Below are 46,037 nucleotides of genomic sequence, written 5' to 3'. Positions count from 1 at the left end.
CGCCACACCCCGCACAATCCCCGTATAATCGCGCTTTTTCCTCCAAGGCTCCCCGCTCGTGGCAAACAAAAGGTACAGCTGCATCGGTTTGTATAACCCCAAGTCACCGGAGAACGTCGGTTCGGTGATGCGCGCCGCCGGCTGCTATGGCGTCGCCTCGGTGTTCTACACCGGCAAGCGCTATGAGCGTGCCCGCGACTTCGTCACCGACACCAAGAAAGTCCACCAGGACATTCCACTGATCGGCATTGACGACCTGAAGAAGATTCTCCCCCTGGGTTGCATCCCGGTGGCCGTGGAACTGGTGGAAGGCGCCCGCTCGCTGCCGGAATACACTCACCCGGATCGTGCCCTGTACATCTTCGGCCCGGAAGACGGCTCCCTCGACAAGGAGATCCGCGACTGGTGCGAAGACGTGGTCTACATTCCCACCACCGGCTGCATGAACCTTGCGGCCACGGTCAACGTGGTGCTCTACGACCGCCTGGCCAAAGGCAATAACACCCGCTCCGGACCCAAGTACTGAAAACCCGCCGATCAATCGCCGGGAACCCGCGACGCCTTCGCGCAGTCAGGTTTATACCCCTTACCTCCCTTGGAGACAGATCATGAGCGAGCGCAAACAGCTGCAGCCTATCGAAGCCACCCCAGTGCCGAGCCAGGCGAACCAGAACGTCCAGGGCTGGGAGCGCATTGGCTCGCTGGCCGGCGGCGTGGTGATGATGGGCAAGGGCCTGCGCCGGGGCGGTGTATTCGGCCTGATTCAAGTGGCCATCGGCGGCGTGGCCCTGGCCCGCGGGATTACCGGGCACAGCTCGGCGAAAAGCCTGTTGCACAAGAGTCGCCAGGACATGCAGAACGTGCGCACGAAGATCGAACAGGCCGGAGAACAACTGCGCAGCTTGAAAGCCAATGCCGAGGCCGCCGGACGCAATGCCAAGGCGGCGAGCAATGACGCGGCCAAGGCCCCAAAAGCCGAAGGCTGAAGCGCCCTTGGGGACGCCTTCGCAGGCGCCCCTGCTGCGACAGGAGCGGGGCGGGTCAGTGCAACAAGTCGGTGTCGAGGACCCTGGACGATTCGCCCAGCACGCTTTCACTCAGCTGAATGAATTCGGCGGTGCTGACGCTTTCCAGGCGCATTGCCGCTTGCAGCACATCATCCAGTGAGCGCTTGTTGCGGGTCTTCAGGCGGATTTCCCGATCCAGCTCCTGCAACAGCAACACCGCCTTGGCCACCGTGGCACTGTCCACCTGCTGGCCCCGCAGGCTGTTGACCTTGTGGCTGTCCCTGGCCAGACGCTTTTCCAGTACCTGATAACGCTCATCGCTGATGCCGCCGGCCCGGCGCAGCAGTTCGATCGCGTAGTACTCCGCCAGCCCTTCGCTGATCCAGTCGCTGTGCTGGCGGTCATTGATCTGCGCCAACGACTGCACCAGTTCCCGCAGCAATGGGCTGCTGCCGCTCTCGCTGACCAGAGGCAGGCGGCTGTGGAGAAACAGCGAATCGCGACCGGCAAGGCTGCCGCGCCACATCGGGTCGGCCGCGCCGACAATCAGCAACTTGCCCGGCTGGCGGGGAAACACCGCCTGCACTTGCGGCCAGACAAAGGTCAGCAGGGTCAGTACATCCATGCGGCGCATGCCCTGACCCAGGGGCGACACCACGCTGACTTCGGTTTCTCCCAGGCGCGTGCGGCGGCTGCCCAGGTTGCCGGCGAGCATCCAGCCGGCAGGACGGTCGAACAGGCGCGAGGGGTTATCGATGCGAAAACGATTCTTGCCGATGCGTGGCCAGGCCGTTTCAACGCTCTTCCAGCCGCTGGGCAATTCGAACTCCAGGCGCGACACCAACTCGATACCGTCCTGCTGATCGAGCCTGGCCGGCGGTACCAGGGTCTCGCCCCGTAGCAGCGCCCAGTTGGCGGTGCTGCGGCTGTCGTAACTGCCCTTCTTGATGCTGTGGCTCAGTCGCACCCGGTAGCTCAGGATGGCCTTGCCACTGGCCGGACGCCAGATACCGCGCTGGCCACCGGCGTCAGCGGCAGCGGCCTGCCATTGGCCATCGGCCTTGAAATCGCTGTAGTCGCCGCCCTTGCCCAAATCGAAGTCCAGGCTGCGCAACGCCGAGCCGTCGGCCAGGGTCAGGCGCACTTCGGCCTGATCGCTCTGGGGCAGGAAGCGCACGTGATAATCCAGATCAATCTTTTTCGCGGCCCAGACCGATGCACTCAATGCCAGCATCGCAACCGCCAGCGACAGCTTCGCCCCCACCCTCATACACTCTCCTTGCTTGCGAACCTGTCTACAGCCTGATGCGCCTGGCTCATGTGGCGTTGAACATGGCTTCGAAAGCTCATTCAGGTCTCCAAACTTTGCGCTCTCAGGCATTTTTACCTTGCCTGAACGTCGCTCGCCAGAGCGCAAACAGCTTCTGAGGCCGGCGCAGCGAAGCTTCAGCCGGCGCGGAAAATCAGATGATCTTCCCAGTCCTCTTCCGCCACGCTGCCTTCGGCGAGCATTCGTCCGGACTGGGAAATGCGCTCGTGATGCACCGCATCGCGATCGCCACACACCAGGTGGTGCCACAGCGGCAGGTCCTTGCCCTCGCTCACCAGGCGGTAGCCGCAGGTGGGCGGCAGCCACTTGAATTCGTCGGCCTTGCCCGGCGTCAGCTGGATACAGTCAGGTACCGAGTCACGACGGTTGGCATAGTCGCTGCACTGGCAGGTCTTGAGGTCCAGCAGCTTGCAGGCGATGCGCGTGTAATAGACGCTGTTGTCGTCCTCGTCTTCAAGCTTTTGCAGGCAGCACAGGCCACAGCCATCGCACAACGACTCCCATTCGTCCTGGTCGAGTTGTTCGAGGGTTTTGCGTATCCAGAAAGGTTCGACTTTGGCGGCCATGGCTCAAGCATCAGTATCCGAGGGTGAAAAGGCCGCCAGTCTAGTGCCGAAGGCCCGGCGGGCCAAGCGCTTACGACTGTCGGTAGCCAGGGACTTGTCAGCAGGCCATGGGCACAGTAGCTTTGCCCCTCGGACCGCACCGCGTCCGTGTGCCATTAACGCTTGACCGCGTTGCACCCGGCAAACCGCACGGGGTCAGGAATACCCCTTCGCTCAGCTCATCTGCGCTTGCCGGTTTATTCCATTCTTCTCACATGCTGCCAGGAGTTTTTCCATGAGCGCCAATACTCGCGTTGCCGACTACGCCATCCACCCGCAGTTCACCCAGCGCTGGTCGCCCCGGGCCTTCACCGGCGAAAGCATCCCGGAAGAAACCCTGCTGAGCTTCTTCGAAGCGGCGCGCTGGGCACCTTCGGCCTATAACTCGCAGCCCTGGCGCTTCCTCTATGCCCGCCGCGACACGCCAAACTGGCAACGCTTCCTCGGCCTGCTCAACGAGTTCAACCGTGGCTGGGCGCAACACGCTTCGGCCCTGGTGATCGTGATCTCCAAGACCACCTTCACCGTGCCCGGCGCCAACGAGGAAACCCCGGCCCTGTGGCACACCTTCGACACCGGTTCGGCCTGGGGCCACCTGGCGCTGCAAGCCAGCCTCAGCGGCTGGCACACCCACGGCATGGCCGGTTTCGACCAGGAACTGACCCGCAAGGAACTGAAGATCCCCGAAGGCTATGCCGTGCATGCTGCCGTGGCCGTGGGCAAGCTGGGTGACAAGTCGACCCTGGCCGACTACCTGCAGGCTCGCGAAGAGCCCAGCCCGCGTCGCCCCTTGAGCGAAACCGCAGCCGAAGGCGATTTCAGCCTGTAAAAAGCCAATCGGTACTGTAGGAGCGAGCTTGCTCGCGAAAGCCGCGCTTGCCGGACAAGCGCGGCGCCCTGCTGGGCTTCGCGAGCAAGCTCGCTCCTACGATCAGGCCCCTCTCAATAGCCCCGGGCGAAATCCACTTCGCCGCGCAAGGCTTGCCTGGCCTGATAGGCCCGCAGGTTGTCGACGAACAATTGCACCATCAGTTCCGGCGAGGTCGGCGCCGAGCTGTGGCCCGTCAGCAGCAAGCCCCAGGCAGTCCAGAACGGGTGCTGCTGTGGCAACGGCTCCTGGCGGCAGACATCGATGACCGCCCCCGCCAGATGACCATCCTTGAGCGCCTGCACCAGGTCCGCATCGACCACCGACACACCGCGGCCGACGTTGATGAACAGCCCCGTGGGCTTGAATTGCTTGAACAAGGACGCGTCATACAGGTCGTGGGTGCTCGGGGTATTGGGCAACAGGTTGACCACGTAATCCACCTCCCCCACCAGCCGCCCCAAGTCTTGCAGGCCGGCCACCTCGATGAAGGGCGCCTGCTCCCGGGCCTGGCTGGCAATGCCGTACAGCTTCACGCCGAACGGCAACAGAAACTGCGCGACACTCTGGCCGATATCGCCGGTGCCGACGATCAGCACCTTGCGCCCCACCAGGCTCTGGCCCAGGCGGTTGTCCCACTTGCGCTCCACCTGGCTGACCAGCCGCGCCAGCACTTCACGCTCATGACCGAGCATGTAGGTGAGCACGTACTCGGCCATTACCTGGCCGAAAATCCCTACCGCCCGGGTCAGGCGGTAATGCCGGGGCAAGCCATCGGCCAGCAACGGGGTGATACCGGCCCAGGTGGATTGCAGCCACTGGGGCTGGTGGCCCTGACGCAACAGGGTCGCCAACAAGTCCGGCTGGCCCAGCCAGACCGGGCAATCCGCTGCCAGGCGTGACAGCTCGGCCGAATCGCCGCTGGTCAGCACTTCCAGCTCCGGATCCGCCTGACGCAACAGGCGGGCATAAACAGCGTGATCGTGTTCGGCAATCAGAACGCGCATGGTTCAAACCTTAAAAAACGCTACAGGCAGCCGTCGACGGAGTATTGCTCCATCGATCAAGGCGGCCAGGTCAGTCAGTTGCAGGTAACAGACGCTCGGGACCGAGCGTCTACAGGTCACATCGGGTCATTGCGGCGCAACAGCTCTTCGGGCAAGTGCTCGATGTACTCGTCTTCCGCCGGTGGCATCTGCAGGTGGTAGCCCTGCTTCTCGAGGTTCTCCAGCACCAGGTGGATGTCCTCGCGGGACAGCTTGCGCTCCGGAGTCAGCACCAGGTCGAAGGCGTGGTGCGGCTTGCCGAAGGCCAGCAGGAGGTTTTCCGGCACGCGTTCCAGGGCCTCGCTTTTCAGCACGTAGAGGTACATCTCGTTCTTGCGCGTGCTTCTATAGATGGAGCAGATACGTTTCAAGGCTGTTCTCCGGCGGTGGCCAGGCTGTCCAGCAGCGCCTGGCCCATCAATTCGCGGCGCCAGCCACGCAGCGAATCAGGCAATTGATAAGGCCCGTTGGGATAGCCGCTCTTGAGCAGGCTTTCCAGGGTTTTCTTGCGCAGCATCACTTCCGGCGCAATGTTCAGTCGTTCAGCTTCGGCCTGGCCCACGGCCTTGAGGCGCTTGAGCAGGGCCGAGGCCTCGATCGGCAACGGCTCCGGCACCGCCGGCGGCCATTGATCCGGACCGAGGCTGGCGTTGCGCTTGATCAGGTCGAGGAGGAACTCGCCGTCCTGACGCACGGTGCGCGGGTGCATGTCTTCGATCTTGGCCAGCGCCGCCAGGGTATCGGGCTGAGTCTTGGCCAGGGGCCACAGTGCATGTTCGCGCACGATGCGATTGCGCGGCAGGTCGCGGGCGCGGGCTTCACGCTCACGCCAGGCACAGAGTTCGCGCAGCACCGCCAATTGCGCACGGGACAGTTTCCAGGCCAGCTTGGCATCGCGATAGACCTCGTAGGGGTCGACCTCGCGGCGCAGGTTGGCCACCAGCTCGGCACCGTCTTCCAGCACCCAGCGGTACTTGTCCGCGGACAGTTTGGGCTGCAGCTCGGTGAACACTTGAGCCAGGTGCACGGCGTCTTCGGCGGCGTAGCTGACCTGGGTCTCCGAGAGCGGACGTTGCAGCCAGTCGGAGCGGGTCTCGCCCTTGGGCAGATCGATGCCCAGGACTTCCTGCACCAGGCGCGAGTAGCCCATGGAGAAACCCAGGTTCAGGTAGGCGGCCGCCAGCTGTGTGTCGAACAACGGCGCCGGCAGGCTGCCGGTCAAGCGCAACAGGACCTCAAGATCCTCGCTGCAGGCATGCACCACCTTGACCACCGCCGGGTTCTCCAGCAGGGCCGCCAGGGGCTGCCAGTTGTCGATGGTCAAAGGGTCAATCAGGTAGGCGCGCTGCCCATCACCGATCTGCAGCAGGGCGGCGATGGGATAGAAAGTGTCGACCCGCATGAATTCGGTGTCGAGGGCGACGAATGGCAACTGCTGCCACTCGGCGCAAAGCTGACCGAGGCTATCGTTGTCGCGAATCCAATGTATATCGATGGCCACACGGCTCTCCCTTGAAGAATGGCGCGCAGTATATATCGCCCTCGGCGATTTCTGAGCATTCACCCGACAAGAGCAAGTGCGAAACCATGTGCCGGAGCGCAAGAATAGTCCGAGAGTTTGAACTAGCCCTGTTTTCTCAGCACGTAAACCCGTGAAGGTGCGCAACCGGGAAACAAATCCTGGTGGCTGAGGACATCAAAGCCGGCCTGCTTGAACTCGCTCTCCAACTGCGCCTTGCTGGCCAGAACGGGCCCACCGCTATCGGCCGGAGCGTGCCGCCAGGCCTTGAGGAAAAACTCGACCCGGGTCGCGACAATCACCGAGTCGCGGCTGACCCGGTGGAACTCGCGCAGCAGTGCCAGGCGATCGTCGCTGCGCGTCACGTGGGCAAACAGCTGCATGCAGATAATGCTGTCCACCGCATTGGCCGACAGGCCGATGTCGAAGGTCGAACTGTGAAAGGTCTTGACCCGTTTCATCAGGCTGGACGAGTGATGAGTCTGGGCGTGATTCAACATGTCCTGGGAAGGGTCCGCTGCCAGGATCACTCGGTTGCCATGTTCGGCCAGCACCGGCCAGTAGCGCCCGGCGCCGCAAGCCACGTCGAGGATCAGCCCCGGTTCGCCTGCCACTTTCAGCGCGTGACGCACCAGGCGCGCCATGCGCCAGAGCGCCAGGCGCGCACCAAACCCGGCGGGCCGGGGCTCGCGACAGACCCGCGCATGCTCCTGGTCATAGCGCCGAGCGAACTCCAGTTCGATGGACGGTGGGGGGTGGGACGACATGACTGGCGAACTCTTATTGATATCCAGAGGCCAAAGGTTAACCAGTCGTTCGTGAAAAAAAGGTCGAAAACCGGTCAAGCCGGTATTGGTGGACGGGCAGAAAAACTGCACACCCTTGCCCGGCAGTGCAGCGCCGCCAATAATGCGCCGGCACCGCGTCGCGGTTGCCCCTTCAAGGAATGACTCCATGCTGCCCCGTTTGCTGCTCAGTACCCTGCTCGGCCTCAGCGCCCCCGCCCTGAGTTTCGCCCAAGGCCCGACCTCGCACCTGGACCAGGTGATCGAGCGCGGTCAACTGACGGTCTGCACCACCGGCGACTACAAACCCTACAGCTACCTGCGCGAAGACGGGCGCTACGAGGGCATCGATATCAGCATGGCTGAATCTCTGGCCCAGAGCCTCGGGGTCAAGGTGAAGTGGGTCAACAGCACCTGGAAGAGCCTGATGGCGGACTTCCAGAGCCAGCAGTGCGACATCGCTGTGGGGGGTATTTCGGTGTCCCTGGAACGGCAGAAAAAGGCCTTCTTCAGCCAGCCCCTGGGCATCGACGGCAAGATCCCCCTGGTGCGTTGCCAGGACCTGCAGCGCTATCAGACCCTGGAGCAGATCAACCAGCCCTCGGTGCGGCTGATCGAACCACCGGGAGGCACCAACGAAGTCTTCGCCCGGGCTCATCTGCCCAAGGCCAGCCTGATCCTGTTCGCCGACAACGTGACGATCTTCGATCAACTGTTGGCGAACCAGGCCGACGTGATGATCACCGACGCTTCGGAGGCGCGCTTCCAGCAGAAGCGCAAGCCGGGGCTGTGTGCGGTCAACCCCGAGCGCTACCTGCAATACAGCGAGAAGGCCTTCCTGCTGCCCCGGGACGATGTGGCCTGGAAAAGCTACGTCGACCAATGGCTGCACCTGAGCAAGGCCACCGGGGCCTATGACCAGGTGGTGAATCAGTGGCTGGCGGCGCCATAGTCCTGATCCTGCAGCATCTGCCGAAAGGCCTGGCAGGCGGCGCTGCGGTAAGCCCCCTGGCGCCCCAGCAGCACCACGCTGCGGGGCGCCGGAGGTGACTGCAGGGCCAGCGCACGCAACCCCGGCTGTTCCCGGGCAATGGCGCTGGGCAGGAGCGTCGCCAACGGCCCACGGCGGACGATCTCGACAATCGCACTGACCGAATTGGCCTCGATGGCAATACGCGGCGCAATGCCCTGCTGCCGGCAATACAGGTCGATATGTTGGCGGGTGGCGAAGTCGGTGTTGAGCAACACCAGGGACTGGCAGCCCAGTTGCGCAGCGCTCAAGGGCTTGGCTCCCGCCTGCGCAGACTGCGCGCCGACCATCAAACTCAAGGTCTCGCTGAACAGCGCCTGGCTTTCGATCTCCGCCAGGTGCTCGCCGGCGAAAGCAATTCCCAGGTCCAGGCGATCTTCGGCCAGGGCTGCTTCCAGACGGTCCTGGGTCATCTCCTCGACGCTCAGGCCAATCCCCGGATAGTCCTGGTTGAAGCGACTGAGCAAGGGACCGGTCAGGTAGGCGGTAAACGTCGGGGTCAGCGCCAGGCGCAATGAGCCACGGCTCAGGTCCTGCACATCATGCATTGCCCGCTTAGCCGCCTGCAGTTCCTGCAAGGCGCGACGGGCATAGACGACATAGGCCTGGCCGGCGTCGGTGAGGCGCACACTGCGCCCGGAACGGTCGAACAGCGGCGCCCCCAGGGACTCCTCCAATTGCTTGATCTGCTGCGACAGGGTCGGCTGGGACACATGCAGCGCCTCGGCGGCGCGGGTGAAGTTGCAGTGCTCGGCCACGGCCAAGAGGTAGCGGATATGACGCAAGAGCATGCTGGCTCCAACTATAGGATGGACTTATTGAAAGCATAATAATCAGGTCTTGGACGCTATAGCTGAAAACTTCCATCCTTGCCCCATCAGCGACGCAAGGAGAACCCCATGCAGAACATCATCGACGGCTTCCTCAAGTTCCAGCGCGAGGCCTTTCCCCAACGCAGCGAGCTGTTCAAGCAACTGGCCAGCACCCAGAGCCCCGGCACCCTGTTCGTGACCTGTTCCGACAGCCGGGTGGTTCCGGAGCTGCTGACCCAACAGGAACCCGGCGATCTGTTCGTGATCCGCAATGCCGGCAATATCGTGCCCAGCTACGGCCCCGAGCCCGGCGGTGTATCGGCTACCGTGGAGTACGCAGTGGCCGTGTTGGCGGTGAGCGACATTGTCATCTGTGGCCACTCCGACTGCGGTGCGATGACCGCCATCTCGACCTGCAAGTGTCTCGACCATCTGCCCGCCGTGGCCAACTGGCTGCGCCATGCCGAGTCGGCCAAGGTGATCAACGCCGCTCGCCAGCACACCTCCCCTGCCGCACACCTGGATGCCCTGGTGCGTGACAACGTCATCGCCCAACTGGCTAACCTGAAGACGCACCCTTCGGTTGCCCTGGCCCTGGAACAGGGTCGGCTGAACCTGCATGGCTGGGTGTATGACATCGAAAGCGGTGCCATTGCCGCCCTCGACGGCGGCACCCAGCGTTTTGTCTCACTGGCCGCACACCCGCACACCTGCGCCCTGGCCAGCCAGCCTTCAACCGCTGCCTGAGCCGCCCCCGTTCATTACCCAAGAGGAAGCAACCCATGCTGCAATCCCAATTCGCCCAAGCTCCACGCCTGGCCCTGGCCGACACCATCATCGATGCCAAGGCACGCAAAAACCTGTCGTGGCAGGATCTCACCGACGGCACCGGGCTGAGCCTGGCCTTCGTCACCGCCGCCCTGCTGGGCCAGCATGCCCTGCCGGCCCCGGCTGCCGAACGGGTGTGCGACAAGCTGGGCCTTGATCAAGACGCCAGTCGCCTGCTGCAAAGCATTCCCCTGCGGGGCAGCATTGCCGGCGGCATCCCCACCGACCCGACCGTCTACCGCTTCTATGAAATGCTCCAGGTCTATGGCTCGACCCTCAAGGCCCTGGTCCACGAACAGTTCGGCGACGGCATCATCAGCGCCATCAACTTCAAGCTGGACATCAAGAAGGTCGACGATCCTGAAGGCGGCTCTCGTGCCGTGATCACCCTGGACGGCAAGTACCTGCCGACCAAGCCGTTCTGACAGCAGCGACAAGCGGCAAGCCAAGGCTTGCCGCTTATTTAGTTTTTAAATAGCCCTGCAGACTTTCTGATTTGCTCCCGCTCTGCACGCCACCGCCTAATCAGTACCCTGTTGGTTCAAGGTCTGGTTATGGAAAACGTTCGTGCAACATCCCGCCCCGCACTCTGGCTGATGGTCAGCGTGGTACTGGTAGCGTTGAACCTGCGGCCGTCGATGGCCGCCGTCGGCCCGCTGCTCTCAGGCATTCGCGGCGATATCCCACTGAGTTTCAGCCTGGCTTCCTTGCTGACCATGCTGCCGGTCATGGCCATGGGCCTGGCGATGTTCTTCGGCATGGGCATCAGCCAGCGCCTGGGGGAACACCGTACCGTGGTCCTGTCATTGCTGGTCATCGGCCTGGCCACCGTCTCGCGGCTGTTCATGGACTCGGCAGCGGAGCTGATTCTCAGCGCGGTACTGGCAGGCATCGGCATTGCGCTGATCCAGGCACTGATGCCGGCCCTGATCAAGTCGCGCTTTGCCGACAATGTCTCGCTGTTCATGGGCCTGTATGTCACCTCGATCATGGGCGGCGCAGCCATCGCCGCCTCCTTCGCCCCGCTGGTGATGAACCACAGCGGCAGCTGGCGCCTGGCCCTGGCGATCTGGGCCGCCCTGGCGCTGCTGGCCCTGGTGTTCTGGTACGCCCAGCGCAGCGCGCTGCCGAGCCTGCCGGCCGCTGCTGCCGGCCGAGAGTCCTTTGTCGGCAACCGCCGGGCCTGGCTGCTGGCGGTATTCTTTGGCCTCGGGACCGCTTCCTACACCTGTGTGCTGGCGTGGCTTGCGCCCTACTACGTAGAGAACGGCTGGAGCGAGCAGAACGCCGGCCTGTTGCTGGGCTTTCTCACCGCCATGGAAGTGATTTCCGGGCTGATCACCCCGGCCATCGCCAACCGCAGCCAGGATCGGCGCCTGGTGCTGGTGGCCCTGCTGGTCCTGATCATCATCGGTTTCTGTGGCCTGATCCTCAGCCCCCGGCATTTGAGCCTGCTCTGGCCATGCCTGCTGGGCCTGGGCATTGGCGGACTGTTTCCGATGAGCCTGATCGTGTCCCTCGACCACCTGCCCGACCCGCGCCGTGCTGGCGGCCTGACCGCCTTCGTACAGGGCATCGGCTACTTGATCGCCGGCCTGTCGCCACTGCTGGCGGGGATCATCCGCGATCGCCTGGGCAGCTTCGAATGGGCCTGGTGGTCGCTGACCGCAGTGATGCTGCTGATGATTTTCATGGTGCTGCGCTTCAACCCGCGGCAGTACGCCCAGCACATCCGCTGAGCCCCTTCGACTGATCTGCCCGGGAGATCTGTATGAACCCTGTGAGTTTTACCCAGGCCCATCTTGGCATGCTGCTCTGGGCAGCGCTGATCGCGGCATCGTTCTTCGCCGCCGCCCAAGTCAGCCAGGCCATCGATCCGGTGCTGCTGACGGCCCTGCGTCTGTTGTTCTCGGCGCTGATGTTCGTGCCGCTGCTATGGCTCAAGGGCTCCTCGACCATGACCTTCGCCGGGTTGCGCGCCCATGCGGTGCTGGGCCTGCTGTTGGCGCTGTACTTCGGTTCGCTGTTCGAGGCCCTGCGCTACACCTCGGCGGTCAACACCGGGACCCTGTTCACCCTGGTGCCGTTATTGACCCTGCTGTTCGAAGGCTGGTTGCTGCCCGGCAGCGGCCAGCAACGGCGCTGGCTACCAATGCTGGTGGCCGGTGCCGGCGCGCTGCTGCTGATTCTCAAAGGTGGGGCTCCAGGGCAACTGCCGTCGCTGTATGCCATGGCGGTCTATGCCCTGGGCTGCCTGGCCATGGCCGCCTACTCGCCCCTCAGCCAACGCTTCAAGGCCCGCAGCCTGCAAGGCTGCAGCCCGACAGCCATGACCTTCTGGAACATGCTCTTCGGCGCGCTGTTTCTGTTTGTCGCCAGCCTGGCCAGCGGCGGCTGGCGCAGCGCCGCCGCGCTAAGCAGCAACGACCTGCTGTGGTTGCTGTACCTGGCAGTGTTCGCCACCCTGGCAACCTTCTGGCTGCTGCACCGGGCCATCGGCGTCATCGCCCCCTCCACAGTGATTTCCTACATTTACCTGAGCACTTTGTTGCTCACCCTGTTCCATTGGCTGTGGCTGGGCCAGGCCCCTCACCTGGGGGAATTGCTCGGGGTACTGCTGGTGCTCCTGGGTATGTTCAGCCTGGTGCGCGGCAGTCGTCCGAGGGCCGTCATGGCCTGAAATCCCCCCGGGACAAGCCCCGTTCTCCGGCGAGAAACGGCGCAGGTCGTGTTATCGGAAATTAATGTCCCGATGCTGTCCGCCAACCCCTGTCCCGGGCATTTAATCAAGACCATCGTTCCGTTAGCATCGACCCGGTTTGTGCGCCACCGGCGCCAGGTGCCCAGCGAGACGGAAAGGATGCTCATCAGCAATGTGCTCAGAAAACTCGACATGCAAGACCTCATGGTCTTTATCGCGGTGTACGAGCAAAGCAGTGTCACCGGTGTTTCGGAAACCCTCTGCGTCAGCCAGTCGACCGTCAGCTACTGCCTGAAGAAACTGCGCAACGGCTTCGAGGACGAGCTGTTCATCAACACCCGCACCGGCATGCGCCCGACCTACAAGGCCACCAGCATGTACAGCCACGTGCTGAAAATCCTCGAGAGCATCAACCTCTGCCACAGCGGCGCCCCGGCCTTCGACCCGAGCCGCCAGGCGGTGACCTTCACCCTGTGTGCCCCGGAATACTTCGAGCTGCTGATCCTGCCGCGGCTGCTCAAGGGCTTCGACTATGCCGACCTGCCGGTGACGGTCAACGTGCAAAAGCTGGAGACCGATGTGCCCGCCGATGAATTGCGCGATGGCAGCATCGACCTGGTGATCTGCTTCGGCCCGAACTTCCATCGCAGCCACGCCGACCTCAAGTCACAGATGCTGCTGGAGGATGACCTGGTGTGTGTCTTCGACAAGCGCGCGACACCGCCCAAGGAGCCGCGTTTCAGCCTGCAGTCGTTCATTGAGCGACGTCACGTGTTTCCCACACCCTGGACTTCGGACAGCAACATGGTGGATGGCTGGCTGGCCCGCCAGGCCCAAAAACGGCAGATCGTCGCCCGCTCCAACAGCTACAGCGCGGCACTGAAAATGATCACCGGCACCGACTTCATCCTCACCCTGCCCCGGCGGATCCAGGCCCTGCTGGCCAATGAAGTGGTGTTCAACCATTGCGAGGCCCCCAGCGGTTTACCGGGGTTCACCCTGGACATGCAATGGAGCCAGGACAGCGATCAGGACAGTGCGCAAACCTGGTTCCGCGAGCAGGTGGTCAAGGCCTGCGCCGAACCGGGCCTGCTCTAGGGGCTGTTGCCATTAGCGGCCGATGGCAGCCTTGCTGTAGGAGACGCGGTCGATATCGATAATCTCCACGCACAACTGCACCTGGATGTCCGCCGGCCAAGGCGCCAGATCCTGCAACACCGCCAACAGGTGCTCGGACACCTGCTTCTTGATCTCTGGCGAACGGCCGCTGAGCAGGGCCAGCTTGACGTGGACAAAGGCTCGTTCACCCAGGCCGGTGCCGACCCGGAACGACTCGACTTTCACCGCACGACTCTTGATGTCGAACTCATCGGCAAACTGCCCGGACGCCACCAGCCCATGGTTGAGCCGCAGCAGCGCCTTGTCGACGTCCAGCTGGGGCAGGTTGGCGGTGTATTCCATATACAGGTGCGGCATGGCAGAGCTCCCGGTCAGTCAGGGGAAAAGGCGCTCCATACTACACAAGCGCGCCGCAGCGATTGAATTATCCCTTGGCCTCATTGCCCTGCCGTCGTCGCCCGTTCACGCAGGGCCAGGGTTTCCCAGGTGGCCACGACCACCATCACCAACGTCGTCAGGCTGCCCAGCGCCAAGGCGGAAAACACCTGGCTCCAGGCCGCGGGCAACAGCAGCAGCAAGGCAGCCAGCCCGACCAGATGGGACAGCGGCGGCAACCATCGATCATTCATCACCCACTTGAACAAGGCGCAACCCAGCAGGAACAGCCAGGGACCACCGACGATCACCAGTACCCCCGCCGAGCTGGCGTGATCCGGATGCACCAGCACCAGCTCATCGGCCACGGCACTGACGATGACCCCGGCGACAATCAGCAGGTGCAGGTAGGTGTAGGCGATCCGCGCCTGTCGTCCGGGGTCCTGGGAATGGGCAATGCGGTGGTGGGCGCGCTCGGCACCACTGTCGAAATACACCCACCACATGGCGATGCTGCCGAGCACCGCGACCACAAACCCCAGCACGCCCTGGGCGCTGGTGGCCAGCTCGGCGAAGGTTGCGCCAGTGACCAGCAACGACTCGCCCAGGGCAATGATCACGAACAGGCCGCAACGCTCGGCCATGTGATTGCCCTCGACATTCCAGTCCTCAAGGGTCGAACGCCCCAGCCCCGGCACCCAGAAATACACCGACGGTGACAGCACCTCGATGGCCAGGGCCAGGGCCCAGAAGGCCAGGCGCGAAGTCCCTTGCAACAGGCCACCGGTGATCCAGAAGACCCCGGAGAACATCAACCACAACAGAATCCGCTGGAAGTTGCGGGTCATGTTCAGCGGCTCGCCGCGCACCGCCCACAAGGAATAGGCTGTGCGCCCCACCTGCATGAACACGTAGGCGCCGGCGAACAACAAGCCACGCTCACCAAACGCCTGGGGAATCGAAGACGACAACAGCAGGCCAGCCACCATCAGCACAAACAGCCCGAGGCGGATCGGCAGGGTTTCCGGGTCCAGCCAGTTGGTGATCCACGAGGTGAAGATCCATACCCACCACACCGCCACCATCAGCAAGGCCACCTGCAGCGCCCCACCCAGGGACAGATGTGCCAGCAACGAGTGGGACAACTGGGTCACGGCAAACACGAACACCAGGTCGAAAAACAACTCGACCATGCCAACCTTGCCGCTGTCATGGCTACCACGGCCACGCAACAGTGAGTGGGAACGACTCATGGGCACTCTCCATCGATCACAGAGGATTCACAGAGCAAAGCAGGCGCTGGGGCTAATGCCAGGCGTCTGCCCGTAAGCGACTACAGGTTGTGGCCTCAGGTCGAGATCAGGACGAGTTTGGCTGGGCCAGGGCCGCCCGTTCGCCCATGAACGCTTCCAGCCTCGAGCGCAGCCAGCGTTCGGCGGGGTCGGTGTCCACATGGCTGAGCCAGACCATGGACAAGTCCAGGGTCGGGGTCTTGAAGGGATAGGGTTCGACGAACAACTGCCCGGAAGCGGCCATGGCCGCCGCCGCGTAATCCGGCAGGCTGGCAAGCATGTCAGTGCCCGCCAGCAAGGCCGGTAACGAGCTGTACTGCGGCACCGACAGCACCACCTGGCGAGTCCGGCCGATCTCTGCCAGCCATTCATCGGCAAAACCGGCAACGTTGGCAGTGTGGGACACCAGCACATGGGGGCGTGCGCAATATTCGTCGAGGGTCAGCGGGGTTTCGCTGGCATCGGCCCGCAGCACGCTGGGCTGAATATGCCGCAGCAGCTTGCGCTTGGCGTTGGCCGGCAGGCCACGGGTCTGGCTGATGCCGACGGTGATGTCGCCAGAGGCCAGCAGGTCGGGAATGCGCCAGTAATCCACATGCTGTACCACGACCACCACCTGCGGCGCTTCCTGGCGCAGGGCCCGTAGCAAAGGGGGCAGCAGGCCGAACTCGACATCGTCGGAGAGCCCGATGCGAAAGGTCATGGTGCTGCTGGCGGGATCAAAATCATGGGTCAGGCTCAGGGCCGAGGACAGTGCATCCAGGGCCGGCGACAGATGCTGGATGATCTGCTCGGCACGGGCCGTGGGCTCCATGCGATGGCCGACGCGAATGAACAGCGGGTCATTGAACATCGCCCGCAATCGATTGAGCGCGGAGCTGATGGTCGGCTGGCCGAGAAACAGTTTTTCCGCCACTCGGGTGACGTTGCGTTCCAGCATCAACGCCTCGAACACCACCATCAGGTTGATGTCGGCCTTGCGCAGTTCATTGCGATTCATCGGCGATGCCCCATTCCCCAAACGGAGCTCAGTGTAGAAAGGCCCGGGGGCTGGCGTCCAGACAAGATCGGCCGCCTGGCACCCGCCCCCGGAAACGACTCAGGCAGGGTTTCTCAGCGACCGCCCCGCGCCCGCCGCACAATCACCGCGCTGGTCCTCATGCCCCTGGCGCAAGCGCCATGCTGCCAGCGCTGCGACCAGCAGCACCAGGGCAATCACCTTCAGCCCGCTCATGGCATCGCCGGTGCTCAGCTCGATCGCGCCCATCACCGAGGGGCCGACAAACCCGCCCAGCAGCCCGCAGGAGTTCACAAAACCCAGGCCGCCGGCCAGGGCCGCACCTTTGAGCCGCGAAGCCGGGTACAAGAAGATGATCGACTGCACCACAAAGAACATCAGCGCCGCCACACAGAACCCCAACAGGCTGAACAGCGGCTCGGAAAACGCCGCGATCAGCAGCCCCAGCGACATCACCAGCAAGCCGCACACCAGCAGGCGCCGGGCCCGCTGCGGATCGCTGGCCAGCCGCGGCAAGGTGATGGCGCCGAGGGCAGCGGCGATCCATGGCAACGAGGTCAGCAGGCCGACGCTCATGAGGCTCAGGTTGCCGTACTTGCTGATGATACTGGGGAGGAAAAAGATCACCGTGTAGACGGTGATCTGATGGCAGAAGTAAACGAAGATCGCCAGCAGGATCTGCGGCGTGAAGCACTGCTTGAACGAGTGCCCGCCCTGCCCCGCGCCCTCATCGGCTTCGTGGGCCAAGCGCTGCTCGATGGCCTGGGCTTCTTCGGCGCTCAGCCAGGGGGCCTGGCTCGGGCGATCCGGCAGGCGGCGCCAGACCACCCAGGCAAAGAACACCGCTGGCAGCCCTTCGAGCATGAACATCCACTGCCAGCCGTGCCAGCCCAGCACGCCGTCCAGCTTCATCAACGTCGCGCCCAACGGTCCGCCGATGATGTTGGCCAGGCACACCCCCAGCAGGAAGTAGGCGGTGGCCCGGGCCCGTTGCTGACGATCGAACCAGTAGGTCAGGTACAGCATCACCCCAGGGAACAGGCCGGCTTCGGCAACGCCCAGCAACAGGCGCAGCACGTAGAACGACGTCTCGCCCTGGACGAAGGCCATGGCGGCGGAGATCAGCCCCCAGGTGACCATGATCCGGGCGATCCAGAAACGCGCGCCGACCTTGTGCATGATCAAGTTGCTCGGCACCTCGGACAGCGCATAGGTCAAGAAGAACAACCCCGCCCCCAGCCCATAGGCCGCGGCGGAAATACCCAGGTCGACATCCAGTTGGTGCTTGGCCAGGGCGATGTTGGTGCGGTCGAGAAAACTCAGGACATAGGCCGCGATCAGCAGCGGCATGAGCTTGAGGAACATCAGGCGGGTCAGCTGTTGCTGATCCCGGGGAGCGGCAGTGGTCGCCGTGTTCATGAGCATATCCCTTTGTAGTTGTTATGCGGGATCGCCAGCGGCCCTGGAGCCAGGACCACCGGCACTGGGCCTTCAAGGGTCAGAAAGCGACCTGGTCACGACCCTTGAGTCCGAGCAGCGCCCGGGCTTCGTCCGGGGTTGCCACACGGCCGCCCAAGGCTTCGATGACCGTGCGAATGCGCCGTACCTGATGGGCATTGCTCGCCGCCAACTGGCCGGGACCGTCCCATAGGGAATCCTCCAGGCCGACGCGGGCATGGCTGCCCATGGCCAGGCCCATGGTTGCCAGGGGAATCTGGTTGCGCCCGGCGCCAAGGATCGACCAGTGATAGTCATCGCCGAACAGACGGTCAGCGGTGCGCCGCATATGCGCCAGGTCCTCGGGGTGACCACCGATGCCGCCCCGCAGGCCGAACACCGACTGGATGAACAACGGCGCCTTGAGCAGGCCACGCTCGAGGAAGTGCGCAGCGGTATACAGGTGGCCGATGTCGTAGCACTCGATCTCGAAGCGCGTGCGATTCTCGGCGCAGACGCTGAGGATGTGCGCGATGTCGCGGAAGGTATTGCGGAAGATCCGATCGTCGCTTTCCTCCAGGTACGGGCGTTCCCAGTCGTGCTTGAACTCGGTGAAGCGGTTGAGCATTTCGTACAGGCCAAAATTCATCGAACCCATGTTCAGCGAGGCCAACTCCGGCTTGAACTCCAGCACCGGCTGCAGGCGTTCCTCGACGCCCATGGTCGGTGCACCACCGGTGGTGAGGTTGATCACCACATCGCTGGCGGCCTTGATCTGCGGCAGAAAACCGCGGAACAGTTGCGGGTCCTGGCTTGGCCGCCCGTCTTCCGGGTCCCGGGCATGCAAGTGCACGATGGCCGCCCCGGCTTCGGCCGCAGCGATGGCCTCGGCGGCGATCTCCCTCGCGGTGATCGGCAAGTACGGTGACATCGACGGGGTATGAATCGCACCGGTAACGGCGCAGGTGATGATGACAGGCGTTTTTTCAGACATGACGGTACTCCGACTTTTATTCTTGATGAAAAAAATCCCAGGGTGTCGCTGCTGGCATTCACCGCTGATGAGCCTCAGCGGTGTGGTTGGCGGTTGCCGCTAGAGGTACTCGACGTTGCCGTCGATGCTGATCGCCTGGCCGGTGACATTGCGGGCCGCCGGCGAACAGAGAAACAACGCCATGGCCGCCACGTCTTCGGCGCTGACCATGCGTTTGAGAGAAATCTTGTTCAGGTATTGCTGGCGCATCTCGGCGATCGGCACCCCGGTCTGCTCGGCCCGGGCCTGGATCACTGCGTCCATGCGCGGCCCCTCGACAATCCCCGGCAACAGGGCATTGACCCGGATATCGCTGGCCCCCAGCTCCGCAGCCAGGGATTTCATCAAGCCAACGATCGCCCACTTGGTGGCGGCATAGGGGGTACGCCAGGCATACCCCAAGCGGCCGGCCACCGAAGCGATGTGCAGCAAATGCGCGTTGCCCGAGGCCTTGAGCAAGGGCACCGCGTGGTGGGCAAAGCGGTATTGCGCGGTCAGGTTGATATCGATGGTGCGCTGCCAGTCCGCATCGCTGAGCGTATCGATCCCCGCAGTGGGCCCGGCGATACCGGCGTTGTTGACCAACACATCCAGGCCACCGAAATGGTGCACCTGAAGCGCGAACAGCGCCTCGATCTGTGCTGGGTCGGCGACGTCGGTGCGGGTCGCCAGCGCCGCGGGGTAACGATCACGAAACGCCGCCAGGGCCGCTTCGCTGACATCACACACATGCACCTGGGCCCCAGCTTCAAGGTAAGCGCCAGCCAGCACTTCACCGATGCCCGCCGCACCACCGGAAATCATCACCCGCAGACCTGGATAAGGCTGTAAACGCTGCAAGACACTCATGCCCGAACTCCTTTGACTGCCTGCGCCTTGGTGCTCTTGGCCAGCAACCGACCGAGGGAATCCGCGGCCTGCATGATGTCGTCGGTGACCGCCGCCCGCGCGCCGGGACCATCGGCAGCGGCCAGGGCCTCGACGATGCGGTTGTGCGCTTCCATGGAGCGTTGCAGGTGGGCCTTGTCCGGCGCCACCAAGGCGAAACAAGGGCCCATGTGCAGCCAGAAGTTCTCCACCGCAGCCATGGTCAGCTCGGCCCGGGCCACCGCATAGATGCGCCGGTGAAAGGCGAAGTTGGTCCACAGGTAACGGGACACATCCACCTCATCCGCGGCCTTCTGCATCTGCCGGCAAAGCTCGGTAATTTCTTGCAGGTCGCTCTGTTGCAATTGCTGCACGGCCTTTTCCGCCAGCAACCCTTCCAGGGCTACCCGGGCATCACGGATTTCCCGCAGGCGCTCCACCGTCATCATGCGTACCCGCAAGCGGGAGGTTTCGGTGACTTCAAAGGCGTTTTCCGCACTCAGGCGCTGCAGGGCCTCACGTACCGGCATGGGGCTGGAACCCAGGGCTTCGGCCAGACCGCGAATGGTCAGTTTCTGCCCGGGCTGAAAGCGCCCACTCATCAAGGCTTCGCGGATCTGCCGATACACCTGGTCCTGCAAGGTATCGCGAGAAACCTGACGCAACGTGGGAAGACGGGTTGGACCTTCAGACATGGGATGTACCTGTGTTGTGGTTCTTGTGCTCGACAATATGTGATCACAAATCAAATATGTCAAACATCCCGCTTGGGCCTGAAAGAGCAATAGAGGGTGCTTTTTCAGCAAAATCTGATTTTCTTATTTCGCACTGCGAAATACTATTCCGTATTGACCACATTATTCATTGGTGACAGGATTATTTTCGCCAACTGATTCAAACAGCGGAATCGAGCTGTTGATGACTGCTGTGCTGTCCTGCTGCCACCTTGAAACCATGCCGCGTCAATCGGCCTCTCACTGCCCTTCACCCGGAGACTTCTGCAATGAGTTGCGACACCCCCCTGCCCCCCGTCGAATCTGTGTTGCTGGGAAATATCCTGGTGCTGACCCTCAACAACCCGCCGGTCAACGCCCTTGGGGTGGAGGTCCGCCGCGGGCTGCTGGCGGCGATCGACAGCGCTGCCGACAACCCGGCGGTCGCAGGCATCCTGATACTCGGCGCGGGACGGCACTTCTGCGGCGGCGCCGATATCCGCGAATTCGGTAAAACGCCTCAGGCGCCGACGCTGCCGGAAGTGCTCAAGCGCATCGAAGACAGCGACAAACCGGTGTTGGCAGCGATCCATGGCGTGGCACTGGGGGGAGGCCTGGAAATCGCCCTGGCAGCCCACTATCGGCTGGCGCTCAGCGGCGCTCGGCTGGGCCTGCCGGAAGTGCTGCTCGGCCTGCTTCCCGGTGCCGGCGGCACGCAACGCCTGCCACGCCTGATCGGCGCCAAGGCCGCTCTGGAACTGATGCTCAGCGGCCGCCACTTGAATGCCGAAGAGGCTCTGGACCTGGGGCTGGTGGACCGCCTGGGAGACAGTGACGATGCCCTGGCCGAAGGCCTGGCCTACCTGCAGCAGTTACTGGCCAGCCACGCCGGCGCCAGGCGTACCCGGAATGCCCAGGCCCTGAGCCAGCAGAGCAGCCAACGCGCAGCGATCGACGCGGCCCGCGAACAGGCCGCGCAAAAATCCCGCGGCCTGCTGTCGCCACAGAACATCGTTCGCGCGGTTGAAGCGGCCCTCGACCAACCCTTCGAGGACGGCCTGCGGGAAGAGCGCCGACTGTTCCAGGAGTGCCTGGAGAGCCCGCAGCGAGCTGGCCTGGTGCACGCCTTCTTCGCCGAACGCGAGGTGCTCAAGGCCCCCGAGACCCGCACTGCCAAGCCCCGCGCCATTGAACAGGTGGGAGTGGTCGGTGGCGGCACCATGGGCGCCGGCATCGCCGTGGCCGCGCTCGACGCCGGTCTGCGGGTGATCATGATCGAGCGCGACCAGCCTGCGCTGGCCCGAGGCTGCGCCAATGTCGAAAAGGTCTACGACGCACTGATCGACAAAGGCCGCCTGAGCGCGGCCGACAAAAGCGCCACCCTGGCACGCTTCAACGCCAGCACCGACTACCAGGAACTGGCCCAGGCCGACCTGGTGATCGAAGCGGTGTTCGAGGAGATGGCGGCCAAGCAGGCCGTGTTCAGCCAGCTGGACCGGGTGTGCAAGGCCGGTGCGGTACTCGCCAGCAACACCTCCTACCTGGACATCAACGCCTTGGCCGACAGCATCTCGCGCCCCAGCGAGGTCATCGGGCTGCACTTCTTCTCCCCCGCCAACATCATGAAGCTGCTGGAGATCGTGGTCCCGGCCAAAGTCGCCCCAGAGGTAGTGGCCAGCGCCTTCGAACTGGCCAAAAGACTGCGCAAGGTGCCGGTACGTGCCGGAATCTGTGACGGTTTTATCGGCAATCGGATCCTCGCGGTCTATCGCCAGGCAGTGGACTGCATGATGGAAGACGGCGCCTCGCCCTATCAGATCGACCAGGCCCTGCGCGACTTCGGTTACCCCATGGGCACCTTCCAGGTGGCCGACCTGGCGGGCGGCGACATCGGCTGGGCGACCCGCAAGCGCAAGGCCGCCACCCGCGATCCCCGGGCCCGCTACGTGCAGATCGCCGACCGTCTCTGTGAGCGCGGTTGGTTCGGACAGAAAACCGCTCGCGGTTATTACCTCTATGCCCAGGGGCCACGCAGCGCCAGCCCGGACCCGCAAGTCCTGGCGATCATCGATGCCGAGCGAGCACGGGCCGGGATCACCCCACGCTCGTTCAGTGACCCGGAAATCATCCGCCGCTACATGGCCGCGATGATCAACGAAGGCGCCAACGTCGTGCATGAGGGCATCGCCCTGCGTCCGCTGGACGTGGACATCACCTTTATCCACGGCTACGGCTTCCCGCGCTATCGCGGTGGCCCGCTCCACTATGCCGACCAGTACGGCCTGCCCCAGGTCCTGGCGGACATCCGTGAATTCGCCGAAGAGGATCCGTTGTTCTGGAAAGCCTCGCCCCTGCTGGTGCAACTGGTGGAGCGCGGCGAAAACTTCGACAGCCTCAACCACACCCACTGACCAAGGAGGACGCCCCATGCGCGAAGCCGTTATCGTCGCCACCGCACGCACGCCCCTGACCAAGGCCCATCGCGGCGAATTCAACATCACTCCCGGCCCGACCCTCGCGGCCTTTGCAGTGCGCGCCGCAGTCGAACGGGCAGGCATCGATCCGGGGCTGATCGAAGACGCAATCCTCGGCTGCGGCTACGGTGAAGGCACCACCGGGCGCAACGTTGCGCGCCAGGCGGTGATCCGCGCCGGCTTGCCCGTCAGCATTGCCGGCACCACGGTCAACCGTTTCTGTGCCTCGGGCCTACAAGCCATCGCCATGGCAGCGGGACGCATTGTGCTGGACGGTGCTCCCGCGATCATTGCCGGGGGGGTGGAAAGCATTTCGCAGATCCGCGGGCGCGGCGCCAGCGACGACCCGGATATCGATCCCTGGCTCCTTGAGCACAAGCCTGAACTGTTCCTGCCGATGATCGAAACCGCGGACATCGTGGCGGCGCGCTACGGCATCAGCCGCGAGGCCCAGGACCGCTTTGCGCTGGAGAGCCAGCGCAAGACCGAAGCGGCACAACTGGCCGGCCGCTACCGCGAGGAAATCATTCCCTGCACCACCACCATGGCCGTGACCGACAAGCACAGCGGCGCCGTCAGCCAACACCGGGTCACCGTGGACGCCGACACCTGCAACCGCCGTGGCAGCACCTACGAGGCCCTGGCCAAACTCGAACCGGTGCTGGGCCCTGAGCGCTTCATCAGCGCCGGCAATGCCTCGCAACTGTCCGACGGCGCCTCGGCCTGCGTGCTGATGGAAGCGCGGGAAGCAGCCCGGGCCAACCTGCAACCCCTGGGGGTGTTTCGCGGCATGGCCGTGGCCGGCTGCGAACCCGACGAAATGGGCATTGGCCCGGTGTTCGCCGTGCCCCGGCTGCTGGCCCGGCACGGCCTCAGGGTCGAGGACATCGGCCTTTGGGAACTCAACGAGGCTTTCGCCTCCCAGGCCCTCTACTGCCAGCAGCGGCTGGGCATCGCCGATGAATGCCTGAACGTCAACGGCGGGGCCATCGCCCTCGGCCACCCGTTCGGCATGACCGGTGCGCGCCTGGCCGGCCACGTGCTGCTCGAAGGCCGCCGCCGCGGAGTGAAATACGCCGTAGTGAGCATGTGCATCGCTGGCGGCATGGGCGCCGCCGCGCTGTTCGAAATCTATTGAGGACGTCGACATGGACCTGAATTTCACCGAACAAGAAGAAGCCTTCCGCGATCAGGTGCGACACTTTCTCGCCGACCAGTTGCCAACGCACCTGCGGGACAAGGTGGCCAATGGCGAACACCTGTCCAAGGCGGACATGGAGCAATGGCACTCGATCCTCAACGCCCGCGGCTGGCTGGCCAACCACTGGCCCGTGGCGTTTGGCGGACCGGGCTGGAGCGCCGTGGAGAAATTCATCTTCGAACTGGAGTGCGGCCTGGCCAACGCGCCGCGCATCGTGCCGTTCGGGCTCAACATGCTGGGGCCGGTGCTGATCAAGTACGGCACCGCGCAGCAGCAGGACTATTGGCTGCCACGCATCCTCGATGGCCGCCACTGGTGGTGCCAGGGTTATTCGGAACCCGGCGCGGGCTCGGACCTGGCCGCGGTGAAAACCACGGCGGTACGCGAGGGCGATCACTACCTGGTCAACGGCCAGAAGACCTGGACCACCCTCGGCCAGCACGCCAACATGATTTTCTGCCTGGTGCGCACCAACCGCGAAGCCAAGCCCCAGGAAGGCATCAGTTTCCTGCTGATCGACATGGCCAGCCCCGGAGTCGAGGTGCGACCGATCATCACCCTGGAAGGCGCCCACGAAATCAACGAGGTGTTCTTTACCGACGTGCGAGTGCCGGTGGCCAACCTGGTGGGCGAGGAACACCAGGGCTGGACCTGTGCCAAGTACCTGTTGACCTACGAGCGCACCAACATCGCCGGGGTCGGTTTGTCCATGGCGGCGCTGCAGCGCCTCAAGCAGTTGGCCGCGCAGCGCAGCCGCAATGGCCGGCCGCTGCTCGAGGACCCGGAGTTCGCCGCCCGCCTGGCCCGGGTCGAGATCGACCTGGCAAACATGCAGACCACCAACCTGCGGGTGATCGCAGCGGTGGCCGGCGGCGGTGCCCCCGGCGCAGAAAGCTCGATGCTGAAGATCTGCGGCACGCAAATCCGCCAGGAACTCACCTCGCTGCTGCGCCGGGCGATGGGCCCCGCGGCCCGGGTCATGCTGGCGCCAGACGAGCCCGAGACGCTGGACCTGGGCCCAGGGTTCGCCAGCAGCGCGACAGCGCAGTACTTCAACAATCGCAAGCTGTCGATCTTCGGCGGCTCCAATGAAATCCAGAAAAACATCATCTCGAAAATGATTCTCGGGCTCTGAGGGCGCGCACATGAACTTCGAATACAGCGCAGAACGGCGCATGCTCGCCGACAGCTTGAACCGCTTTATCGCACAGCAGTACAGCCTGGAAAAACGCCAGCAGGGCCTGCAATCGGCCCTGGGATTCAATGCCGATATCTGGCGCCAACTGGCGGAGCTAGGGGTGATCGGCGCCCTGTTCAGTGAAGCCGACGGCGGCTACGGTGGCGACGGTTTCGACCTGGCCCTGGTCTTTGAAGCCATGGGCCGCGGACTGCTGGTGGAGCCGCTGCTGGGCAGTGCGTTACTGGCCGGCGACGCCATCGCCGTGGCCGGCAGCGAGGCCCAGAAAGCCGAGTTGGTGGACATCATCGACGGCAGCCTGATCGCCGCCCTGGCCCATGAAGAACCCGGCAGCCACTATGAAATCAACCGGGTCGCCTGCCGCGCCGAGGCCGACGGTGCCAGTTGGCGCCTGGACGGCATCAAGAGCCTGGTGTTGCACGGCGCGCAGGCCGGGTTGCTGGTGATCTCGGCGCGCACTGCCGGAGCCCTCGACGACAGCCAGGGCATTTCTCTGTTCCTGGTGCCGACGGACACTCCCGGCCTGGAGATCCAGGGCTGTGCCACCGTTGATGCCGGCCCTGTCGCGCAAGTGCATCTGCACAACGTGATCCTGCCTGGGCACGCCTTGCTGGGCACCCTGCATCAGGGTTACTCGACCTTGGAGCGGGCCATCGGCCGTGGAGTGCTGGCGCTCTGCGCGGAAGCCCTGGGGGCCATGGAAGCCGCCAAGCTGGCGACCCTGGACTACCTGCGTACCCGCCAGCAATTTGGCCGGCCGATCGGCAGTTTCCAGGCGCTGCAACATCGCATGGCAGTGTTGCTGCTGGAGATCGAGCAAGCACGCTCGGCGGTGATCAACGCCGCAGCGGCCCTGGATGCCGATCGCCTGACTCGTGAACGGGCGCTGTCGGCAGCCAAGGTCAGCATCGGCCGCATCGGCACCCTGGTGGCGGAGGAATGCATCCAGTTGCACGGCGGTATCGGCATGACCTGGGAACTGCCCCTGGCCCATTACGCCAAGCGGCTGGTCATGATCGACCACCAACTGGGGGACGAAGATCATCACCTGCAACGCTACATCGCCCTCGGCAAAGCACTGACCCCATGAACCACCCGGACCGGCGACGACCAGACCACACCGAAAGCGCTGAAGGTGTCGCCGCCTTCCTGGTCCGGGGCGCAGCGAGCTGTCTGACGCTGCTCTGCCCCCCTCCCCGCTGAGCCCCAACCCTGCCGCGTTCAGTACCCTCGTCGCGTAGCGGGGTCAGGGCAGGCTGCATCCAGGTTTTTTCCAGAGCCGGTCCGGCATCGGCTCAGCCAAGGTTTTCTCACTATAAAAACAACAAGAGCGGTGAACACCATGCATTCGATAGCCAACACTTGCCTGCCCTGGTCCACTCTGCTGGGCGGTTGCGTGCTGCCGCTGATGTGCCAGGCGCAATGGCTGGAAGACAGCCAGCTGACCCTGGGCGCACGCAACTTCTACATGAACCGCGACTTCCATGGCGAGCGACCACCGCAGAACAAGGCCGAAGAGTGGGCACAGGGTTTTACCCTGCGTTACCAATCCGGTTTTACCGATGGCCCCCTGGGCCTGGGGGTCGACGGGCTTGGCTTGCTGGGCATCAAGCTGGACTCCGGCGGTGGCACCAGCCATACCGGCGCCCTGCTGGTCGATGGCAATGGTGACGTGGCCAACCAGTACGGTTCTTTCGGCGTCACCGCCAAGGCCAGGCTCGCCCAGAGCGTGTTGAGCATCGGCACCCACGAGCCGCTGCTGCCGGTGGCCTTTCGCAACGACACCCGCCTGCTGCCGCAGACCTTCAATGGCGCGCAACTGGTGTCCAGCGATATCAAGGACCTGAGCCTGACCCTGGGTCAGTTCGACAGCGTGCGCCAGCGCAACTCGACGGATTACGAAGACCTGCAGATGTTCGCCCTGGCCAGGAACGGCCGCCAGGTCGCCGGCCGGGTCGACAGCAATCGCTTCACCTACAGCGGCGCCCACTACAGCATCCGCCCCGATCTCAAGGCCGGGTATTTTTATGCCGAGCTCAAGGACAACTACCGCCAGCACTACACCAACCTGACCCACACTGCAGCGCTGGGCAAAAGCCTCTCGCTGAAATCCGAACTGCGCTACTTCCACAGTTCAAGCCTGGGCCGGGCCGAGGTCGACAACCGCCACCTGGGAGTCATGGAAACCGTTGCCTATCGGGGCCACGCCCTGAGCTTCGTCTATCAGAACCAGAGCGGGCGCAGCGGCATGCCTTTTCTCAGCGGCACCGACCCTTATGGTTTCAATACCTCGACCTACAAGAGCTTCGTCAACGCTGGGGAGGATTCCTGGCAACTGCGCTACCGCTACGATTTCACCGCCCTGGGTGTGCCCGGCCTGAGCTTGATGAGCCGCTATGTGCGCAGCAACGAATTCAGGATCGGCCAGCAGCAAGGCCGCGAGCAGGAACTGGATACCGACCTGGCCTATGTGATCCAGAGCGGCCCGCTCAAGGACCTTGGCGTGCGCTGGCGCAACGTGGTGTATCGCGCCAACTACACAGCCAATGTCGATGAAAACCGCCTGATCCTCGACTACAGCCTCAAGCTCTGGTAGCGCCCAAAGCCGACAGCACTGCATCGCCCCGACACGACGCTGCCGGCATCTGCCGGCAGCTCGTGGAAAACCTTGCCCCCCAAACCTTACCTAGCGCTCAAGGCATGCTGGCGCGAAGCGCGTGGCAAGCCTCCTGGTACTCCCTGGCCAGGCGCGCCACCCGCTCCTCGGTGGCCACTACCGCGTCGAGCACGCCAATGCCCTGGCCACAGCCCCAGATTTCCTTCCAGGCCTTGGGCCGTTGACGCTCGGAACCAAAATCCATCTGCGTCGGATCACTGCTGGGCAGGTCCTCCGGGTCCAACCCGGCCGCTGCCAGCGACGCTTTCAAGTAGTTGCCATGCACTCCAGTGATCAGGTTGGTGTAGACGATATCCTCCGCCCCCGACTGGCGGATCATCTGTTTGTAAGCCGGCACCGCATTGGCTTCCTCGGTGGCGATAAACGCCGATCCTATGTAGGCCAGGTCCGCCCCCAGAGCCTGGGCCGCGAGAATCGAACGCCCTGAGGCAATGGCCCCGGAAAGCAACAGCGGCCCGTCGAACCATTGGCGGATTTCCTGGACCAGGGCAAAGGGCGATTGGCTGCCTGCGTGCCCGCCAGCGCCGGCCGCCACTGCAATCAGGCCGTCGGCGCCCTTGTCGATGGCCTTGCGCGCGAAGCGGTTGTTGATCACATCGTGCAGCACAATGCCGCCGTAGCCGTGCACCGCCTGGTTGATCTCGGGCCGCGCGCCCAGGGAGGTGATGATGATCGGCACCTGGTACCGCACACACACCGCCATGTCCTGCTCCAGGCGGTCATTGGAGCGATGGACGATCTGGTTCACCGCAAAGGGCGCCGCCGGCTGCTGCGGATGCAGCCGGTCGTGCTCGGCCAGGGCCTGGGTGATCTGCTCGATCCACTCTGACAAGCGCCCGGCCGGCCGCGCGTTCAACGCCGGGAACGAACCGACGATCCCGGCCTTGCACTGGGCGATCACCAACTCGGGGGTGGAAATGATGAACAACGGCGCAGCCACTACCGGCAAGCGCAAACGCTGCGTAAGGATCTTCGGCAAGCTCATGCTCTGGCTCCTGTGCCATTAGCGAAAGGCTTCATGATTCGGCCATGGCCACTGCGGCCTTGGGGGCCCTGGCAAGGCCGGTGCTGACCAGCACCAGAGCCCCGGCCAACAGGTACATCACGATCCCCAGGTACATGCTCGATACATGCCCCCCGGTATGGCTGTTGATCACCCCGCTGAGCCAGGGCGTCAGCGCCGGTCCGAGGTTGCCCAGGCTGCTGATGAAAGCGATACCCCCGGCGGTGGCGGCGACCGACAGATACTCGCTGACCAGGGCGAAGAAGATCGGCGTCCCGGCCTTGATCCCCACGTAGGCAAAGCCCAGGGCCGTAACCGACAGCAGCAGATGGCCATTCAACAAGGTAGTGATCGCCAGGCCGCACACCGCGATGGCCATGCAGCCGACAAAATGCCAGCGGCGCTCTCGATGCTTGTCAGAATGCAGGCCGATCAGCACCATCCCGACGATCCCGACGATATTCGGAATCGCGGTAATCAACCCCACCTGCATCAAGTCCTTGATGCCCCAGCCCTGGATCAGGCTCGGCATCCAGAACACCAGCATGTAGGTGGCGCCGAGGAACATGAAGTACGCGGTGGACAGCAGGTAGATCCTGGGGTCGCGAAACATCTGCCGGAGGCTGTCCTGGGACTTGTGCCGGGCGCTTTTCAGGTCTTGGGCCATGTCGTCGTCCAGCAGCCGTTTTTCCTCCTGGCTGAGCCACTTGGCCTGCTCCGGGCAGTCCTGCAGGTAGAAGAAGGCCACCACCCCCAGCACGCTGGCCGGCAAGCCCTGGAGCACGAACATCCATTGCCAGCCACTGTAGCCGGCGACGCCGTTGAGGTACTTGAGAATACTCCCCGAGACCGGCCCGGCTATGAGCCCGGCGACTGCGGCGGCGGTCATGAAGATAGCGATGACCTGGCCTCGTCGAGGTGCTGGAAACCAGTAGGTGAAATACAGGATCACTCCCGGAAAAAAACCGGCCTCGAATGCCCCCAGCAAGAAACGCAGGATGTAGAACTGCAGCGGCGTGCTGACGAACATCATCGCCGCCGCCACCAGGCCCCAGCAGAACATGATGCGTAGCAGGGTCTTGCGCACGCCGCTGCGTTTGAGCATCAGGTTGCTGGGGACCTCGAAGAGGAAGTAGCCGATGAAGAAGATACCGGCGCCCAGGCCATAGACCGCATCGCCAAAAGGCAGGGTCTGTTTCATCTGCAATTGTGCGTAGCCGATATTGACCCGATCGAGGAAGGCGATCATGTAGCAGAGCATCAGCAATGGCAGCAGGCGCCAGCGAATCTTTGCGTACAACGATTCAAGCTGCTGGGTGTGTTCGGGCAAGGCGTGCGGATCTTGGACAGTTATTATTTTTGTAGTCATGGTCGTCTCCGGCGGAGTCGGTGGTTACCGCATCAAGGGAATCGCTGTTTCAGGTGTTAGTGGCCTCGCGGTCCTGCAGCACGCGCCACATGACTTTGCCGGAGCCGGACTTGGGCAGGCTGTCGACGAACTCCAGCACCCGCGGCACTTTGTAGGCCGCCATGTGCTCGCGCGACCAATCGATGATCTGTTGCGCGCTGGTGTGGCCCACGGCCTCGCGGCGCAGTACCACCAGCGCCTTGACGGTCTCCCCGCGGTAGGCATCCTGGGCTGCGATAACACAGGCCTCGTGCACCGCCGGGTGCTTGAACAGCAGCGCTTCCACTTCCGCCGGCCAGACCTTGAAACCGCTGCTGTTGATCATTCGCTTGAGGCGATCGGTGAGAAAAAAGTAGCCCTCCTCGTCCATATGGCCGAGGTCGCCGGTGCGCAGGAAAGACTTGCCCTCGAACTCGACGAACGCCGCGGCGGTAGCCTCAGGGTTGCGCCAGTAGCCTTTGAACAGCATCGGCCCAAAGGTGATGATTTCCCCCACCTGGCCAGGCGCAAGTTCCTCCAGGGTATGTGGATCGACGACCCGTGAATCGACCCCGAAGAAGGGCATGCCCAGGCATTGCAACTTGGCCCGCTCTGGGGGGTTGCCATGGCTGGCGGCAGCGGTTTCCGTAAGCCCGTAACCCTCGAGAAAAGTCAGCCCGAATTCCTCTCGCAGGCGCTCTGCCACCGCCTGGGGCATCGCTGCCCCGCCACCGTTGATATGCACCAGGCTCGATAGCTCGAAATCCTTGTAGTTGGGGCTGCCGAACAGGTCGATGATCATGGTCGGGATGCAGGTCCAGTGGGTCACCCGATGACAGGAGATCAGGCGGCCGGCGAGCTCCCGATCCCAACGCGGCATGATCACTGTGCTGGTGGCATCGAACACCGCCCGCAGGACAAAACACACCAGGCCGGTGATATGGAAGAACGGCACCACCCCCAGGCCCACCGACTCGACGGTGGACTGGGTCCAACTGCCGCTGACGGCGTTGCTCATCAGGCTGCGATGGGTGTGCATGCAGCCCTTGGGATGGCCGGTGGTCCCCGAGGTGTATTGCAGCATGGCCAGGTCGTCGGCCTGGGCACTGTGCACGCCGGGGCTCAAGGACTGCCCGAGGGCCTCGCCCCAACGCAGGTAGCCATCGGGCAGCGGCGGCTCAGCACGCAACCAGGCATCGACCTCGGCGCTGGGCATTTCCGCCGCTTGCATCTGCGTCGGCGCCGGCATGGCATCGCTGTAGCGGGTCACCAATACCGTGCGCAACTGTTGCTCGGGGCCAAGCGTGGCATCCGCCGCCTGGACGATCGACGCCAGGTCCGCCGCACAGATCAGCACCCGCGCCTGGGCATCGCCGAGCTGATGGCTCAACTCCTCCACCTTGTTCATCGGGTTGACCGGCACCACCACCGCGTTCGCCCGCAGGATGGCGTAGTAGGCCACGATGAATTGCGGACAATTCTGCAGGTACAGCGCCACCCGATCACCAGGCCCGACGCCTGCGTTCTGCAACCAGCCGGCCAGGGCCAGGGCCTCGGTCCGCAGGGCGGAATAGCTCAGCGCCCGACCAAAGAAGCGGTAGGCCACTTTGTCTGGATAGCGCTGCGCGGCCACCTCCAGGTTGAACCACAGCGAGGTGGCCGGCACCGTCAATGCAAGGGGCAAGCGCTTGGGCCAGACACGGTGATGTGGGCGCTGAGTGCGGGTAGTGGACATGCTGACTCCTTCAAGCCCTGGGATGAACGAGGGGATAGCCATGGACAGCGTCATCCGGCGCCCGTACGACCGCCAGGCCTCGCCGCAACGGGCAACCATCGGGGTCGATCCTGCCCCAAGCCGCCGGTCCATTTCAATCACTTATATTTCGCTGTGCGAAATATAATTCCGTATTGACCGGTAGAATATTCGCTGACATTCTGCATTTCAACGTGGAAACGCCCTGCACAACACAATCAGAAAAATCACTGCAGCCTGGTCATCGACGACACCTGCGTTCGACGACACGGGCCAGGACCTGACCCAAGAGCCATCGCCTATGAGTGCCGTATTTGACGCCCCGACACTGCAAAGCCTGTTCAGCGGATTCGCGGTCCATCTCGGCTTGAGCCTGCAGCAATACCAGCAGGCGCAAACCGTCATTGCGGTCACCGTTGAACCTCATCACCTCAACCAGGCCGGCAATCTTCACGGGGGGGTCATAGCCTCACTGGCCGACACCGCCATGGGCATGAGCGGCACCTGGCATGCCGATCCCGGACAATGGCGACTGGCCCTGACCCTGTCCCTGAACATCAACTACATGGCGGCGATCCCACCGGCAACTGAAGTCCGGGCAGTGGCACGCATGCGCGGCGGCGGAGCGAAGATCTTCATGGCCAGCTGTGATCTGCTGGACGCCGAGGATCGGCTGCTGGCCAGTGCCGAGGGGGTTTTCAAACGTGGCCGCCTGCGTGTCGAAAGCCGCTGAGGCCGCACGCCCTTGTGCGCAAGCAACCGAGCACGGGTTGGCGAGGTGCTGGGCAACCCTGCGGAATTGAGTTTCGAGAGGGAATAGCAGATTTCAATTGTGGCGGTTCCGGGATAACATTTTTCCTTTGTTTCCACGAACCCGCGGTGTGGTCAACTGGCATTGCGACCGGCACCAGCCCTTACCGGAAGACCCCATGCACGACCCGAACGACATCCCGGAACAAGCGCCCAAAGACCGCAAGTTCGTCGAAGCCCTGGCCCGTGGCCTGGAAGTCTTGCGGGCCTTTACCCACGGCCATGCGGTGCGCGGCAACCAGGACATCGCACGCATCACTGGCTTGCCCAAACCTACGGTATCGCGCCTGACCTACACCCTGACGCAACTGGGTTACCTCAAGTACAACCAGGACCTGGAGAAGTACCAACTGGATTCGGCGGTACTGGCCTTGGGTTATGCCTATTCCGCCAGCCTGCGGGTGCGCCAGCTCGGCAAGCCGTTCATGGATGAGTTCGCGCGCCGTACCAACACCACCGTCAGCCTGACCTGCCGCGACCGCCTGTCGATGATTCACGTGGACAGCAGCCGCCCACCGGAAGTCGCCAGCCTGCGCATGGAACCTGGGGTTCGACTGCCCCTGGCCACCAGCGCCGCCGGACGCGCCTACCTGGCTGCAACGCCGAAACATGAACGTGACCATCTGCTCGGGGAAGTGGCGAAAAAACTCGGCGACGAGTGGCCGGCCCTGGAAAAATCCCTGGAAGACTCCTTCCGCGAATACGAGACTTTGGGCTTCTGCCTGTCGCTGGGCGAGTGGGACCGCAACGTCAACGGCGCTGGGGTGCCGCTGCACTTGGCCGACGGCAGCATCATGGCCCTGACCTGCGGTGCTCCGAGCTTCCAGCTGTCCAGCGAAAAACTCGAAAGCTCCCTGGCGCACCAGTTGGTGATGCTGGCCCGGGATCTGGAAAGCCTTGGCGTCTGAGCCTGTCATCGCGGATGACCTGGGACTCGCGCCCGGCCATCGACAGCGCCCCATCTGGCTGATAGTCGTAGCGCTTTCGAGCAGCTGTCGATCAGCGACACCGGCTCACAGGTAGTCATGTAGCAGACAGTTGCTGGCCGCCAATTCCATGCATGATCGGGCGAACTACCGATAAAAAACGCCGCTTTCTCGTGCAGAGAAAGCGGCGTTTTTCCTTGACGGCTTGACCTTGCCCGCAGCGTAGGGCCTGTTGACTGATAGCCGCCTTGAGGTGGCGGGCCCCAGGAACGCCAGGGTGTTGGACTGACGTTCCTGGAATGTTCACATCCCCGGTATCAGCGGGGGCTCCTCATCACTTATCCAGCACGTTCTTACCGACCAGGCTGCCGACGTTCGCGACAAATTGTGTGTGCACCACGCCCGTGGCCTTGACGTTGCTCAGTACACCGTTCTGGTTGAGCCCCACCAGACCACCGGCGGTGTCCATCCCTAAACCAACCACCATTGCCTTGGCTGACGAGTCAGTGATCCGACCAGAGTTGTTGAAACCGACCAATCCCCCTGCGTTGTTGCTGAAATACCCAATTACGGTGCCCGAGGCGCTGGAGCGCAGGATGCTGCCATTCTGGTTGTAGCCCACCAGGCCACCCAGGTTCCGGGAGGCAGCGTAAGCATTATTATCCAACCCAATCACTCCCGAGCTCGAAGAGTCAGCGATCGAGCCGCCCTGGTTGATCCCCACCAAGCCGCCCATGCCTACCGGTGCCTGACCGCCCAAGGAGCCCCCGACCCGAACATTGGCGTGGCTATTGCTCACGGAGCCGGTGTTCAGGCCCGCCAGGCCACCGGCTGCCGAAGTTGAGGTATTGCCAGCCACTGAACCGCTCACCGAAGAACCATCGATGGAACCGCCGTGGTTGATCCCCACCAGTCCGCCGATCTGGTTGTCCTGATCATCAAGGGCACGTACCTGGAGATTGCTGGCTTGGACGTTGCTGATACTCCCGCTGTTGCTTCCAACCAGACCGCCGACTGCGCCACCACCCTGGGTATTGGCTGGTCCCTTGACGGTGAGCGAGGCGAGCTTGAGGTTGCTGATGCTGCCCGAGGAACTACCGAACAGACCGCCATGAGCGCCATTACTGTTGACGGTAAAACCACTGATAGTGTTGCCCAGGCCGTTGAAGACACCGGTGAACGTGTCGGCACCACCAATCGACGTGAGGTTGCCGAAGCCGTTGAGGGCAGTGCCCAGGACGTAGCGGCCATCCAGGCGCTTATCGATTGCCTGCAACTGCGCAGCGTTCTGAATGACCTCGTACTTGGCCCCGTTGGCGTCGAACCCGGCACCACTGCCGGACAGGGTCACCTGGCTGTTTTTACCCAAGGTGAGGTCAGCACCGTGGTTCAGGCCCAGGCTGCTGTCGCTCCCGGTGAGTTGCACTTTACCGTTGAGCCCAATGCGCTCCTTGGCATTGAGCTCGACCCGGGCCTTGGCCCCATTGGCTGCCAGGTTGCCATTGAGCTGAATGTCCTTGGCCGCAGAGAGGGTCAACTGATTGCCGCTGCTCCAGTTGATCGGTCCGTCCACCACGACATCGCCCTTGCTGCTGGCCAACTCGATATTGGTGGTCGCCAGATTCCGCGACAGGGTATCGCCATGATTGATCCCAAAGTAGTCGGCCATGGACCCGCCAACCGCGACCTGCTCAGCTTCGATCTTCCAGGTTCCCGTCTGACCATTTTTTGCCTGGGTGGAGACACGAGCATTTTTTTGCACCCAAGTCATCCCGCCGCGGGTTTCGATCACACCACCGTTACCCTCGTCCGGGGCATTGGCCAGCAATGCACCGTCGACGTTGACCCTGCCCACATCACCGCCGTCCAGGGTGATGCGACCGGCCTTTTGCGACAAGGTATTGGCTTCGATAGTGCCGGTGTTGTTGACCACTATCTGCGTCATCGCGCCGGCACTCTTGGCGGTCATCAGTACTTGACCGCCATCGGCCTTGAGCAGGCCTCCGTTGGCCACCAGCGCATTGAGCGCGGCGGAATCAACTTGCAGGTCCAGCAGGTTGTCACCGTCAAAGCTGACCGTGAACGCTTCACCCGCACCCAATGCCACACGGCCGTTTTGCGCCGTGATGGTGCCGTTGTTGAGAACGTCTGCGGCCAACAGTGCAACACTGCCACCGTCAGCGGCGGTGATCTTGCCGAGGTTGACGATTCTGGCCTTGGAGGTGCCGGAGAACTGATAGTTACCGGCATTGAACTGCTCATTGCCGATGCCCTGTGTCGAGACCACCAGGCCGCCAACATTCACTTGAGCGTTATTGCCGAACACCACCCCGTTGGGGTTGACCAGGAACACCTGACCGTTGGCGTTGATCGTCCCCAGGATCATACTGCCATTGACACCAACCACCCGGTTCAAGGCAATCGAAGTATTGGTGGGCTGATTAAAGGTCACCGATTGACCGGTCTGGACATTGAAATCCTTCCAGTTGGTGACCAGCTTGTCGGTGTTCTGGTTGATGGACATGTGATTGCCCTGAGTCGAAATATCCGCACTCCCGGACACCACCGCGCCCCCTGTCGGCAAGGCGAACGCCGATGGCATGCACGCCAAGGCAAGGACACTGGCTGCCGCCACAATCAAACCCTTTCCGGAGCCCGAACGACGACGGCGGCGAGCGCCTTCGTGAGTCACATTCCAGCAGCCCTGGGCCTGGTTCCATACCAACGCATAAATCTTGTTCATAAAGATTCCTTATCGACTGATCAAAACCCTGCAAACCTTTGCAAGGCGACACAACACCTGCTGGGGCACAACGGCTCCGGCAGAAACACGGCCAAGCACTCACGCAGCCTCGGGCCATGTATTGCGCCCGTCACAGCGGATCACTCGGAAAAAAGTGCTATGCAGCAACGGCTGACTGCCGCCAGCCGTCAGAAAGGACAGAAAAGAGAACAGGGCCAATAGCAGCCCTGGATCAGGCAAGCCTCGGTATGCCGTGTTTGCGCACGGCATACCGAGGGAGTGACCATCTCCTTGGATCAAGAGGTGCAGATCACCAGTTACGCTGCTCGCCCTGGTTGAGGTTGGCTGCCTGATTCAATGGGCGGTCGTAGCCCGTGCTTGCGTAGTTGGGAGCAATCACGTTGATATTGCCGAAGGCTGCGGATTGACGAATGTCACCCAGGTCCACCCCCGCCAGGCCACCCAGACGGGCATCACGGCTGCCCGAAACCTCGCCACTGGCGAGCGTGTTGACGATCCGCGCATTGTTCTGCCCCACCAGGCCGCCGGCCATGCTGTAACTGCCCCCGGAGACATTGCCCTTGGCCGAAGCGGTGTCGATGAGGCTGTCACCCTTGGCAACGCCATGAGTACCCACCAGACCGCCGACCGCGCTCTTGGCACCGCCACTGACATCACCATGGGCCTCGACTGACTTCAGGTCCCCGGCGTTGTAGCCGATGAGCCCACCGACATGGCTTTGATCCTTGCCAGTGACATTGCCCAAGGCCAGGGAGTTGGCAATGAGCCCACCAGCGTTGGAACCAACAAGCCCACCTACAGTGCTGTTGCTACCGCCCTGAACCAGGCCGGACGCTTCGGCAAGGCCGATGTCACTGTCAAGGTTCTGCCCCACCAGGCCACCGATGTGCAGGCTGTTCCCCGCATTCACCGCGCCGCTGGCGTTGACGTTGCGCAGCACGCTGTCGTGGTTCAGCCCCACCAGGCCACCAGCCGTGGCAAAGCTGTTGCCCTGCAACCTGCCACTGGCTACCGAATCACTGATCCGGCCCGATTCGTTGCGACCGACCAGGCCTCCGGCGTTGCTCGCGCCAGTGCCGGATACCGTTGCCGAAGACTGGGAGCGCTCGATACGACCGCCTTGGTTGTAACCCACCAGGCCGCCCAGGTTGGTGCCCTTGTAGCTGTAGCTGTTGCCACTGGAAACCGCTCCCGAACTGGAGGAATCGGCAATCAGTCCTTGATGGTTGATGCCCACCAACCCACCCACTCCGCCCTCGGCATTGCTGGCGATGCTGGCGGTGAGCCGGACATCGGCGCTGCTGTTGGTCACTGTACCGCCACTACCGTCCACCTGACGGTTCTCGCCCACCAGGCCACCGGCCGCCGAGGTGTAGCTATTGCCCAGTACCACACCGCTTATCGACGAGGCGTCGATGGAGCCACCGACGTTGCTGCCCACCAGCCCGCCGATCACGTTGTCCTGTCGGCTCTTGGCATTTACCCGCAGATTGCTGGCGCTGACGTTGGCAATGCTCCCGCTGTTGCGTCCGACCAAGCCACCGACAGCACTGGAACCGGAGGTGGGCATGGCACCGTTGATGGTCAACGAGGCCAGCTTGAGGTTGCCGATGCTGCCGGACGAGCTGGCGAACAGTCCGCCATCGGTGCCGTTGCTGTTGATCGTCAAACCGCTGAGGGTGTTGCCCAGGCCATCGAAGATGCCACTGAAGGCCTGCTGCTCACCGATCGAGGTCAGGCGGTTACTGCTGTTGATGGAGTTGCCCAGGACGTAGCGACCTGCCAGGTCCTGATCGATCGCCTGCAACTGCGTGGTGTCTTGAATGACGCGGTAGGCTTGGCCGTTGGCGTCGAAACGGGCCCCGTTGCCGGACAGCGTGACGCCGCTATTCTGGCCCATGACAAACCCACTACCGTGGTTCAGCCCGAGGCTGCTGTTGCTGCCGCTCAGCGTCAGTTGACGGTTGAGCTTGATGCCACCCTGGGCGTTGAGTTCGACCCGGGCATTGGCGCCAGTGGCAGACAGGCGGTCATCCAGGCGGATGTCTTTGGCCGAAGAGAGGGTCAACTGGTTACCGCTGGACCAGCGCAGCCCGTTTTCCACCGCTACATCGCCCTTGCCACTGGCCAGTTCGATATTGGTCGTGGCCAGGTTGCGCGACACGGTGTCGGCATGGGCAGTGTTGCTGTTGGCGTTGAAGAAGGAGCCAACCTTGACTTCGTTGCTGGCGATCTTCCAGGTGCCCGTGCGGCCATTCCTGGACTGGGTGTCGACCTTGGTCGTCAGCTGCGCCCGGGTGGTGGCGCCCCGGGTCTCGACCACCCCACCATCGCCCTTGCCGTCCAGCGCACTGGCGTGCAGCGAGCCATCGACACTGACCACGCCCACGTCGCCGCCATCCAGGGTAATGCGCCCGGCTTTTTGCGACAGGGTGTTGGCTTCGATAGTGCCCTGGTTGTTGACCACCGTCTGCAGCATCGAGCCCGCGCTCTTGGCGGTCATCAGCACCTGCCCGCCATCGGCCTTGAGCAGGCCGGTTTTGGTGTTGTGCACCAGCGCGTTGAGCGCTGCGCTGTCGACGTGCAGGTCCAGCAGTTGGTTGTCGTCGAAGCTGACGGTGAAGCCATTGCCTGCGGCCAGTGCAACACGCCCATTCTGCGCCGTGATCGTGCCTTGGTTGGTCACCTTGGCCCCGAGCAGCGCAACGCCACCGCCGTCAGCGGCAGTGATGGAACCCTGGTTGACGACCTCGGCCGCCGAGTCGCCGGTGAACTTGTAGTTGCCGGCCTTGAAATCGGCATCGCTGATGTCGCGGGTCGTAGCCACCAGGCCGCCGACATTCACCTGTGAGCCTTGGCCAAACACCACCCCGTTGGGGTTGATCAGGAACACCCGGCCATTGGCGTTAATCTGCCCTTGGATGTTACTACCGTTGACACCGACAACCCGGTTCAGGGCAATCGAGGTGCTGGAAGGCTGGTTGAAGGTCACCGATTGATTGGACTGAACACTGAAGTCATTCCAATTCGTGGTCAGCTTGTCCGTATGCTGATTGATCGACATGTTCGAGCCCTGGGTAAGGATGTCGGCAGTGCCGGACACCACCTCCCCGCCGGTGGGCAAGGCAAACGCCGAGGGCAACCCGGTCAATGCCAGGAGACTGGCAACAGCCACCACCAGGCCCTTGCCGGAACCGGTACGCCGACGCCGGGCGCCTTCGTGAGTGACGTTCCAGCAGCCCTGGGCCTGGTTCCATACCAACGCATAGATCTTGTTCATGCAAACTCCATATCGATTTGTCTACGTACTGCAAACCTTTGCAGCACGGCACTGCCGCTGAAGCGCTCGCTAGGCCTTCAAAACTGAACGACGGTGTTGGGTAGAACTCGCCCACGGACGAACCGGCTCAATGACCGGTCGCGATCATGGGAAGGTAAAAGTGAACTCTGCGGCCCCGTTGGCAGCCCCCCCGGCCTGGACTTCCCGGTCATTGCCAATGCGGATGTAGCTGGCTCGCAGGGGAATGCTTGCGCCATCGCCGATGCGCTGCATCTCGTAGCTCTGGCCGCTGTACTCGATGCGCTCCGAAGTCAGCCCATTGGTCATGACAATGCCGAACCCCCGGGTCTGGGAGTTGATCAGGCCCAGTACGCCCCTGACCGACGAGCCCCCTGACTTGTCGATAAAGCTGATGCGAGGCTTGGCCTGCATCGAACAACGGCTCAACCCGATACTGAAGGGAACCGCAGGCGAGGTAGCGTTAACCTGGGGAAAGTCCGACAGGGCGAAGCGCCCCAAGCGCACTCCGATATCTTTGTAGGCTTCCACCACGCAGGTCTTGGGCAGCTCGATGTTCATGTTGAAGTCCATGCCGCCCATGACCAGGCTCGTGCGGCAACTGCCGGTCAGCGGTGTGCTGAGCTGGCTCAATTGGGCCCCCAGGGTCGACTCGTTTTTTTCCAGGTCGTACGCATACAACTGCAGGTAGGAAGAGCCTGTTACCTGAGTCACTTTGAGGGTGCCCGTGGGCAACTGATCCGGTTGCACGGTCAGGATCAGTGATTGAACAACCTGGGTGACCATGGTCTGCTTGGGTAAACCGCTCTCAAAGACCAGGTCGTCATTTTTTTCCAAGGCAATCGGGTAGGTGCCCTGGGTCACCCGTATTTTCTTGCTCCCTCGAGGAGCAACATCCAGTCGCAGGCCAATGCCGGCGACATCGGTAGGCGCGGCGCCATCGTACTGCGGCGTACCGAGGGTCCAATGCCCCGCAGTCACCAGCTCCCGAGGTCTGCCGGAGACAGCCAGGTTGAAACTGGTATGCAAGGTCAGCGTACGCTGCCATAACACGGTTCCCACCGCGGTATTGGTGTTCAACGGGTTGACCAGCACCCATTGCGTAACGGCGTTGCTGGTGACGTCGCAGCCCCTGGCATAACCGTTCACCGAGGCTGCGCGCGCTTCCGTGCCGACCCAGCCGCAAAGCATCGCTGCAAGCACGACGCCATGAACCCACAGGGACAGCGGTCTACGCTCGGTTACAAGCCTCAGCCATTGGCGAATCATCTGTCTTTCTCCCTGTCTGCACTGTTGGAGCACCGCCTATGTGAACGGCCATGCCCTGCACAAACGAGATGGGTTGTCCAACAATGGCCGGCTGCTTCCGGCCACCCTTAAGAAAGATCATCAAGGAACGAGACAAGCAGGTACCCGTCATCAGTCAGCACCCGATACGCCAGGCATCAGCCAGGTGCACCGGGGAACTGCCCTTCCTCAGATCAGTGGGTACCGGTCATCAGTTGCGGATATCGCCCTCGTTCAGGCCGACCGCTGGCACTTGCGCCGCCAGCTCCTCCGCCCTGTTGTAGCGCATGTCGCCGTAGTTGACCCCGACCAGGCCACCGTAGGTCTGGGCGTTGCGCGCAACGAAGTTGATCTTGCCGGAGGCCGAAGAGTTACGCAGATCGCCCGTGTTCAAGCCGACCAGTCCGCCCAGGAGGGCAGAGACGCCGCCGCTCACCTGGCCATCGGCCAGGGAGTTGGTGATGAACGACTTGTTCTGACCGACCAGGCCGCCAACCGCACTCCGATCACCGCCCACTACGTCGCCTTTGGCCGATGCGCTATTGATGCGGTGATCGACAAGGTCGCCATTGGTACCCACCAGGCCGCCGACGAAGCTGGTGACGCCGCCGCGGACGTTACCACTGGCTTCGGCCGAACTCAGGTCACCGTCGTTGTAACCCACCAACCCGCCGACGTTGCTGATGTTGCCGCCGCTGGCATTGCCACGAGCCACGACATATTCGGTGTTGCCGCCAAAGTTGTGTCCGATGAGGCCACCGACATTGCTGTTGGCACCACCTGTCACATTGCCGGTCGCTTCCGCGGTGTGGATCTGGCTGTCCTCGCTCTTGCCCACCAGACCGCCAATGTTGGTGCCGGTGGAGTCAGTGACCGTACCAGTGGCCTTGACGTTCTTCAGCTCGCTGTTCTGGTTGAAGCCCACCAAGCCACCTGCGGCCAAGGACGCTGCACCCGTAACTGCACCACTGGCGCTGGAGTCGATGATGGTGCCACTTTTGTTGGTCCCCACCAGACCACCGATGCGGCTGGCGGCATAACCCCAGACATTGACCGAGGAACTGGCGTTCTCAATCAGGCCGCCTTGGTTGTAGCCCACCAAACCACCCAGGTTCGGGTCGATGTAAGGTGGGCGAACGGGTGGGTTAACGGGTGGACGGAAACCCGTTCCGATCGTACCGGCACTCGAAGAGCCCTTGATTTCCCCGCCCTTGTTGATCCCCACCAGGCCGCCCATGCCACCCACCTCACTGAGCTGTACGGTGCCCAACACCTGCACGTTGGTGGAGCTATTGGTAATGCTCCCCACACCGGCGCGGCCAACATTGTTTTCGCCGACCAGGCCGCCCATGGCCAAGGTGTTGTTGTTACCGGTCACCGTACCGGTCACCGATCCACGGTTGATGCTGCCGCCGGCGTTGACGCCGACCAGGCCACCGACGGTGTTGGTCTGATTGCTGTTGGCGTTCACGACCAGGTTGGTGCCACTGACGTTTTCGATGCGGCCGGTGTTCTCGCCCACCAAGCCACCGATTTTTCCGAAGCCTGAGTTGGAGGTAGTACCGTTGATTCTCATCGACGCCAGCTTGAGGTTGCTGATACTGCCGGACGATCGACCGAACAGACCACCGTAAGGCCCATCGGTATTGACGGTGAAACCACTGATGGTATTGCCTAGGCCCTCGAAGATTCCGTTGAACTGTCTGTTGCCACCAATGGTCTTGATGATGCCGGTGCCCTTGATGTCATTGCCCAGCACATACAGGCCACCGAGGTTGGTGCCGATCGCCTGCAACTGCGCGGAGTTCTGGATCACTGTGTACAGGTCATCATTGACGTCGAACGAAGCGCCGCTGCCGGACAGGGTGACCTGGCCGCGATCGCCCAGGACATAGCTGTTGCCGTAGACCAGGCCGAGGCTGCTGTTGGCACCGGTCAGCGCTACCGCACCATTGAGCTTGATGTCCCGATCGGCCTGGAGCTCGACACGGGCGCCTGTACCGCTGGCCTTCAGGTTTTTATTGAGGTTGATGTCCCGGGCCGAAGCGACGTTCAAGTGATTGCCGCTGCTCCAGTTGATGTCACCGTCGATCGAAACGTCGCCGGACTTGCTGCTCAACTCGACGTTGGTGGAAGCCAGGTTAAACGACAGGGTATCGGCATACACGTTGTTGCTGCCGGGGGTGGAGGTTGGGCTGACATTGATATCGGTGGAACTGATCTTCCAGGTACCGGCCTTGCCATTGGTGGCCAAGGTGTTGACCCGGGCGGCCAGTTGCACCTTGGTGTCGGCGCCCTTGGTCTCCACGACACCGCCATCACCGATCGAAGTCAGTGCGTTGGCGCTCATCGAGCCACCGACGTTGACCACGCCGACATCACCGCCGTCCAGGGTGATCTTGCCGGCCTTGCGCGACAGGGTATTGGCTTCGATGGCGCCCTGGTTGTTGACCACGGTCTGCAGCATCGAGCCGGCACTGCGTGCGGTCATCAACACCTGCCCGCCATCGGCCTTGAGCAGGCCGCCGTTGCTGACCAGCGCATTGATCGCCGCGGCATCGACTTTCAGGTCCAGCAGGTTGTTGCTGTCGAAGCTGACGGTGAACGCGTCGCCGCCACCCAGGGCCACACGGCCCTTTTGCGCCTTGATGTCGCCTTCGTTGCGCACGCTCTTGCCGAGCAGGGCCACACTGCCACCATCGGTGGTAGTAATCACGCCGTTGTTGACGATTTCAGCTTGTGAGGTCCCGGCAAACTTGTAGTTGCCGGCCTTGAAGTTGTCATCGCTGATGTTCTTGGTCGAGACCACCAGGCCACCGACGTTGACCTGAGCGTTGTTGCCGAATACCACGCCATTGGGGTTGATCAGGAACACCCGGCCGTTGGCGTTGATCTGCCCCTGGATATTACTGCCGTTGACGCCGATCACCCGGTTCAGGGCGACCGAGGTCTTGGTCGGCTGGCTGAAGGTCACCGTCTGGCCGCGGTTCACGCTGAAGTCGTTCCACTCGGTGATCAGCTTGTCCGAGTGCTGGTTGATCGACATCTGTTTGCCATTCTCGAACGTCAGGATGTCTGCCTGTCCGAAGGTTATGTTTTCTCCAGTCGGCAGCGCGAAGGCCATAGGTAAAGCGCCTATGCCCAGCAACCCGGCCACCATCACCACCAGGCCTTTGCGGGTTCCGGAACGCCGACGGCGCCGCGCCCCTTCGTCGGCCACACTCCAGCAGCCCTGGGCCTGGTTCCATACCAATGCATAAACCTTATTCACGTTGACTCCTTATTTTGCTGATTAACGCCCTGCACCCTATGCAGGGCGGCACTACATCCGAAGCGCACGCGCGCCTTCAGAAATACTGTGTCGCGCTGGCCCAGATTCGCGGCGTGCGCTCGGGGCCGCTGCCTTCCTGGTTGTTGTCCAGGGCCCAGGCACTGGTCACGCTGATCTGTTGCGAAGGACCGCTCCAACTGGCACCCACACCGGCGCCCGAAAGCTGGCGGCGGTTCTCATCGTGGATCCAGGGGCGCTTGTTGACCTGCACCGCGCCGTGATCGATAAACGCCTTGAGCTGCCAGCGCGGGGCCGGGAGGAAGCGCAGCTCCAGGCTGGCCTGCCAGCCCTGGTCGCCGCTGCCGGTACCCTGGGGATAGGCGCGCACATCGAAGGGCCCGCCGATGCCGAATTTTTCCGAGCTGTCCAGGTTGGTCGAGGACCATTGGCCGTTGAACTGGCTGTAGAGCTGGAAGCGCGGGCTCAGGTACTGCAGGCGCGCGGCATTCAGGTTGAGCTTCTGAAAGCCACCGTTGGTGCCGGCCGTGAAGTGGTCGCGCCACTGGTCCATCGGGTCGTCGATGCTCAACCGGCCACTGCCGTAGGTGAGGTAGAAGAAGTTCTGCCCGCCGCCGAGCAGGCTGTCCTGGGAGTTGCCGTTGAGGCTCAGGCTCCAGAGTTCCACATGCTTCTGGCTGCTGACTTCGAACAGGTCGATGTCGTCCCGCAGGCGCTTGTCCTCGTACTGCAGCTGGGCGCTGAGATCGAAGGTGCGGCTGCGGATCAGCGGTTGGGTGATGAAGACACTGCCGATGCTGGCCTCGCCGTGGGCCTCCAGCACCTCGAAGTCGCGGCTCAACTCGTAGTTCATCCGCGAATAGGCCACGCCCAGGCTGGTCGACCAGGGGCCTACCGGGAGTTTGTAGGCGGCGCGGTAGTAGCGCTGGTCCTCATCACTGCCCAGCACCCGCAAGTTGAGCTGGTCGCCCAGGCGCAAGGGGTTGTTGAGGTTGAGGCTGCCCCCCAGGCGATATTCGCCGGTGTAGTAGCCGCCGAAGTTGTCGGCTTCCAGGGTGCCGCTGGCCCAGGGTCCGGGCTGTGCATTGACCAGCAGGTCGGTGGTGCCGCGCTGCTCACCGGCACTCAGGGTGCCCTTGACCCGGACCCCGGGAAGGTCGCTCAACAGCAGCAGGCTGCGCTCAAGATCGTCACTGCGCACCGCGGCATCGCTTTGCAACAACGACAGCGGGCCGGTGATCACTGAATTCAGGGCCCGGGACTGGTTGTTCACTTGAATACGGCCGTAACGGCCTTCCATGACCTCGATACGTACCACGCCGTCCTCGATGTCCTGGGCCGGCAGGAAGGCCCGGGCCAGCATGTAGCCCTGGTTCTGGTAATAGGTGGTCAGACGCTCGGCAGCCGCGCGCAGCTGGTTCAGATCCAGTTCCTGACCCTTGAGGTCCGCCAGCTCAGCCTGCAGCGTCTCGTTGCTGAACACCTGATTGCCGACGATCACGAAATCGTTGACCTGCAGGCGGATGCCGGAGGTATCCGGAGCCTGGGCAGGGGCGCTCGGCGGCTTCGCCGGCAGGTCCAGTTC

General features: G+C 63.0%; 37 protein-coding genes and 1 pseudogene (1 of these 38 only partly in view). 16 read left to right on the top strand and 22 right to left on the bottom strand.

Annotated elements, in window-relative coordinates; all coding sequences use genetic code 11:
• Nucleotides 1-58 precede the first annotated feature (58 nt).
• Nucleotides 59-526 (top strand): RNA methyltransferase, encoded by a 468-nt coding sequence (locus tag GV818_RS19215; RefSeq protein ID WP_161757583.1) that lies wholly within the window; start codon nt 59-61, stop codon nt 524-526.
• A gap of 82 nt (nt 527-608) precedes the next feature.
• On the top strand, nt 609-986 hold the full coding sequence (locus GV818_RS19210) for a YgaP family membrane protein (RefSeq protein ID WP_161757584.1): 378 nt from the start codon (nt 609-611) through the stop codon (nt 984-986).
• A 55-nt stretch (nt 987-1,041) separates the two neighbouring features.
• Here GV818_RS19210 and GV818_RS19205 read toward each other — a convergent pair whose 3' ends face one another.
• A complete protein-coding gene (locus GV818_RS19205) occupies nt 1,042-2,277 on the bottom strand; it encodes a hypothetical protein (protein ID WP_161777233.1) in 1,236 nt (411 codons plus the stop codon).
• Nucleotides 2,278-2,453: 176 nt separating this feature from the next.
• Complete coding sequence (locus GV818_RS19200) at nt 2,454-2,903, bottom strand: YcgN family cysteine cluster protein (RefSeq protein WP_161757586.1); 450 nt, start codon at nt 2,901-2,903, stop codon at nt 2,454-2,456.
• Nucleotides 2,904-3,177: 274 nt separating this feature from the next.
• Here GV818_RS19200 and GV818_RS19195 point away from each other — a divergent pair, with 274 nt between their 5' ends.
• Entirely contained in the window at nt 3,178-3,771 is a 594-nt protein-coding gene (locus GV818_RS19195) for a nitroreductase family protein (protein ID WP_161777232.1), read from the top strand.
• Between the two features lie 113 nt (nt 3,772-3,884).
• On the opposite strand, the gene GV818_RS19190 is transcribed toward GV818_RS19195, so the two are convergent.
• From GV818_RS19190 to GV818_RS19175, 4 genes are all read right to left on the bottom strand, one after another.
• Nucleotides 3,885-4,817, bottom strand: a complete 933-nt coding sequence (locus tag GV818_RS19190) for a D-2-hydroxyacid dehydrogenase (RefSeq protein ID WP_161757588.1) — start codon at nt 4,815-4,817, stop codon at nt 3,885-3,887.
• A gap of 116 nt (nt 4,818-4,933) precedes the next feature.
• A complete protein-coding gene (locus GV818_RS19185; RefSeq protein ID WP_161757589.1) occupies nt 4,934-5,227 on the bottom strand; it encodes a YcgL domain-containing protein in 294 nt (97 codons plus the stop codon).
• Complete coding sequence (gene rnd, locus GV818_RS19180; RefSeq protein WP_161757590.1) at nt 5,224-6,357, bottom strand: ribonuclease D; 1,134 nt, start codon at nt 6,355-6,357, stop codon at nt 5,224-5,226. Before rnd ends, GV818_RS19185 begins: the two co-directional genes overlap by 4 nt.
• Nucleotides 6,358-6,479: 122 nt before the next feature.
• Nucleotides 6,480-7,142 (bottom strand): class I SAM-dependent methyltransferase, encoded by a 663-nt coding sequence (locus tag GV818_RS19175; protein ID WP_161757591.1) that lies wholly within the window; start codon nt 7,140-7,142, stop codon nt 6,480-6,482.
• A gap of 187 nt (nt 7,143-7,329) precedes the next feature.
• Here GV818_RS19175 and GV818_RS19170 point away from each other — a divergent pair, with 187 nt between their 5' ends.
• Nucleotides 7,330-8,112 (top strand): transporter substrate-binding domain-containing protein, encoded by a 783-nt coding sequence (locus GV818_RS19170; RefSeq protein ID WP_161757592.1) that lies wholly within the window; start codon nt 7,330-7,332, stop codon nt 8,110-8,112.
• Here the strand turns inward: GV818_RS19170 and cynR are convergent.
• The gene (cynR, locus tag GV818_RS19165; RefSeq protein WP_161777231.1) at nt 8,091-8,981 is read right to left on the bottom strand and encodes a transcriptional regulator CynR; all 891 of its coding nucleotides are present in this window, start codon (nt 8,979-8,981) and stop codon (nt 8,091-8,093) included. The two genes, GV818_RS19170 and cynR, sit on opposite strands and share 22 nt — an antisense overlap.
• Nucleotides 8,982-9,089: 108 nt before the next feature.
• On the opposite strand from cynR, the gene GV818_RS19160 reads away from it, so the two are divergent.
• From GV818_RS19160 to GV818_RS19140, 5 genes are all read left to right on the top strand, one after another.
• Complete coding sequence (locus GV818_RS19160; protein WP_161777230.1) at nt 9,090-9,749, top strand: carbonic anhydrase; 660 nt, start codon at nt 9,090-9,092, stop codon at nt 9,747-9,749.
• 35 nt (nt 9,750-9,784) lie between these two features.
• Nucleotides 9,785-10,255 carry a cyanase gene (gene cynS, locus GV818_RS19155; protein ID WP_161777229.1) on the top strand — a complete coding sequence of 157 codons (471 nt, stop codon included), beginning with the start codon at nt 9,785-9,787 and terminating at the stop codon, nt 10,253-10,255.
• Nucleotides 10,256-10,384: 129 nt separating this feature from the next.
• Entirely contained in the window at nt 10,385-11,569 is a 1,185-nt protein-coding gene (locus GV818_RS19150; protein WP_161777228.1) for a cyanate transporter, read from the top strand.
• A 32-nt stretch (nt 11,570-11,601) separates the two neighbouring features.
• Nucleotides 11,602-12,510: a DMT family transporter gene (locus GV818_RS19145; protein WP_161777227.1), complete on the top strand. Its 909-nt coding sequence runs from the start codon at nt 11,602-11,604 to the stop codon at nt 12,508-12,510.
• 180 nt (nt 12,511-12,690) lie between these two features.
• Nucleotides 12,691-13,629 carry a LysR family transcriptional regulator gene (locus GV818_RS19140; RefSeq protein ID WP_161777226.1) on the top strand — a complete coding sequence of 313 codons (939 nt, stop codon included), beginning with the start codon at nt 12,691-12,693 and terminating at the stop codon, nt 13,627-13,629.
• A 12-nt stretch (nt 13,630-13,641) separates the two neighbouring features.
• Here GV818_RS19140 and GV818_RS19135 read toward each other — a convergent pair whose 3' ends face one another.
• From GV818_RS19135 to GV818_RS19105, 7 genes are all read right to left on the bottom strand, one after another.
• Entirely contained in the window at nt 13,642-14,007 is a 366-nt protein-coding gene (locus GV818_RS19135) for a 5-carboxymethyl-2-hydroxymuconate Delta-isomerase (RefSeq protein WP_161777225.1), read from the bottom strand.
• Between the two features lie 80 nt (nt 14,008-14,087).
• The gene (locus tag GV818_RS19130; RefSeq protein ID WP_161777224.1) at nt 14,088-15,278 is read right to left on the bottom strand and encodes a low temperature requirement protein A; all 1,191 of its coding nucleotides are present in this window, start codon (nt 15,276-15,278) and stop codon (nt 14,088-14,090) included.
• 106 nt (nt 15,279-15,384) lie between these two features.
• Entirely contained in the window at nt 15,385-16,317 is a 933-nt protein-coding gene (locus GV818_RS19125) for a LysR substrate-binding domain-containing protein (protein WP_161757601.1), read from the bottom strand.
• A gap of 99 nt (nt 16,318-16,416) precedes the next feature.
• Complete coding sequence (locus GV818_RS19120) at nt 16,417-17,754, bottom strand: MFS transporter (protein ID WP_178124993.1); 1,338 nt, start codon at nt 17,752-17,754, stop codon at nt 16,417-16,419.
• Between the two features lie 79 nt (nt 17,755-17,833).
• On the bottom strand, nt 17,834-18,766 hold the full coding sequence (locus GV818_RS19115) for a 3-keto-5-aminohexanoate cleavage protein (protein ID WP_161757603.1): 933 nt from the start codon (nt 18,764-18,766) through the stop codon (nt 17,834-17,836).
• 99 nt (nt 18,767-18,865) lie between these two features.
• Nucleotides 18,866-19,654, bottom strand: a complete 789-nt coding sequence (locus GV818_RS19110; protein ID WP_161757604.1) for an SDR family oxidoreductase — start codon at nt 19,652-19,654, stop codon at nt 18,866-18,868.
• Nucleotides 19,651-20,367 carry a GntR family transcriptional regulator gene (locus GV818_RS19105; protein ID WP_161777222.1) on the bottom strand — a complete coding sequence of 239 codons (717 nt, stop codon included), beginning with the start codon at nt 20,365-20,367 and terminating at the stop codon, nt 19,651-19,653. The genes GV818_RS19110 and GV818_RS19105 overlap by 4 nt, the downstream gene beginning before the upstream one ends.
• Nucleotides 20,368-20,675: 308 nt before the next feature.
• On the opposite strand from GV818_RS19105, the gene GV818_RS19100 reads away from it, so the two are divergent.
• The 5 genes from GV818_RS19100 to GV818_RS19080 all read left to right on the top strand — a co-directional run bounded on the left by GV818_RS19100 (nt 20,676) and on the right by GV818_RS19080 (nt 27,854).
• Nucleotides 20,676-22,796 (top strand): 3-hydroxyacyl-CoA dehydrogenase NAD-binding domain-containing protein, encoded by a 2,121-nt coding sequence (locus GV818_RS19100; RefSeq protein WP_161777221.1) that lies wholly within the window; start codon nt 20,676-20,678, stop codon nt 22,794-22,796.
• Nucleotides 22,797-22,812: 16 nt separating this feature from the next.
• The gene (locus tag GV818_RS19095; protein WP_161777220.1) at nt 22,813-23,997 is read left to right on the top strand and encodes an acetyl-CoA C-acyltransferase; all 1,185 of its coding nucleotides are present in this window, start codon (nt 22,813-22,815) and stop codon (nt 23,995-23,997) included.
• Nucleotides 23,998-24,007: 10 nt separating this feature from the next.
• Nucleotides 24,008-25,195, top strand: a complete 1,188-nt coding sequence (locus GV818_RS19090) for an acyl-CoA dehydrogenase family protein (protein WP_161777219.1) — start codon at nt 24,008-24,010, stop codon at nt 25,193-25,195.
• A gap of 10 nt (nt 25,196-25,205) precedes the next feature.
• Nucleotides 25,206-26,348: an acyl-CoA dehydrogenase family protein gene (locus tag GV818_RS19085; RefSeq protein ID WP_161757609.1), complete on the top strand. Its 1,143-nt coding sequence runs from the start codon at nt 25,206-25,208 to the stop codon at nt 26,346-26,348.
• A 252-nt stretch (nt 26,349-26,600) separates the two neighbouring features.
• Nucleotides 26,601-27,854, top strand: coding sequence for an OprD family porin (locus GV818_RS19080; protein ID WP_178124992.1), 1,254 nt, complete (start codon nt 26,601-26,603; stop codon nt 27,852-27,854).
• A gap of 97 nt (nt 27,855-27,951) precedes the next feature.
• Here GV818_RS19080 and GV818_RS19075 read toward each other — a convergent pair whose 3' ends face one another.
• Genes GV818_RS19075 through GV818_RS19065 form a run of 3 tightly spaced genes read right to left on the bottom strand, consistent with a single transcriptional unit; the run spans nt 27,952 to nt 32,060 of the window.
• A complete protein-coding gene (locus GV818_RS19075) occupies nt 27,952-28,920 on the bottom strand; it encodes an NAD(P)H-dependent flavin oxidoreductase (RefSeq protein WP_161757610.1) in 969 nt (322 codons plus the stop codon).
• Between the two features lie 31 nt (nt 28,921-28,951).
• Nucleotides 28,952-30,307, bottom strand: coding sequence for an MFS transporter (locus GV818_RS19070; RefSeq protein WP_161777218.1), 1,356 nt, complete (start codon nt 30,305-30,307; stop codon nt 28,952-28,954).
• 49 nt (nt 30,308-30,356) lie between these two features.
• The gene (locus tag GV818_RS19065) at nt 30,357-32,060 is read right to left on the bottom strand and encodes a long-chain fatty acid--CoA ligase (protein ID WP_161777217.1); all 1,704 of its coding nucleotides are present in this window, start codon (nt 32,058-32,060) and stop codon (nt 30,357-30,359) included.
• A 319-nt stretch (nt 32,061-32,379) separates the two neighbouring features.
• Here GV818_RS19065 and GV818_RS19060 point away from each other — a divergent pair, with 319 nt between their 5' ends.
• Both GV818_RS19060 and GV818_RS19055 read left to right on the top strand, forming a co-directional pair.
• Nucleotides 32,380-32,811 (top strand): PaaI family thioesterase, encoded by a 432-nt coding sequence (locus GV818_RS19060; RefSeq protein ID WP_161777216.1) that lies wholly within the window; start codon nt 32,380-32,382, stop codon nt 32,809-32,811.
• A gap of 196 nt (nt 32,812-33,007) precedes the next feature.
• Complete coding sequence (locus GV818_RS19055) at nt 33,008-33,796, top strand: IclR family transcriptional regulator (RefSeq protein WP_161777215.1); 789 nt, start codon at nt 33,008-33,010, stop codon at nt 33,794-33,796.
• Between the two features lie 364 nt (nt 33,797-34,160).
• Here the strand turns inward: GV818_RS19055 and GV818_RS19050 are convergent.
• From GV818_RS19050 to GV818_RS19030, 5 genes and pseudogenes are all read right to left on the bottom strand, one after another.
• A pseudogene (locus tag GV818_RS19050) lies at nt 34,161-36,557 on the bottom strand (filamentous hemagglutinin N-terminal domain-containing protein); the annotation flags it as partial.
• 310 nt (nt 36,558-36,867) lie between these two features.
• On the bottom strand, nt 36,868-39,858 hold the full coding sequence (locus tag GV818_RS19045; RefSeq protein ID WP_161777214.1) for a GLUG motif-containing protein: 2,991 nt from the start codon (nt 39,856-39,858) through the stop codon (nt 36,868-36,870).
• 144 nt (nt 39,859-40,002) lie between these two features.
• A complete protein-coding gene (locus GV818_RS19040) occupies nt 40,003-41,145 on the bottom strand; it encodes a fimbrial protein (RefSeq protein ID WP_178124991.1) in 1,143 nt (380 codons plus the stop codon).
• 229 nt (nt 41,146-41,374) lie between these two features.
• Complete coding sequence (locus GV818_RS19035) at nt 41,375-44,434, bottom strand: GLUG motif-containing protein (protein WP_161757617.1); 3,060 nt, start codon at nt 44,432-44,434, stop codon at nt 41,375-41,377.
• A 76-nt stretch (nt 44,435-44,510) separates the two neighbouring features.
• Nucleotides 44,511-46,037, bottom strand: the 3' portion of a protein-coding gene (locus tag GV818_RS19030; RefSeq protein ID WP_161757618.1) for a ShlB/FhaC/HecB family hemolysin secretion/activation protein. The gene runs 255 nt beyond the window's last position; the window shows 1,527 of its 1,782 coding nt (coding positions 256-1,782); its start codon lies off the right edge, out of view; it ends in the stop codon at nt 44,511-44,513.

It is taken from the genome of Pseudomonas sp. Fl4BN1 (assembly GCF_009908285.1).
In the GTDB taxonomy this organism is placed as follows: domain Bacteria; phylum Pseudomonadota; class Gammaproteobacteria; order Pseudomonadales; family Pseudomonadaceae; genus Aquipseudomonas.
The sequence above is the reverse complement of the archived record's forward strand: the minus strand, read 5'-3'. Positions and strand labels throughout refer to the sequence as shown.

Coding starts and splice junctions, on each gene's coding strand:
- GV818_RS19075 (WP_161757610.1), bottom strand. CDS start 28,920: ATGAGCTTGCCGAAGATCCTTACGCAGCGTTTGCGCTTGCCGGTAGTG.
- GV818_RS19060 (WP_161777216.1), top strand. CDS start 32,380: ATGAGTGCCGTATTTGACGCCCCGACACTGCAAAGCCTGTTCAGCGGA.
- GV818_RS19105 (WP_161777222.1), bottom strand. CDS start 20,367: ATGTCTGAAGGTCCAACCCGTCTTCCCACGTTGCGTCAGGTTTCTCGC.
- GV818_RS19055 (WP_161777215.1), top strand. CDS start 33,008: ATGCACGACCCGAACGACATCCCGGAACAAGCGCCCAAAGACCGCAAG.
- GV818_RS19135 (WP_161777225.1), bottom strand. CDS start 14,007: ATGCCGCACCTGTATATGGAATACACCGCCAACCTGCCCCAGCTGGAC.
- GV818_RS19195 (WP_161777232.1), top strand. CDS start 3,178: ATGAGCGCCAATACTCGCGTTGCCGACTACGCCATCCACCCGCAGTTC.
- GV818_RS19080 (WP_178124992.1), top strand. CDS start 26,601: ATGCATTCGATAGCCAACACTTGCCTGCCCTGGTCCACTCTGCTGGGC.
- GV818_RS19150 (WP_161777228.1), top strand. CDS start 10,385: ATGGAAAACGTTCGTGCAACATCCCGCCCCGCACTCTGGCTGATGGTC.
- GV818_RS19110 (WP_161757604.1), bottom strand. CDS start 19,654: ATGAGTGTCTTGCAGCGTTTACAGCCTTATCCAGGTCTGCGGGTGATG.
- GV818_RS19115 (WP_161757603.1), bottom strand. CDS start 18,766: ATGTCTGAAAAAACGCCTGTCATCATCACCTGCGCCGTTACCGGTGCG.
- GV818_RS19175 (WP_161757591.1), bottom strand. CDS start 7,142: ATGTCGTCCCACCCCCCACCGTCCATCGAACTGGAGTTCGCTCGGCGC.
- GV818_RS19085 (WP_161757609.1), top strand. CDS start 25,206: ATGAACTTCGAATACAGCGCAGAACGGCGCATGCTCGCCGACAGCTTG.
- GV818_RS19100 (WP_161777221.1), top strand. CDS start 20,676: ATGAGTTGCGACACCCCCCTGCCCCCCGTCGAATCTGTGTTGCTGGGA.
- GV818_RS19190 (WP_161757588.1), bottom strand. CDS start 4,817: ATGCGCGTTCTGATTGCCGAACACGATCACGCTGTTTATGCCCGCCTG.
- GV818_RS19125 (WP_161757601.1), bottom strand. CDS start 16,317: ATGAATCGCAATGAACTGCGCAAGGCCGACATCAACCTGATGGTGGTG.
- cynS (WP_161777229.1), top strand. CDS start 9,785: ATGCTGCAATCCCAATTCGCCCAAGCTCCACGCCTGGCCCTGGCCGAC.
- GV818_RS19200 (WP_161757586.1), bottom strand. CDS start 2,903: ATGGCCGCCAAAGTCGAACCTTTCTGGATACGCAAAACCCTCGAACAA.
- GV818_RS19130 (WP_161777224.1), bottom strand. CDS start 15,278: ATGAGTCGTTCCCACTCACTGTTGCGTGGCCGTGGTAGCCATGACAGC.
- GV818_RS19070 (WP_161777218.1), bottom strand. CDS start 30,307: ATGACTACAAAAATAATAACTGTCCAAGATCCGCACGCCTTGCCCGAA.
- GV818_RS19205 (WP_161777233.1), bottom strand. CDS start 2,277: ATGAGGGTGGGGGCGAAGCTGTCGCTGGCGGTTGCGATGCTGGCATTG.
- cynR (WP_161777231.1), bottom strand. CDS start 8,981: ATGCTCTTGCGTCATATCCGCTACCTCTTGGCCGTGGCCGAGCACTGC.
- GV818_RS19145 (WP_161777227.1), top strand. CDS start 11,602: ATGAACCCTGTGAGTTTTACCCAGGCCCATCTTGGCATGCTGCTCTGG.
- GV818_RS19065 (WP_161777217.1), bottom strand. CDS start 32,060: ATGTCCACTACCCGCACTCAGCGCCCACATCACCGTGTCTGGCCCAAG.
- GV818_RS19045 (WP_161777214.1), bottom strand. CDS start 39,858: ATGAACAAGATCTATGCGTTGGTATGGAACCAGGCCCAGGGCTGCTGG.
- GV818_RS19040 (WP_178124991.1), bottom strand. CDS start 41,145: ATGATTCGCCAATGGCTGAGGCTTGTAACCGAGCGTAGACCGCTGTCC.
- GV818_RS19095 (WP_161777220.1), top strand. CDS start 22,813: ATGCGCGAAGCCGTTATCGTCGCCACCGCACGCACGCCCCTGACCAAG.
- GV818_RS19140 (WP_161777226.1), top strand. CDS start 12,691: ATGCTCATCAGCAATGTGCTCAGAAAACTCGACATGCAAGACCTCATG.
- GV818_RS19210 (WP_161757584.1), top strand. CDS start 609: ATGAGCGAGCGCAAACAGCTGCAGCCTATCGAAGCCACCCCAGTGCCG.
- GV818_RS19090 (WP_161777219.1), top strand. CDS start 24,008: ATGGACCTGAATTTCACCGAACAAGAAGAAGCCTTCCGCGATCAGGTG.
- GV818_RS19160 (WP_161777230.1), top strand. CDS start 9,090: ATGCAGAACATCATCGACGGCTTCCTCAAGTTCCAGCGCGAGGCCTTT.
- GV818_RS19120 (WP_178124993.1), bottom strand. CDS start 17,754: ATGAACACGGCGACCACTGCCGCTCCCCGGGATCAGCAACAGCTGACC.
- GV818_RS19170 (WP_161757592.1), top strand. CDS start 7,330: ATGCTGCCCCGTTTGCTGCTCAGTACCCTGCTCGGCCTCAGCGCCCCC.